This window comes from Terriglobales bacterium (genome assembly GCA_035487355.1).
GTDB lineage: Bacteria > Acidobacteriota > Terriglobia > Terriglobales > Acidobacteriaceae > QIAW01.
Genome location: DATHMF010000073.1, coordinates 1 through 57,671, shown reverse-complemented (window position 1 = coordinate 57,671; position 57,671 = coordinate 1). Strand labels below are relative to the sequence as shown.

The window sequence follows — 57,671 nt, the reverse complement described above, 5'->3', positions numbered from 1 at the left end:
GCCTGCTTGATCTCGGGGCGGTCCATGGCCTGGGTCTGGCTGTGCAGAGACAAGATATCGTTATAACGATCCACGATGATTCCGGGCAGACCATCAGCCTCGCTGAAGATGAGGCGGGCAGCGTTTGTGTCTTTTGCCTGAGGCAGCCATTGGCGGTACGCCAGCGCAGTGCGCACCCGCTGACGCAGCAATTCCAGTAATTGCTGCTGGGTTTGCAAACGCTCCCCCGTCAGTTTGCGTAAAGCGATTTGGGAAGAGCTGCTGTAGAGTGCGGTGCCCAGAAATTTGCCGCGTTCGTCTTCTATATGTACCAGGGCGCCGGGTTGAGTGGCGTCTTCAGAGATGATTTCAGAGCGATAGACCCACACGTGTCCCTCCCGCAGGCGGGACGCGGCTCTGCGCGAAATTATAACTTTGGCGTGGGCGGCGATAGGCTTCAGTGGTTTGCTTGTGGCTCTTGTGGCGTTTTCGGTTCGCTGGGCGCCGCTTGTTGCTCCTGTGACTCTTGAGCTCCCGGTGCTTGCTGCGCTTGTTGCCGATCCTGTGATTTTAGCAGCGCTGTCAATTCATCGCGGACTTTTGACGCTCGCGGGTCCGTCGGGGCTTCATCCAGGAATTGTTTATACTCGGCGGCAGCGGGGCTGGGCATATTTTTAGAGAGGTAAGCATGCGCTGCGATCAGATGGACTATGGCATAGTGTTCATGCGGCATGGCATGCAGCTTTTTGGCGCCTTCGATCGCTCCATCAAAGTTATTGAGCAACAGGTCCACTTGCGCGGTCAGCAGCAGCCCTTCCGGATTCATCGGGTCGGCTGTGCTTGCCTTGCCAAGCAAATCATCGGCATGCTTATAATCGTTATCCATGACCGCCATGCGGGCCAGATTAAAGTAGGCCGGCACAAAGTGGTCATTGAGGGCAAGGGTTTTTTCAAAGTCCTGGCGTGCCTTTTGCTTGTCTCCAGACTTGAACTCCAGCACCCCCTCGCCGAAGAAAGCTCCGGCATACGAAGGATAAATCTTGATTGCCTTATCAAAATGCTTGTGGGCCTCTTCCAAATCATTTTTTTGCAGCGCTTCGTTTCCCTTCTGGAACTCCTTGGCCGCAGCTCCCGGAACATTAAGGTCGGCTACGGAAACCGTACCCCCAGGTCCAGTGGGCGCATTCGAATTCGATGGCAGGCGATGTACGTTGACATATTCCATGTGGGTCATTTCACGGCCATCCACGGAGAAATACGACGACGTGGTTTCAGCAACATTGGCGCCTGTAATCCTCACCCGGTAATTGCCGGAGGTGACCTGGAATGTGGCGTCTCCGCGATCATCGGTGAAGGTCTGTCCTGTGGTCCCACCGTTGTTGTTGAGCAGGTCTACCTGCAGCATTCTTTCCGCAGGATGGTCATCTTCATAAGCGACGTGGATTTGTAGCTCACAAACGCTTGAACGGGCGCTGGGAAAATTGGAGCCACCGCGTTGCGGTAGTGCGCTCAAAGGTATCAGGCAGGCAAGAGAAATAACACTTAAACAACGGAACATATGCACTCCCTTCACCCGTGCAACCGCCGAACAGTTACGGACTGGCAGGGGCCTGGTCGGCTTCGATGGCGGCCTCTTCCCCTGGCTTGTCTGTCGGTTCAGACTTGGCCTTCCGCTTGCGAACTGGCTTGACCGGCGGAGGAGGAGGTTCGTGGGATGGATCGTAGAACAAGAAGCGGCTGCACGAATCACAAGTGATGATTTGGGCGTTGCTGCGGATTTCGTCGTATTTCTGCGGGCGCAGCATGACATTGCAACCCGAACATTTCTGGCCTATTGCTTCTGCCAGGGCCGTCTTGCGTACCGGCAAGATGCGGTCGTAGTGCTCCAGCACCTGCGCTGTAACCCCACTCCGCAGCTCCTGCCGTTTGGTCTGCCACTCCGCCAGTGCCTTTTCGTCCTGTTCGGTGCGGGCACGGGCTTCTATTTTTTCTTTTTCAATGAGGGCGCTTTGGGTCTTGAGCTCGGCTTCAGCCGACTTGAGATTCTTATCGTGAGATTCGGCCTCGACCATCGCAACCAGGATTTTTTCTTCATGGTCACGAATCTGTTTCTCGGCAAACTCGACTTCGTGCAGCAGCGCCTTATATTGCTCGTTGGTTTTTACATCCAGCGACTGCTCACGATACTTGGAGATTTTTTGCTGCAGCGACTGGATTTCTGATTCGAACCCGCGCTTGGCTGCATCGTTCTGCTTGATTTTGTTTTTTTCCTGCTCGATCTGGGCTTTGACGCTGACCAACTTGGTTTCAATTTCAGCCACCCGGCGCGGCAGGGTGGCTATTTCGTCATTGAGGCGCTGGATCTCACGATCAACGTCCTGCAGCGACTTCAGTCTTTCCAGCTCAGGATGCATAGAGTCCACGCATAGGAAGGTCTCTCTTATTCTAGCACCTTAGAGCAGCCGCGCTGCATTATTGCGAGTATCTCAGTTTGAATCGCGGCTATTTGCCCGGCGGCGAAATCTCGATCAGATTTGATCCAAGAGGTGATTCAGCCGTCGCTTCACATCTGGCCACTCCGCCGCCACGATCGAATAACGCACCGAGTCGCGAGCGATGTAGTCAGCAGCCATTCGATGGGCCCGGAGAATCCCTTCGAACTTCCCGCCGATGCGTTCCAGCGCAGCGCGGGAACGCTGGTTACGCGCGTCGGTGTGAAAGCAGACACGCAGCACCTGCCACGTTTCAAAGGCATAGGTCAGCATGAGCAGCTTGGCCTCGGTGTTGACCGCACTCCGGATTGCCGAGCGGGTCAGCCACGTGTAGCCGATCTCACAGGCGTCGGGCGTGCTGCGGCCATGCGACGGGTGGCCCGGCGGCCATGACCATCGCTCCAGGTTCCAGAAGCGTGTAGACCCGATAACGACCCCGTCATCCGCGCGGACAATCGCGAACGGCACCGCGCTGCCGGCGTCCTGCCAGGCCAGGGCGGTGTTGATGTAGCTGGTAGCCTCGACCTTGCCCTGCGGGACGGGACTCCACTGGTAGAGGGAGGGATCATCTGCCGAGGCCGAGGCTAAGCCCGCGACGTGGCGGTGGTCCAGCGGTTCGAGACGAATGTGCCTGCCTGACAGCGCAATACTTTCTGTTCCCACAGCTTTCATCATGCAATGAGTCTAGCCCAGCGTCGCACATTTTGCCGCAGCCCTCTTAGTCTCCTTACTGAACCGGAAATGTCAGTACCGCAAAGAGTCAGCGACAGCACAAAGGGACAGTTTTGCATTTTTGATGCGCGAAGAGCTATCAGGTTTCAGTCCGCCGATCCATTTCAGAAACGGCGTGATCGCAGATGGCAATGAGTGCTGGCCATCGTCAACCAGTGCGAACCGCTGAATCTGGTCTTCACGCTGAACTTCAGCATCTAGACTTTGCCCACCGGTCCTCAGTGCCCAGGCATTGGGCAGGGAATGCAGGTCTTCAAAACTTTTCTCACCAATAATGGAACGCAGCTCGTTCATTTGTGGTTCAGACAACGTACCTTCGTAAACCTCATTTCGTCCGCTCCCGGCGGGGCCATTGATCCTCTCCAGATGAAAGCGTCCGTCTTTGTAAACTTCAATGCATGTGTTTTTCATGTTCTCAGGCGCAAATCGCATCCATCTGGCACGAACCATGTAAGAGGCGTCGCTGTCTTTTTTGTCTTTCGCAGAGGGGCTACCCTGACTTTTCGCTAGACTGCAAGCAGCCATCAGAACAATCAATAAAAGAGCGCGGGGTTGGACAACAGGACGCATGAGTTTGTGCCTCATCTGTGAAGACATCACGTATCGGGCAAGTTTATCGTGGTGCAATCCCAGAAGCTACCCAATCTCGTGACATATTAAAGAGCTACTCAGCCGTGCCGAAAAGCGAGCGCTTGGCGTAAAATGGCCGTCCTATGCTGAAAGCGTTTGGTTTCTACTCTCTTCTTACATTGATGTTGATCTCTTCCGCGGTTGCGCAGAAGCCTTCCACTCAAAAACTGGTGTTGCCCTACTCGCCCAGCCTGGATGTTAAATCCATGGACAAGTCGGCCGACCCTTGCGTGGATTTTTATCAGTACTCCTGCGGTGGGTGGAAAAAGAATAATCCCATTCCGCCTGACCAGGTATCGTGGAGCGTTTACGGCAAGCTCTATCAGGACAACCTGAACTTTCTGCGCGGTATTCTGGAGCAGGCGTCATCGAGTTCAACGACGGGCAAAGCGCCGGCCGGTGCTGCTAACCAGAAGATCGGCAATTTCTATGCCGCCTGCGTGGATGAAGCCGCCGTCGAGAAGCGCGGACTGGCTCCGCTGCAGCCCGACCTCGATGCCATTGCCCGGGTAAAGTCCGCGCACGATCTGGCCCCGCTCGTGGCAAAGCTGCAGATGACCCTCGGCGGAGGCATTCTGTTTAACAGTGGATCACGCCAAGACCCCGACGACTCCGACCAGCAAATCGCCGCTCTCAACCAGGGCGGACTCGGCCTGCCCGACCGTGACTATTACATTAAAGACGACGCCAAGTCGAAAGAGACGCGCGAGCGTTACCTGCAACACGTGCAGAAGATCTTCGAGCTGCTGGGCGATAGCCCCGAGGCGGCCGGCAAGAACGCCCAAACCGTCATGCAGATCGAGACTTCGCTCGCCCGCGCTTCCATGACGCGGGTTGAGCGCCGCGATCCTTATAAGCAGAAGAACAAAATCAAGCTCGCCGATCTCGAGCAGCTCACGCCCAACTTCGACTGGAAGTCTTACATCCGCGAGTTGAAGCTGCCGGCGTTTGAAATTATCAACGTCGTGCCTCCGGCATTCTTCAAAGAGGTCAACGCCCGGCTCGCCGCCGAGCCCCTGGAGAACTGGAAGACCTACCTGCGCTTCCATCTCGCCAACGGATACGCTCCTTATCTCCCCTCGGCCTTCGTGCAAGAGAACTTCGAGTTCTACTCCAAATATCTGCGCGGGGCGAAGGAGCTGCAGCCGCGCTGGCGGCGCTGCGTGCAGTTCACCGACCGCGATCTCGGCGAAGCCCTTGGCCAGGCCTATGTCGCCCAGGTTTTTTCACCGGAGCTGAAGAAAAGCACGCAGGATATGGTGAAGCTCATCGAAGACGCCATGGAGCAGCGCATCCAGTCGCTCGACTGGATGAGCGCCGAAACCAAGCAGCAGGCCCTGGCCAAGCTGCACAGCATCCGCAACAAAGTCGGATATCCCGACAAGTGGCGCGACTACAGCTCGGTCGCGATCACGCGCAATGATTTTCTCGGCGACGTCGAGCGCGCCCTGGCCTTCGAAAACCGGCGCGACTACAACAAGATCGGCCAGCCCGTGGACCGCACCGAGTGGGGTATGACCCCGCCCACCGTCAACGCCTACTACAGCTCGCAAATGAACGATATCAATTTCCCCGCGGGCGTGCTGCAGCCTCCGCTCTACGACGCCAAAATTGACGACGCTCCCAATTACGGAAACACCGGGGGAACGATTGGCCACGAGCTGACCCACGGCTTCGACGACGAAGGAAGCAAGTTCGACGCCAAGGGCAACCTGAAAGACTGGTGGAGCAAAGATGATCGCCAGAAATTCGACGAGCGCACCAAGTGCGTCTCTGACCAGTATGCGCAATACGTGGTGGTTGATGATATCCACATCAACAGCAAGCTGACGCTGGGTGAAGACGTGGCCGACCTAGGCGGGGAAATTTTGGGCTACATCGCCTGGAAGGCCGCCACCAAAGGCAAGGACTTAGCGCCGGTAGAAGACCTCACTCCTGACCAGCGCTTCTTCGTGGGTTTCGCACAGTGGGCGTGTGCCAATGAGCGTCCGGAGAATTTGCGGGTGAACGCTTTGACCGACCCGCACTCGCCGCCCGAGTACCGCATCAACGGCGTGGTAGTCAACATGCCGGAGTTCTCGCAAGCGTTCTCGTGTAAAAAGGATCAGCCCATGGTGAAACCGCCAGATAAAGTTTGTAAGGTCTGGTAGATAAGAAGCTGTAAGGTCTAGTACGGCAAAATCTGATCCGCGAAAATCAGCGAAATCCGCGGTTTGCCTTAGTCCTTCGTGTTTAACCTTAGTGTCCTTTGTGGTTAACCTTTACGCGTCTTCCTCGAACTCTGGCTTGGGACCGAAAATGATACTGCCATCGGGCCGCCTTTGGAAGACTTTCTCTTCCTTGGCCTTGCTGGCGTGGGCCGCATTTCGCTGCTTGAAAACATACAGGCTGTTGGCCAGATAGCAGATCGTAGTGGCCACATACGGATCAATCTCCCCCCGCTGCACCTTGTGGATGGTCTCTTCCATCAGCTCTTCAAGCTGCGCCACCTCCTTCAGGGGCTTCACCGGCCCATCAGCCGGCAACACAATCTCCGCCCGCGCCCGCCGCCCCGCCGCTCCCCCCTGCCGCCGCGCGGCCGAGCGCTTCTGCTGCTGCTCCGGGTCATGAAAAAAACAATAAGCCTTGTCCTTCTGCGGCGTGGCCTTGCACTGGTCGCCGTTCTGAAACACATGCTGGCAGCGGCGCCCGCCGCCGAAAAGCTCCGTAATCTTCATCCTCAAGCACCCTCCTCGGCTGCCTGAGACTATGATGACCCAGATCGCGTGAAATGCACCGTCTTGATACCATAACGATACCGCCATATGATGGCACCATCCTGGCACCAAAAGCTTGACATTGTGAGGCTTCCTCGTTCGTGTGGCACAGCCGTCCCCGGCTGTGTCTTGCCGGTGTAAGGTTTTCGCCTGGTGTCCCTTAGTGTTTACGTTCGTGCCCGTAGCCTGCCCTGAGCGAAGCCGAAGGATGTTATCTCTTGCGAGAACGGCGGTAATACGACACACGAGCCCTGAAAGGGCGGCATTCGGTAGCCCAGAGCCTGTCCTGAGCGGAGTCGATGGAACGTAAGTCCTGGGTTGCCATAAAAATCTTTCCGCGCTGCCCTAGGCCAGCGCGCAGCAAAGCGGCGCTACAAGCTATAGCCAGATTGATTAGACTATCCAGGAGATCTTTAGTGCCAAAGTGGTATCAAAACCTTCCATTCCCCAACCTTGTGGATCATAATGGGGATCGAAAGTGTATCCGGCATTCAAGAATGCGCGGGATACAGCCGGCCCAGCGGCCTTTGTTTTTAGCCGCGGAGCCGCGATTGGTAATGCTCTTTGAAAATCCGTAGCGCCACCGGGCTTTAGCTGAGGGCTGAATGCTGAGCCTGCCCCCGGCTTGCCGTGGGTGCTGACTTCCGAATGCCAAGGCCCACGTTGCCAAAGCTAACAGAAAAGTAACTACCAACCCTAGTACACAAGCCTGAAGTCCCTTTCCACCTCTACTTACGTTTTCCCTAAGAAGCTGATTACGAAGGGCTTAAGGCTTGTACCCCCTACTGTACAAGGGTGGGGGCCCCCAGCCTACTTGACCCCGCACCGGAAATATTACCGTTTGAGTAACGGGCCGGCGTGGTCCTCTACCAAAACCCAGCTTTAAGCTGAATGCCGAATGCTGACTGCTCGCTACTCAATCGGAGTTGCCGGAAATTCCAGATCCATTCCCAACGGATCGGTGAAGCGGTTGGTCAGATTCACCAGGCCCACCAGAAGATCGAGTTCAACAATCTCGCCATCGTTGAAGTTCGGTTTGAGGACGGCGATGTCGCTGTCATTGATATCGTACGGCGTGCGCGTAAGTTTTTCGGCAAAGACCAGTGCGGCTTTTTCTTTTTCGGTAAAAGAAGACGGCGCTGGATTTTTGAGGGCTTTCCAATCGTCGGGTGTAAGGCCGGCTCGCTTCGACGAAGCGAGGTGGTGCTGCAGTCAATAGTGGCACTGGTTGATCATGGAAACGCGGATGTAGACCAGCTCGTACAGCCGGCGCTCCATGTGGCGGCCAACGCTGGAATAGAAGGCGAGAAAGTTCTTAAGTATGTCCGGGCGGTGGGCCAGGGCTTTTTGTATGCTACCCGGCTTGCCTTTCAGAACAGTGTCGTAAATTTCTTTTACTTCAGGTGGTGCCTGGTCGGGTTCGACGTAGCTGATGCGGGCCATGATGTCTCCAGTTCAGAATCAAAGATCAGGTGTCGCTATAATAAAACCTACGGCGCGCTTCACCTTGGTTTTCTCGAGTGTATCAGGAGCTTATTTCCTGACCAGGTTGAAGTGTTAACACAATGGGTGACACAAATGCGTGTTCTACTAACCATTGCCTTGTTGTGCCTGGCACAGCTATCCATCGCAGCGGCAAAGAAGCCGCGGAAAATCACAGAAAATGAATTGTGGAAAGAAATTGTAAAGACGAGCGGCTGCGAGTCGCTGGGAGCCTATATTCAGAATGTAATCTACTACGATTTTACCGGAGATGGCGAGGACGAAGCAGTTGTTGATGCCGGCACTTGCAATACCGGAACTGCCGGTCCTGATGTCCACTCAGTCTTCTCGCGAAACTCGAAGGGGCATCTGATTGAGCTAAAGATTGCTGAGATTGATCCAAAGAACTATGATGCGTTGTTTGGTAACCGAAACTTGAGATTGAGCGTCCAGCAAGGATTGCTGGTGGAAACCTTTTACGACGGGACCAGCCGGAAAAAGCCCCTGGTGGTTAAGTATAAGTGGAACGGCAAGAAGTTCCTTCCGGTATCGATTCAGAAGAGCCCGCGCTACAAAACGAGCTACGATTGCGACAAAGCGCAACAGGAAGTCGAACGGGCCACATGTTACGACCCCGCACTGGCAAAACTGGATGTGGAACTAAACAGGGTTTATCAATCGCTTCTCAAGAAATTATCACCTGCCGAAAAGGAAGACCTGCGAGCCGAGGAGCGAAAGTGGCTGGCGGACCGAGACAAGCGCTGCACGCTTTACAAAGACCCAACCGTGCCACAAGAGTGTTATGAGTCTAGAATCGATGAACTTGAAAAACGATTACCGCTCATGAAATAAAGCAATTTGGGGAAATGAAAAAACGCTCGTCATCTGTGTTGAAGATTCGTCCCGCTACCCGCAAAGATGCCTCTTTGATTGTGGAATTTATCCGCGCTCTGGCGGAATATGAGCGTGCACCAAAATCTGCCGTGGCCACCAGGCGGGATATCCTTCGCGACGGCTTCGGCCGCACTCCGAGGTTCCACGTAGTCATCGCTGAGTGGGAGCGCAAGCCGGTTGGCTTCGCTTTATGGTTTTATAACTACTCGACGTGGCTGGGGCGGCCGGGATTGTATCTGGAAGACCTCTTTGTGTATCCCGAATTTCGCGGCAAAGGAATTGGCAAAGCTTTGCTGGTCCACCTGGCAAAGCTCGCGGTAAAACAAAAATGCGGACGCTACCAGTGGCAAGTGCTCGACTGGAACACGCCTTCTATCAAGTTCTATGAATCGTTGGGGGCCGAGGTTATGAAGGAGTGGCTCGGCATGCGGGTGCAAGGTAAGGCCCTGAAAAAGCTGGCTAGCCTGTCGTGAAACGGTTCGCTCTCTCTGACCACAATCGAGGGTAGAATAGAGGCCGTTTTCGGAGCCCTGTTTTTCGGAGAGAAGACATGCCGAACCTATGCACTAAGTGCGGAGCGCCAGTCGTAGGCACGTTCTGTATGAAATGCGGCCAGCAAGTGCAGGCCCCCAACGCTCCATCTCCAGTTCAAAGTCAACCCGCGCCTGTTCAGAGTCAGCCTGCGCCGCCAGCTCCAGTTCAGAGCCCACCCGCGGCTCAAACCCCACCTGCAAAGCCAAAGGGCTCGGGTTGCGGAAAATTTCTGTTGATTGCTGGTTGCATCCTGCTGCTTTTGGTCGTACTCGCCGTGGCCGGAATTTTTTACGGAGTGCACTGGGCGAAGAATAAGATCACCGCCGTCACCGGTGGCATGACGGGCAACTCGCAATCCCAGGTGAAGGTGGAACAGGGCACTTCCTGCACGCTGCTTTCGCGAGAAGAGTTGCAGCAGGTGTTGGGAGTGACCATCGAAAAGAGCTCGGAAATTATGGAAGGCTCCGACCCCGGTTGCGCCTATTACACCAATCCTGAGGCGTTCGCTCAATTGCAGAAGATGGCGGTGGAGCAGGCGCGCAAACAGTCGGAAGAGGCATCCAAGCACCCGGCGCCGAAGACGGATAATCCGCTGGAGCTACTGAAAGACCCCAACCAAATGGAAGGCATGGTGAAGTCGCTTGGCCTCACGCAGCCCGATAAGGATGGAAAGGTGTTTTCTTTCACCGTGCAACGCAATGCCGGCAGCAGCGACTGGTCGGCAACTCGTGCCGCCACATCAGCCATTCCTGGCTTCGAAGATGTGCCCGACGTTGGCGATCACGCGATGATGGGCTCGTTTGGCCACACCTTCTATGTGCTCAAGGGCGACAGCATGATCCAAATGAATACGACCTACGTACCCGACGCGCGCACCCGCGGAGCGGATATCGGACGCAAGATCGTTTCTCACTTGTAGAGTTTCCTTCGCGTCTCATGCTTACAGAAAAAGCTCGCGCTGGATCTGTAGCCTTCCCGCGGTTACGAGCTCGTCACAGCAATAAGAATAGAATAGAAAAATGCGCATCAAGATCATCGGCGCCGGGCTGGCGGGCTGCGAGGCTGCGCTGCAATGCGCGCGTTTCGGGATCGCAGTAGACCTCTACGAGATGCGCCCGGTGCAAACCACGCCGGCACACCAGACAGCGGACTTTGGCGAGTTGGTTTGCTCCAATTCTCTGAAGTCAGAGAGCGAAAATACCGCCCCCTGGTTGCTCAAGCAGGAGTTGCGCCGCGCCGGCTCGCGTCTGCTGCAATGTGCCGATGCCGCCGCGGTTCCTGCCGGTCACGCGCTGGCGGTTGACCGAATTGCCTTTTCGCATGGCATCGCCGAGGCCGTTGCGCACGAGCCGTTGATCACGGTGCATCGCGAAGAAGTCATAAAGATTGATGAACAAGACGGCCTGACGATCATTGCCACGGGTCCGCTGACCTCGGCTCCTCTTTCGCAAGAGATCGCCCGCCTTACCGGCAGTGACCATCTTTCTTTTTATGATTCCATCAGCCCGATTGTTGAGGCCGAATCAATTGACGATTCACGGGTCTATCGCGCGGCACGCTATGACAAGGGCGATGCCGATTACATCAACTGTCCGTTTACGACGGAAGAGTACGACAGATTCTATGATGCGCTTATGGTAGCGCAGTCGGTTGAAGGCAAGGATTGGGAGAAGCTCAATTACTTCGAAGGCTGCCTGCCTATTGAAGAAACCGCCCGCCGGGGACGCGATACCCTGCGCTTTGGCCCGATGAAGCCGGTGGGACTCAAAGACCCGCGTACGGGAAAAATTCCCTACGCTGTGGTGCAGTTGCGCCAGGAGAACCAGCGCGCCGATTCCTACAACCTCGTCGGTTTTCAAAATCATTTGAAGTACGGTGAGCAAGCGCGCGTGCTTCGGCTGATTCCTGGCCTGGAAAACGCCCGCTTCCTGCGTTACGGGCAAATTCACCGCAATACTTACATCAACGCACCTGCACTGCTCTGCGCCTCGTTGCAGATGAAGGCATATCCGCGCGTGTTTTTTGCAGGACAGATCTGCGGCGTCGAAGGCTACGTGGAATCTATGGCTACAGGGCTGCTGGCGGGAATTTACGCGACCATGATGGCGGACCAACTGGGCGAAGCCTTTCCTCAAACGCCAGGCGCTGACTCTGATGCTTTGCCTCTGATTTCGCGTGCCACTGCGCTTGGATCGCTGACCCACTACATCACGCACGCCGAGGCGAAAAACTTTCAGCCGGCCAATATTACCTTCGATCTTCTGCCTCAGCTCGAAGAAAAGATTCGTGATCGCAAGTTACGCCACCAAAAAATCTGTGCGCACGCCTTGAGCGAATTCGGTACGTGGTGGAAGCGGGTAGTGGACAAATTACAGCCGGTCGCTGTTGCCGGTAAGGGACAATAGGATTTCCTCGTTGCTGCGCTCCCCTGGAATAACAATCTGATGCATTGTTGCGGCGTCTATCCTCATTTAATAAGAGAGAGCGGGAGTCTTTCCTAAATCGGCACTCTCGCCCAGTTGCCGTAACATAAAATCAGCCACATCAGGTCGCGAGATCTTGCGGCGAATGGAGACATCGGGTGCTCCGAGCCAACTGTGATATTTGCCTGTTGGCGGGCCGTTCGTCAGCGCACCCGGGCGAACGATCACCCAATCGAGGGTACTCTTCCTGATGATGGTCTCCTGCACTTCTTTGTCGGCAAACATGCTGCGAATAAATAATGGGATCAGAATGTAGTTGTAGAGAAAACCCAACTGTCCTTTGCTGTCGCCGACCCCGAGCGAGGACTCGCAGATGAACCGCCGGACACCAAGTTTTTCCATGGCGCGCACGATGTTCTTTGTGCCTTCTGACAGAGTGGTAGTCTTCTTCTGGACCAACAAGAGGGCCAACAGCGGGATACCAATTCGAACCAACCACATCAGAGGCCCCGACAAGCCTGCGGTCCGCGCCAAGACCTGGCATGCGATGATCACAAGAACAACTAGACCCACTTTTGGTCTTGTTCCCAGAGCGGAAACCACGGCGTCCTGGTTTTTGACTGCGGCTTCCACCGAGTCGTAGTCGAGGATGTTCCCCCGGGCAATCCGCAGGTTCTCATGTGTAATTTTGACCTTTGCAGGATCGCGAGCGAAAGCGGTAACCAAGTGGCCTTGCGCAAGCGCCTGTCGAACCAGCGCACGGCCGGTCCCGCCGGTAGCTCCAAAAACAAGCAGGTTCATAATTGTGTCATCCTTCCTGTTTTGTCGATTGTTGCTGGTTTGAATTTTTGGTGGCGTTCTCAAGTTTCGAGTCTTTGGGATTGTTTTTGCTAAGCAGATCCAGGCTTACGTCGCACCATTGCAGATAGGCCAGGGCGCGGTACTTTCCGAATTGTAGGGTCATTATCCAATACGGGAATCCGGGATGATGGCTAAGGTTTTTTTCGAGCTGCTTTTCAATTTGTTGATATTCCTGGAGTTGTGCTTGCATGGTCTGGCGAAAAGCTTCGATGTGACGGACGGACTCCTGGGGTGAAACCTGGTAGCCGAAGAATAGTTTGAGGAGCAATTCGCTGCGAGCGGGCTCGGGGCGCGGCTGATCCTTAAGCCAGTTTTCGACTTCAGTCTTGCCCTTAGTTGTAATGCGAAAGACGCGGCGTAGGCGCTCACCGTTGTTCTTTTCTTCTTCAGGAATGGCCAAACCTTCTTTCTGCAGAAGGCGGAGCGTGGGATAGATTTGTCCGTAACTTTCTTTCCAGAAATGACCAATGCTGCCGGCGGCAAACTGCTTGATGTCATAGCCGGACATGGGCTTTAGGCTCAACATGCTGAGGACTGCGTACTTGGTGGAGTTCGCGGTCTTCGCTTTCATATTACTAGAAGATACGTATCTAATAGATATATGTCAAGAGGCAATGACCGGCTAACTACTCTCCAATTAGTTTTAGTAGGGTTCTTTACTTCAGCGTGCAACAGGCGATGGGAAGCGAGGATGAGCAGGTTGCCATGCTCGGGGCGCCCGTAACCCAGGTTGGCCCGTCATAGGGAGTGCCCGGGGGGCCCTCGGTCCAGCCATTGCAATCAGTGACGAAGGTTGAGTTGGTGGTCACAGGAACGAAGGTGCCGCTGGAGTACCAGACATTTGAAGGCAGACTAATACCAAGCTGAGCAGAGTGGACCATGTCCGTTGCTGTACACATGGTGGCTGCGGAAGAGTTGCATGCGGTCTGGCACAACAGGGCGGCGGCGCGGTAGCCACCCGAAAGAGATGTCACCTGTCCCGTCGTGGCAGCCGTAGAACCGCAGTATTGATTGGTAAGTGTGGGTGTAGCCTGTGCCGGAGGAGGAGCGACGGTCCGGATGCGTACTTCATCGATGCTGCCTTGAAAGGGATTTGTGCCACTGCCGTCGGCAGCACCTATAAAGAGAGCGTTGCTTGCAAACAGAGGACCCATGGTGCAAGGGGCTTCGGTTGTTATCCCATTGGCTTCGATCACAACTGTAAGACCGTTGTACCAGCCGCCCACGTGAGAATACGTACCGATAGGTAATACCGCAGGCGATTGCACACTGCAGCTTGCCGACGAAGTCACGGTGAAAACAGGGCTCCCGAACTGCAGTTTGAGCGCATAAACCCCAAATTTAGTGAGGATAGTCCTGGACGTATTTTGAGGGGCCTGAGGATTGATCCAGGCTTCCACCCAGACCTGAGGACTATCGGGTGTTCCGGTTGCCGTCACCACTCCACCGGAAAAGTTTATGGCTTTCCCGGTATGCCCGGCGGAGCCAACGGCGATGCCGGCAATAGGTGCATTGGCAGTGTTGTTGAATCCGGAGCTGTCGGCAAATGCGCTGCCGGAGGTTTCGTCAAATTCATAGTCGGCGGCCAAGACTCCCAGACTGTTTTTGGAAGCCGCATCCACGTAGGCTTTGGTCGCGGCTTGTAACGCTGTGCTGGGAGGCCCGCTCAGTTGCAGAGCGCCAATCAGCGTGCCTCCACTCAGAAGCAGATACGAGGCCAGCGAAGATGATGTTGCATAGCGTGCGTCGGTGTAGTTGGTATCGAGGGCAAGGGTGCCGCTGGTGGTAATTGGGTTGTTAACGGTGGCAGTCAATCCCGTGCCCGCAGTGATGCTTGTAACGCCGCTGCCGGGGAAAGTTTGATTATTGGCAAAGTTGATGAAGCCAGTGGAATCCACCGACAGAGTGCCGATATGAATGCCGTTCACGTCCTCGGAGATCAAGGAGTTCGTCAGCGTGAAGTTATTGGAAATTTTGGGGATGTGTCCTTGAGTGGCGCTGCTGCGAATGATGATCTGATAGAGCACCGGGCCATCGAGCACTTTGGAGCTTGGCGGGGTGCGCTGCCAGACCACTTGCGGGCGCAGCCGCGCCATTTCGGTCTGGGCTTCGCTCTGGGCCAGCGATTCAAGCGTGGAGCACAAACAGACAGTCAAAATCGCGACGGTGCGAGCAAGCAGCATAGGCCTGACTCCGGCAAGTTTTTATCGGGGGATAGTTGGATTCTATCGTAAAGCAGCGAATTGCATTGGCTTATTTTCGCCGCAGAACAGGCATGAATCACCCCAAACACAGAAGAGATCCCACGCCCGCACGTCCGCATGACAACCGACGAGGACATCAACGCTACTTCACAGCCAATTGTGCGCGACTTGACAAAAGAAATTCCTTTCTGGTAGAAACACCTCATGACATAGATTTACACTCCTTACGTTTACGTTTTCGTTCGGCAAGACCTTCCACTCGCTCAGCAAATAGTCCAGACTAATCACGCCGTGTTCCACATGGCGTCGTTGTATTTCCCTGAGCCAGGCACACCCAACATCATTGTGATCGGCGTTCCGAACCAGGAAGCACTGCGCCAGGCGCTTACTCGGCTGGAGCGTCACCAGATTCCGCACTACGCGTGGAGCGAGCCCGATTACGACTATGGGTTCACGGCGATTGCGACAGTTCCCCTGGACCAGAAACAGCGGGCGGTCTTATCAAACTATCGCTTATGGCGTTTTGCGGGAGGAGATGGGCAACCATCTTGCGGGGTAACACCTGACTCCCGCACCAGTTCTGTTGAAGCGGAATATCCTGAGAAAAGCAGCGCCTGAGACTGCCGATCTCGTGGTATTTCTGTGAAGCCGGGCCGTGGTAGCTCAGAGAAAGAGCATCAGGCTTTTCGTCTGAAGGTCGCAGGTTCAATTCCTGCCCACGGCACCAAATTTTAGAGGGCGCGTGTAGCTCAATCGTCAGAGCACTCAGTTCTAGCCTGAGGGGTTGCGAGTTCAAGTCTCGCCACGCGCTCCAATGCATATGAAGAAGCAACGGCTCACCGCGGATTTCACGGATCACGAGGATTTTAAGGAGAATCACTACCACAGAGACACAGCGAAAAACGATGACCCATTTTTTTCATCGAACTGTCGAAATTCGGCCCCTCATCCGTCGTACCTTGTTAATGGGGTAAAGGAGGCCCTGACTATGAAATATCTGCTGCTTATATACGGTGAAGAAGCCCAATGGGCAAATGTGAGTGACAAGGACAGATATGAAACGCATCCTGATTACCATTACCGCTATCTTGTGTCTTGCGTCAACTTGCCCAATGCCGAATCCATCGGGCAAATCGCCCTGGAGACGATTCACTGATCAACACATGCCATAATAAGCTGCCATGATAAAAGCGGGAAGCGGCCGGGTATTGATCATCGCTTTGCTTTTCTTGGTTGCATGCGTGACTGGGATTGCCTTACTTCTCACGCAGCCGGTGTGGGCGGTGCATCATGCATCGGCGGCACCGGCGGTTGATCCGGAGCGGCTGCGCAAGCATGTGACTGAACTTTCTGAAACTCTTGCGCCGCGCGATTACACGCACGTCGAGAACCTGGACCGGGCGGCGGCTTATATTCACGAACAATTTCGGCTGGCGGGAGGCGCGGTCAGCGAACAAGCCTTCGTGGTAGACAGCCAGCACTACCGCAACGTGATTGCCCGTTTTGGAAAGAACTCCGGTTCCAAGGACGCCGAGCGCATTGTGGTAGGCGCGCATTACGATGTGTGCGGACCGTTCCGGGGGCGGATGATAATGCCAGCGGCATTGCCGGACTGATTGAGCTGGCGTATCTGCTGGGCAAAGAGGAGTTGCAGACCCCGGTGGAGCTGGTGGCCTACACGCTGGAAGAGCCTCCTTTTTTCCGCACGGAGCAGATGGGCAGCGCGGTGCATGCCGAGTCGCTGGTGGAGGAGCACGCCAAGCTGCGTGCCATGCTGTGCCTGGAGATGATTGGCTACTTTAGCGATCAGCCTGATAGTCAGGATTATCCGCTGCCGGAGTTGAAGGCGCTCTATCCCAATAAGGGCAATTTCATAGCATTGGTTGGGACAATGCAGGAGATAGAATTACTGCGCCGGGTGAAGCGAGCCATGATGGCCACCAATGATCTGCCGTTGCGCTCCATCAATGCGCCCCGGAACCTGGTGGGCGTGGATTTCTCCGACCACCTGAATTACTGGAACCGCAGTTTCCCGGCGCTCATGATTACCGATACCGCGTTTTACCGCAACAAGAGATACCACCACCCCGAAGACGTGCTCAACACGCTCGATTTCAACCGCATGGCCAAAGTGGTGCAGCAGGTTTATACAGCCGTGATTGAGCTGGAGAAATAGTCAGTTAATAGACAGCTACGCAAGCTCCGCCTCTGCTGCTTCGACGCGAGGTCGAACTTCGCGGGTGCCGAGCACCGGATGCGTGGCCCGAAGCAGCACGGTACCAAGCTCTTGTTTCGCGCGAATCCAGATGGCGCCCGCGCTTCCCCAAACTCTATTACTTTACAATATAAAGTATTTTATATTGTGAGGTTGGAGGTTCCGAGCCAGCCTATTTCCTGGAGAGGGCTTCGACGATGCGGTCGAAGTCTTCGAGCGTGGCGTATTCGATGATGATTCTGCCCTTTCCTTTTCTGTCTTTGATGAATACGCGGACACCCAAGGCCTGCTCGAGTTCGCGTTCGGCGGCGCGGACGTTGGGATCCGCAGGACGAATTGTCTGGCCGTGTCCATTTTCGCTCGAGGGATTCTTGAGATTGAAGATCAGAGCTTCGGTTTGAATGGTCGAAAGATGCTTGCTGACAATCTCTTTGGCGATGCGCCTGATTTCTTCCTCTGAGTTCAACGTCAGCAGAAGTTTGGCGTGACTGAAAGTGAGCTCCTGGTTGTGCTTCAACTCCTCCTGCACTTCATGCGGCAGCTTGAGCAGGCGTATATAGTTGGCAATCGAGGTGCGATCTTTGCCGGTGCGCTGCGCCATCTGCTCCTGGGTGACATTGAACTCACGCGAGAGCCGGTCGAAAGCCTGGGCCTGCTCCATGGGACCCAGATCTTCGCGCTGCAAATTTTCAATGATAGTCAGCTCCAGCGCCTGCTGGTCACTGACTTGGCGGACTATGGCTGGAACGGTTTGCTTGCCGGCGCGCTGAGAAGCCAGCCAGCGGCGCTCGCCGGCGATGAGTTCGAAGCGTCCGTCACGAAGAGGACGCACGACGATCGGCTGCATCACACCATTCGCTTTGATGGAAGCGGCCAGCTCGTTGAGGGCGGCTTCATCCATACGTGCGCGGGTCTGGTAGCGGTTGCGGTCAATGTGCTCGATGCGGAGATCGCGAACGGCGTCGGCGGGGGCTTGGGCGGTCGCAGTGGCTCCCCGTGCGGCGGGCAGAAGGGTTTCGAGGCCGCGTCCTAGTGCTTTTCTTTTCTGTAAATTCATCTTCTTCATTCGGCTCCCAAACCGCCAAAATGTTCCTCGCGGAACATTTTTCATTAAAACAGACTTTGACGCCATTTCAAACAAAATGATACCAGTTCAAGAAACTCCAAGTTCCAAGGTGCTAGTTGCGAGTTTTTCGTACCTGCTTAAGGGGGCATTGTGACTGAAAAGTGTTCCGCGCGAAACACTTTTGGCGGTTCCCCCAGACCTGCCTAGACAGTTTTCGCTTTACGGAATATGAATTCTTTAAGACTTGTAACGTTTACTCGGAAACTGCCATTAGTTACTAGAGGGGGGATCTTGGTTGTTTCCCGGCCTGTTCAAAAGGGTCGCAGGGCGGGCCAGGATTCTCCCCTTTCTCCACCGGATATTCACAATCTAATCCCTCTCAGGCAAGCCGAATTTCAGGAAAAAAGTGTTCCGCGCGGAACACTTTTGCAGAGTTTGTCTTTGTAATCTTGTGCTGGCTGGCAAGCTACTTGTGGGCCGCCCGCAATTCTTCGACGAGCTGCTGAAACGCGAGGTCTGAATGCAGGCTTTCCAAGTTCGTGTCTTTCTCGATGGCGTCGGGGTTTTTCAGGCCGCGCTTGACGGCCTCGCGCAGGTCTTTGATGGCATGCTTTTTGTCACCTCTGGCGGCGTCGGTCTCCGCCAACAAAAGGGCCGGCCATGGCTCCCCCGGGCTGATATCGCCCATCAGCTCAAAGTAATATTCGGCCTGGGCGAAGCGTTTCTTTTCCAGTTGGGCCTGCCCCGCCTCAACTCCCTGCGCCCAAAGTTGATTGAAAGCCCGCAGCGCAACGAGACGTTTTTCTTCACTCTTTCCTTCAGTCTTTTTTTCACTTTGTGCATGGGCCGCTTGAGTTTTTAGTGCGGCCATTCCGTCAAGGATGACGCTGCGAAGGGACGGCTGCTGATCAAACTCGGCATCAGCCACACTGACAATTTTTTGGGAAATATCCTCAGTGATGGACTGCTGCTCGGCAATTTCTTCCTGCTCCTTCTTGAGCGCTTGCTTCAACTCCGGCGACTTCTTCAGTGATGCCAGCTTCTCCGCGTATTGACTTACATCTTTCAGTTCATTGAAATCGGAAGCCAAAGAGCGATAGGCAGCAAGCTCGGCGATGGCGTCGTGCCGTTGCTCTGCTTGTTCTGCTTCCTGCCGGGTCTGTGCAAACAAGCGGTCAATGAAAGCCGCGTCCCGAGGCTGCGTACCTGCTTGCATCGCCTTGAGCTGGATCCACTCGGTGGCTTCTTCAATCATCGCAGCCGGCGCCCACTGGTGTTCCCCAGGGAACACTTTTACCCTGTAGCCAGCACCGGCTTCTTCCTTCTTGCGTCTTAGTTCCATGATTTCGGGCCAATTAAAATCCTGGTCTCCAACCGCAACGAAGTAAACAAACGATCCCTTTTGTGAGGCGTCCACAGAAGCGGGATAACCAGCGCCGTGCGAGATGACCCCAGCGATCTCGCACTGGCTACAGCGCAGAGCCATGGAAGTTGCAACGCGCGCCCCACCAGAAAAGCCGGTTACATAGATCCGGTGTGGGTCGAGAGATAACCGTTCGTGCGTGTCTTGCCACATGCTGGAGATGGCTTTTGTCGTCTCTCCCGATGAGAAGTTTCGGGAGTTGTTGGAGCCAGCCACAATGAAGCCGTACTTTTCGGCGGCGTCCTTGTAAAGCTTGACCGGAGTCTTACCGTAAGCCAGCGGATCGAATGCATAGATAATCGGCCAGGTCTTGGCCGGGGTGTAGTTTGAAGGAAGATACAGGGCATAGCTCTGCGCCGGATCACTGGCACAGGCCACGCTGTCTATGGTCTCGCCGGCAGGAAGTGGTTTCGGTGATGCGTTGCTGGGCGTTTGTGAAGCCGCTGATAAAGCTAAAAGCCACGAGCCTAGAAGGACGGAAAGCTCAATACGGCCGCGGCGAAACAACCTCATCTCGTCTTCCCCTAACAACTCATGAAATTGTAACGGATGTCCTGAGAACCTTTTGTGGCAATAAAGTGTTCCGCGCGGAACACTTTTCAGTCAGTCCGCAGTCCTCAGGCTGGCGCACCGAACTCTCTAAATGTTCCTCGAGGAACACTCAAAAGCGAGCTCCCAAAGTCCAGCTTCCGAGTCAAAAAGTGTTCTCAAGGAACACTTTGCCGGTTCGGAAGAAGGGGGTAAAAGGCGCCAAAAATGTTCCTCAAAGAACATTATGGAGGGGTGAAGGGGGCCGGGGGTAACCCTAGTCCTTGTTAAAAAAGTGTTCCGCGCGGAACACTTTTTGGCCCTCAGACTCTGGGATTTCTTGGGAGGTTAGTCTACAGTCCCAGTTTCCAGGGGTTCGGGGGCTTCGGCCATGACCTGCTCCGCACGGCTGGGAGTCCGGTGGTGCTTGGGCATCCGGGACATGATCTCTTTGGCAAGCTTGATGTAGCATTCCGCTCCGCGGGAATGAACGTCATAGATGAGCACGGGTTTGCCGTGGCTGGGAGCTTCGGCCAGGCGCACGTTGCGGGGAATGGAGGTCCGCAAGAGCCGGTCTCCGAAAAACTTCTTCAACTCGCCCGCCACCTGTTGCGCCAGGTTGGTGCGCTCGTCATACATGGTCAGGACTACACCCTCAACCATAAGCTCGGGATTAAAATTCTGGCGGACTCGCTCCATAGTGTCTAAAAGTTCGCTGACACCTTCCAAAGCAAAGTACTCGGGCTGCATGGGAATCAAAACGGAATCCGCTGCGACCAGAGCGTTAAGCGTCAGCAGATCGAGGGCGGGAGGACAATCGAGGATGATGAACTCGAAATCCTGACGTATGCCTTCGAGCGCTTTGCGCAGGCGGAATTCACGTTGCTCTTGTGGAACCAACTCGATATTGGCGCCGATAAGATTCTTATGCGCGGGAATTACGCAGAGGCCCTCGGGATCAACTTTCTGCAAGGCCTCGCGGGCATCGGCCAATCCCATCAGCACATGGTAGGTGCTTACGCGATCGGGATCTTTGGCAAAGCCCAGCCCACTGCTGGAGTTGGATTGCGGGTCACAATCTACCAGCAACACCGGCACTTCGGCGGCAGCAAAGGAAGCGGCCAGATTGATGGCGGTGGTGGTCTTGCCGACTCCACCTTTCTGATTGGCTACTGCAATGATCCTACCCATGAATAGACCGCTGGAATTGCAGGGTATTGAAAAATTTGTAATCGCGCAAGTGGAACAGTAAAGCAGTTGCCAGTTCCCGGTCCACGGCACGCTGGGACAGGTTGCCAGTTTTCCCCACGAACGATTTGAGATGAATGAACCGCGGAGACGTAGAGGCGCGGAGAAACCAGAATCTTTAACGCGAGAGAAAACGCAGAGGCTAATGCGGTTTTCTTTTGTCCACCGAGAAAAAGGGAAAAGTGTTCCGCGCGGAACACTTTCAAGGCGTGAGCTTATATGTTTACTAGTAAGGTACTAGTAGCGTCGAATCTCCACCAGCAATGTTCATTTCAGGTAGATTCGTGGCCTTGAACAAGAATCCAGAAGAAAAACTGTGGGTGTATTCCACTATTACTATTTTGATTCTCTTTATCAAAGTTCCAAGCTTTTAGTCACACGCTACAAATTGCAGTGCAATTAGAGGCCAGACAGCATAATTTGAGGTTTGGCTCCACTGACGACTTCAAATACACGACCATGCCTGGACTTTCTTTCTTTCATAAATCTGCAGAATGGTTTCTCTCCCACCTGTTTACGATTTAGCTACACGGACCTACGGGTATGCATTTCGGCAGTAACTGATCTAGCTCCAAGTTCCAAACTCTCAGTTGTAGGCAGTTTTCGTTCCCTTGGTTGTAAATCCGAACTTTTCAGGTCGGGAATTGCGGATAATTCGTCATCGAAACTCCACCTGTTAATCAACGTGATTCTTATCCGGTTGGGAACTACTTGGCGCAATCTTCAGTTGTCAATCCTCAACTTTCCTATGAGGAGGACGCGGGAGTGGGAGAGTGGAAGCGGACGGGGCGTATCCCAAGCAAAAGCCGGCAGGAGCTCGTGAGCGGCTTCAATCTGGGCTGAGCCGATGAGCAAGGCTAAAAGTCCGCTTTGCGCGACCAGCTTGGCGGCGACTGGCAGGACAGATTCAAAGCGTTCGACGGCCCGCAAGGTCACCAGGCTGGTCTGGCCTGTCGCGGACTGGGCCAACTCTTCAGCGCGGCCGCTGAAGACAGCGATGTTTGTCAATTTGAGAATGCGGATTACTTCTTTCAGGAAAGTCGCTTTTTTGTTGTGGGATTCGATCAGCGTACCCTGCAGGTGTGGAGAATAAATTTTCAGGGGGATGCCGGGGAATCCGGCGCCTGAGCCCACGTCAATGAATTGATTTTCGGTCGAGGCTGCCGCCGCTGTGCGGACTTGTGCAAGGGATGATGCAAGAAAAAACGATTCACCGAAGTGGCGGCTGACGATCTCTTCCGGCTTACGCACTGAGGTGAGATTAGTTTTTTCATTCCACTTCAATAAGAGATCGAGATAGGCGCGGACCTGCTCGCTCTGGAGCGGGGTGAGCCCGGCAGGGGGGAGAAAGGGCGTCAGGTGAGAAGTGATGTCCATTGAGCAGCAGAAAGGCACTACTTACCGCGGATTCCACGGATCACGCGGATTCTAACAGCAGTTGTTTGGTTCTCAGTTTATTGCAGAACCGAAATTCTCGCGGCCAATGCTATCTGGGCTTAGGCCGGGGGGAACGGTTAGCGGTCACAACCGACGACACACTACCTGATGCGGTCAGGTTGCCAATATAGACAGCCTGGATATTGTGTTGTCCAACGGGGAGCTGGGCCGTGTAACTGGCCTGCCCGGAAGTCAGCGAGAGTGTAGGGCCAATTTGACGGGTCCCCTCCAAAAGCACAACCGAATCGGTATCAGTTCCGCCAGTCACATTGACAACGAAGTTTGCCTGTGAGGGTGCTCCGGCCACAAATCCAAAATAGATCGTGGCCGCACCTACACCATTCACCGTCAGTGCGGTGGTGCTGGCGCCTCCGGCATTGGACTCCACGACTTGGCTAAAGACGGACGAGGTGCTGGAAGCAAAGGTACTATCCCCTCCGTAGACCGCAGTGATCGCGTGGGGACCCGCGGTGAGAGCTGTGGTCGTGAAGGTCCAGATCCCGGGACCAGCCGGCGTCCCTGAGCCGAGGATGGCGTTTCCGTCCTTGAATGTCAGCGTGCCGGTTGGGGTGCCAGCAAAGAACGAGCTGACAGTGGCCGTAAAGGTCAGCGACTGACTGAAGCTGGAAGGATCTGTGCCCGCTGTCAAGGCCACGGTAGTGTTGCTTGTAGCCATGACTACCTGCGCGAGGGCCGGCGAAGCATTCTGAATAAAGTTAGGGTCGCCGGCATAGACGGCGGTAACGCTGTGCGTGCCTACGGCCAGAGAGGCAGTCGTGAAGCTGGCTTGAGCAGAGCCATCCAGTGCGATGGGTGGGCTCAAGATGAACGTCTGGTTCTGGAAATTGTCCTGGAAGCTCACTGTGCCGGTCGGAATGCCGGTGTATTGCGGATTAACAACGGCAGTGAAGGTCAACGACTGAGGATAGGTAGAAGGATTAGGGCCACTCGTAAGAGTCACGACGGGGCTGGTCGTAGCCCGATTCACAGTCTGGCTGAGTGCAGCAAAGCTACCCGTAAAACTGGCATTGCCGCCATAAGTGGCCCGAATCGCGTGCGAGCCCAGAGTCAGCGTAGAAGTGGAAAAGGTGGCTTGGCCGAAGTTGTCGAGCATGGCCGTGCCCAGGGTAGTTACATCGTCCGTGAATGTTACTACGCCACTGGGGATGCCAAAACCTGAGGTCACTGTAGCCGTAAAAATTAAAGGCTGGCCAAATACAGAAGGATTGGTGCTGGAAGAAAGATTGGTTATGGATGGCTCGGGCACGACCACGAATAGATATGCCGCGATGGCACCCGGGATGGGGCTGCTTTGGCCAAATCCGCTGCCGCCGGGTTGCGTGGAGTCCGCAAACTGCCCGTCAGTGGCGTAAGCATAGACGATGTGGATACCAGGCAGAAGTGGCACGGGAGCTGCACCGGTAAAATTGGGCGCTGAGCCAGAGGCCTTAAGCCAGGGCCCCTGCCACGTATCAAACTGGAAATATACGTTCTGCACCGCCGGCGCTGTTGGGTTGTAGGAGCTGCTGGTTGTGAAATTCAATTGGTTTCCCGCCGACGGAGTGATGGAGGTGGTCAGCGGAATGGGCAGGACTTGTTGCTCGGTCAGCACAGTCACGTTGGCGCTGCCGTTATTGGCAACATAAGTCTTGTTGCTCACCGGGTTCACGGCTACGGCATTGGGATTGGTTCCTGCATTGACCGTGCTGGCGGTGTTTGTGGCCCCGTCAATCACGGTCATAGTGTTATCGCCGTTGTTGGTTACGTAGATCTTGTTGCTCACCGGATCCACGGCTACAGCATCAGGATTAGTTCCTACATTAACAGTCACGGTGCCGTTCGTAACTCCATCAATTACATTCACGCCATTGCTGTTCTGATTGACCACATAAATTTTGTTGGCGACGGGATTGACCACCACAGCCACGGGCGCAGCCCCGACGTTGACTGACGCGGTCGCGTTGCTGTTGACTGCATCTATTAACGTCACGGTGTTGTCGCTGTTATTGGCCACATAAATCTTGTTGGTCACGGAATTGACGGCCAGGGCAGTAGGAGCCATTCCTACGCTGACTGTCGTGGTGGCATTGCTGTTGGCCGCGTCTATTACCGTCACAGTGTTGTCGCCGTTGTTGGTCACGTAGATCTTGTTACTGACAGGATTCACGGCCACTGCCGTGGGCAAGTTGCCCACGTTAACTGTCGTGGGCGTGTTCGCCGCCCCGTCAATTACGGTCACAGTGTTGTCCCCCTTGTTGGCCGTGTAGATCGTGTTGGTCACAGGATTCACAGCCACGGCAACAGGACCGACACCCGTGGCGACCGTCGTGGTGGCATTGCTGTTGGCCGCGTCTATTACCGTCACAGTGTTGTCGCCGTTGTTGGTCACGTAGATTTTGTTGCTTATCGCATTCACCGCTACGGCATTGGGATTGGTTCCCACACTGACGGTCGCGGGGCTGTTCGTGGCCCCGTCTATGACAGTAACATTATTGCTGTTCTGATTGACCACGTAGATCTTGTTGCTCCCCGCATTCACAGCTACGGCATTGGGATTGGTTCCCGCATTGACAGTCGCCGCGCCGTTCGTCGCCCCATCTACGACAGTCACGGTGTTGCCGCCGTTGTTGGCTGCATAGATCTTGTTGGTTACAGCATTGACGGCCACAGCCAGCGGCGTAGCTCCTACGTTAACCGTCGTGATGGCGTTGCTGTTGGCCGCGTCTATTATGCTGAGGGTGTAGATGCTGCTCAGGGTGCTTTTGTTAACGACGTAGATCCTGTTGGTCACCGGGTTCACGGCAAGGGCCACCGGTTGGAGTCCGACCGTTAACGGTGTTGTGGCATTGTTCACCCCGTTGATGATCGTGACGTGGTTGCTGGTGGGATTAGCGACATAAATCTGGTTGGTGACGGGGTTAATGGCCAGCGCGCTGGGGTTGAAGCCTGCGTTGACCGGGGTTGTAGCATTGCTGTTGTTCGCATCAATCACGGTCACGCTGTTGCTGCCGACGCTACCGAAGTTGGCTACATAAATCTGGTTGGTCACAGGGTTGACAGCCACGGCGCTAGGATTGGTTCCTACACTCACGGGCGTGGTGGTATTGCTGTTGCCTGCGTCTATTACAGTGACGGTATTGCTGCTGTTGTTGGTTACATAGATTTTGTTGGTGACCGGGTTGACGGCCACGGCATTAGGCGCGGTCCCTACGCTGACGGTAGCAGCGACCGTATTACTGCCCCCATCAATCACGCTCACGTTATTGCTACCGGAGTTGACCACGTAGATCTGGTTGCTCACCGGATTGACGGCGATGGCCGAGGGATTGGTTCCCACGTCCACCGTGACGGTGCTGTTGTCCGCGCCGTTAATTACAGTTACCTTGTTGTTGCCGCTGTCGGCCACATAGATTTTGTTGGTGACCGGGTTCAGGGCGATGGCCTTCGGAGTAGTCCCGGTGCCGACCGTCGTGATTGTGTTGGTGGCGCCGTCTATCACGGTCACGTTGTTGCTGCTGGCGTTAGCTATGTAGATCTTGTTGGTCACCGGGTTCAAGGCCACCGCGTCAGGCGCCGTCCCGACGTTGACTGTGGCGGTCACGGTTTCTCCACAAACGGGGATAGCCGCCAGGCACAGCAATACGACTGTAGTGGAGAGAAGAGACGGAAATCGCCGTCTGGGCGAATCTCGCCGCCAGAAGTTGGGGCTCCAAAGTTCACGCATGCACACAGGGCTCCTCAAATTAGCGCCGGGAGAGTTACCCGAATCTGGGCGGGCGCTCAAGATACACGGCCAACGGCTCGCTGCCAAAAACACAGCGACTCAATCCCTCGCTTCAAGCGATGGGATTTGGCCACAGAATCTCGGGGGGAAACTGTAAGAATATCAACAAAGCAGGGATACGTCGAGAAAAGAGTGATAAATAGTTTATAAAATTTCGGCCGTCCTAAATACCTAGGATAAACCTCTTAATTTCGCGTCGTGAAACTTCCACGGCTACTTTAATAAAAACTGTCTCAGTGGATGTGCAGCAAAGCACCCAGGGCTTCGTTGGCGAGATCCTCGGGCAAAAAACTGTGTCCAGACTTGTTCGATAAAGAAACTTGAGTGCTGTTCCAATTCAATTTCATATTGATATCCTGCTGATAAGCCAATCCATTTTCACCGCTTAACTTGATGGTATGAAGCGAGGAATCAAATTCTACAATCAAAGTTTCGGTGTTATCTTTGCGGCTGATTCTCAGCGTATTCCCAAGGGTCTTGTCGAACACAAGAACAGTATTGTTTCCTTGCTCGGTGTTAAATTCAGCACATTTCGACAACAAAGTAGCTGTGAGAAGGTCCCACGTATAAACCGACAAGTCATCCAGGCTTTGTTTATCCTGCACTATTTTGGCGGCGTTGTGCCGCTTAATTTCCTGCTGCTCGTTGAACTTTCGTGCTGCGTCTTTGGACCACTCCGACATGGCAATCTTTCCTTTCTTTCCTTACCCTCTCCCAACTGACTCCAAACTGAAGCGATAATCATGCGCCAGTTCGTGCTCTTGGGCAAGTGTTCGCATGCTTACAGTTCCATAGAAATTCCCGGTCAATTTCATTAATATAGAGTTTGCTCTCGCTCAGGGGCTTTATTTTAAGGATAGACAGCAATGGATCCAGGACAGGAAACACAAAGATGGCTTGCCTTTAAGCTGGACGTGAAGGTTGTAGGCCTGGCCATCAATAATAAAGAGTTCCTCGGCGATTCGCGGGTGGGTACGGTCAGTCCGAACGGTATTGGATTATTTCTCCCGGCGAATCTAAAGCTGAAAGACATGGCACAAATCAGGTTCACGCTTCCCAACAGCAGCGACATCATCAAGGCCAAGGCTTTGGTGCGCAGCCGCACCGGTTTCCGCTATGTGTTTGAGTTTTCAGAGCTTGGCGACGCCGACCGGGAGAAGATCCGCGTTGCCTGCATGGCGGAAGGGTCTAAGCCGTAACCGCAGTTGCCCAGTTCCCGGTTCCGAGTCTCTCCAGCTTTAACCCCCTACCTCAGGTTTAACAGAAATTTAATCTCCTAAGAACATTCCGGAAACACAAGAACCGTAGCATCTTGCCGTACTCGGATTTCGAATACGCGCAAATCGGAACCTTGCGCTTCACCAAAACTTGTTCCAACCAAAATTCTTGTGGAGGAAAAGTATGTTGTCCCAGAGGCCTGTCTCTTCTGTTCTAAAAAACGTGACTTGTAGCAGAGTGCTTCTTCTTCTCCTGGCCACGGCCATCCTGTGGAGCTTGCCCCAGTTTGCCCAAGCCCAGGGTACTTTGACCCCGATCCGGCACGTAGTCGTGATCTTCCAGGAAAACGTCTCGTTTGATCATTATTTTGCGACCTATCCGCATGCGTTGAACCCTGCCGGTGAGCCAAACTTCACAGCTTGGGCCAAGAATCCGCCGCCAGCGGTCAATGGGCTGTTGAGTGGCGGGCTGCTCATGCACAATCCCAATTCAGCACAACCCTTCCGCCTGGATCGCAGCCAGGCAGCAACCTGCGACATGGACCACAACTACACCGATGAACAGAAGGCCTTCGACGCCGGACTGATGGATAAATTTCCCGAGCATACCGGCGCGGGCACGAGCTGCTCTCCATCGCAGGTCATGGGCTACTTTGACGGAAACACGGTCACAGCGCTGTGGAATTATGCGGAACACTTCGCCATGAGCGACAACAGCTACAACACCACGTTTGGACCTTCCACTCCCGGTGCATTGAACCTGGTTTCCGGACAAACGCACGGTGTTGTTGTGGAAACCCTCCCTGGAATTGACACCATCGGTGGAAGCGTTATCGGTGATCCTCAACCGTTCTATGACGACTGCACCACCCGCGACTCAGTGGCCATGTTGAATACCAACAAGAACGTTGGCGATCTGCTCAACGCAAAGGGAATCACCTGGGGATGGTTCCAGGGCGGCTTCCGTCCCAGCAGCGTGGTCGCGGGTAAAGCGCACTGCGACACACTCCACATTGGAAGCGATGGCAACCCCAAGAAAGACTATATCCCGCACCACGAGCCCTTCCAGTACTACCTCTCTACTTCCAATCCTCACCACCTGCCGCCGAGTTCGGTAGAAGAAATCGGCGAGACCGATCAGGCCAATCATCAATACGACTTGGTTGACTTCTGGGCAGCGGCCGACTCTGGACATCTGCCCGCCGTCAGCTTCCTGAAGGCACGTGGATTCCAGGATGGACACGCCGGCTACTCCGATCCACTGGCAGAGCAAACCTTCATCGTTGAGACCATCAACCATCTGCAGAGCCTGGAGGCGTGGGAGCATACGGCAGTCATTATCGCGTATGACGACTCCGACGGCTGGTATGACCACGTGATGTCGCCTATCGTGAGCCAGTCCAGTACCAGTGCAGATGCACTCACGGGGCCCGGAACCTGCGGTTTCGCCGATGGATCCGTGTTCCAAGGCCGTTGCGGATACGGTCCGCGGCTGCCCTTGCTGGTCATTTCACCCTTCGCCAAGGTCAATTATGTTGACCACTCCATCAGCGACCAGAGCTCCATCCTGCGCCTGATCGAAGACAACTGGAAGCTGGGACGTATTGGCGATCAGTCGTTCGATGCGCGTGCGGGCTCATTGTTCAACATGTTTGATTTTCGCCATCACGATGATGATCACGCAAGAAAGCTGGGGCTTGATCCAGCGACCGGCGAAGTCGTGAGACACGACAGAGACGATGAGTAGCGATAGCTCCAAGTTGCAAGCTGCAAGAACGCGCCTCAGAACCTGTTGCCAGAGGAACCAGCTTGCTACGCGGACATGCTAAAGATGTTACGTTAGGTCTTCCCTTCGCCTAACGTGCGCAGGCCCGCCCTTCCTGACGGGGCGGGCTTTTTCCTTTAGTCAGCAGGTGTCAGTCCTCAGCCGTTAGGAATTCTCGATTCCCAGTTCTTAAAGCAATCAGCCCTTAAGGCAGCGATCACAAATCAATCGGTCGTAAGATTTTCCTTGCACCTTGCAGCTTGCACCTGTTCCTGTAAGATGATGTTCAAAATGAGCCCGAAGAACAGTGCAATCCTGTTAACGCAATGCCCAGAGCAAAAAGGGGTAGTGGCTGCGGTTGCCAACTTCATTTACAAGCATAACGGCAATATCCTGCACGCCGACGATCATCAGGACCCCGAACTCAGGATGTTCATGATGCGTGTGGAGTGGGAGCTGGAGGGCTTCGATTTCGAGCTGGATGAATTCGCCGCCCGTTTTGCACCAGTAGTCCAAAAATTCAAGATGCACTGGCAGGTGGCGCGTTCTGGCCACCGTCCGCGGGTTGCGATTTTGGTTTCCAAATCGGGACACTGCCTGGCAGACCTGCTGTACAGCCACCACATGGGCGAGCTGGCGTGTGAGATCCCGCTGATCATCAGCAACCATCCTAATACCCGGCGGCTGGCGGAGTTTTACCACATTCCCTTCCATGAGATACCGCACGCAAACGACCACCGCGAGAAGGCGGAAAGCACAGCGCTGAAGTTATTGCGGAAAGAGAAGATCGAACTGATTGTGCTGGCGCGTTACATGCAGATTCTCTCCAAAGATTTCATCGGCCACTACCCCAACCGGATCATCAATATCCATCATTCCTTCTTGCCGGCGTTTACCGGTGCCAAACCCTACCACCGCTCCTACGAGCGCGGCGTGAAGCTACTGGGCGCAACCAGCCATTACGTTACTGAGGCGCTGGACGAAGGCCCCATCATCGAACAGGATTTTATACGTGTTTCGCACCGCGACCAGCTTGAAGACCTCATCCGCAAAGGCGGTGATGTGGAACGCATTGTGCTCTCGCGCGCGGTGCGCTGGCACCTGGAAAACCGTGTGCTGGTCTACGGGAACAAGACGGTGGTCTTCGACTAGGAATGGTTCTCCATCTATAGAACCCTGGCGCAAAGAAAAGTTTCGCTGTCGAGAAACTTTTTTCTTCCGAATCAAACTATCAGCTTTTTTCTTTTCTGGGTCCTTTTCCTGCCGCAGAATCTACGCTCATCCTGAGCTATCCAATTCCAAAAACGGAAAGGTACTTTAGTAACTACGAGACTGCTGGCTGCTCCCATTTTGGGTCGCAACTTTTCAAATGCTGTGGGTTCATACCAAGTGAACGGTGACACAACCGTAAACGGAGGAAAAGAGAATATGCGACGCATCAACAAGCTGGCCCTGCTCACATTGGCCGGTGCATTAACGTTAGGAATCAACGCCTGGGGGCAAGCTGCCACAGGCACTACCGATACCCAAAACGATCGTAAGGACGCTCGTAAAGATACGAAAGACATCCACAACGACAGGAAAGACATCCGCAAGGACCAGCGCGATTTGAATAAGGACCGTCGCGATGTTCGCAAAGATCAAGAGGCCTGCAAGGACGGAAACAAGGCAGCTTGCAAAGATGCTTCCGGCGACCGCAAAGACATCCGCGGCGACAAGAAAGATATCCACAATGACAGAAAAGACGTTCACGCTGATCGGCGCGACCGGCGTCAGGATTGGCACGATGTACATCGTGATCGTCACGGCAAATAAGTTTGGTTCGTTGAGGTAGGGGGAGAAGAGGGACGAAAATTTCGTCCCTCTTTGCTTTTTTAATGGCGGAAGTGGCGCACGCCGGTGAAGACCATGGCGAGGCCCAGCCGATCAGCGGCTTCGATGACCTCGTGGTCGCGCACGGACCCTCCAGGCTGGACGATTGCGGTCGCGCCTGCCCTGGCAATTTCTTCTACGCCATCGGGGAAAGGGAAAAAAGCATCGGAGGCGGCAACTGTTCCCGCCAGGGGAAGCACTGCTTTCATCGCGCCAATCTTGCAAGAATCTATTCGACTCATCTGGCCGGCACCTACACCCACAGTCTGGCCTTCAAGTGCATACACGATTGCGTTGGACTTCACGTGCTTGCAAACTTTCCAGGCGAACAACATGGCGCGCACTTCTTTTTCGGTGGGATGACGTTTGGTCACTATTTTCAAATCCGACGCTGTGATGGGATGATGGTCCACATCCTGCAATAAGACCCCGCCCGAGATGTGTTTCAGAACGCACCTCATCTCCTTGGGGGTAATTTCTACAAGACGAAGGTTCTTTTTAGCGGCAAAGCATTGGCGCGCACCTTCATCAAAAGAAGGAGCGGCGATGACTTCTACAAAGAGCTTGCAGATTTCTTCCGCAGCTTCTTTATCCACCGGGCGATTCAGACCAATCACGCCGCCAAAAGCTGAAACGGGATCGGCTTCCAAAGCTTTCTTGTACGCGGTCACCAGATCGGTTCCGGTGGCGGTGCCGCAGGGATTGGTGTGCTTGATGATGGCGCACGCGGGTGCGCTGAACTCGTGGGCCAAATCCCAGGCGGCCTGCATATCCACGATGTTGTTGTAGGAAAGCTCCTTGCCCTGCAGTTGGCGTCCGCCGGCTACGCCCTTGCCGGTGCCGTCGGAATACAAGGCGGCATGCTGGTGAGGGTTTTCGCCGTAGCGCAAATCAAAAACTTTTTGCAGGATAACCCGCAGCGTTTGTGGAAAGTCTTCGCTGGGATGCATGGACTCCGGCGAGATGCGCTCCAGCGTGGAAGCAATTGCGGAGTCGTACGCGGCGGTGGTGGCGAAGGCCTTTTGTGCCAGACGCCAACGGGTAGCAGTGGAGAGCTGGCCACTCGACTTCTTCATTTCTTCAGCTATACCGGCGTAATCGGTCGCCGAGGTCACCACTGCGACATGCTCAAAGTTCTTGGCGGCCGAGCGGATCATCGAAGGCCCACCGATATCAATGTTTTCGATCAGCTCTTCAAAGTTCACACCCGTCCTAGCGGCAGTCTGCTCAAAGGCGTAAAGGTTGACCACAACCATATCAATGCAAGGGATTCCGTGCTCAGTCACAGTGGCGCAATGATCAGGATTATCGCGGCGGTGCAGAATGCCACCGTGCACCTTGGGATGCAGGGTCTTTACCCGGCCGCCGAGAATTTCAGGAAAGCCGGTGAGCTCAGAGATGTCCTTAACGGGAATACCGGAGTCGCGCAGCAACTTGGAGGTGCCGCCGGTGGAAACCAATTCGATATGCAGGGCGGCCAGCTCGCGGGCAAACTCCACCAGGCCGATTTTATCAGTGACACTTAGAATGGCGCGTTGAATTTTCAATGTGCTCCCCAGGGGAAGGTGTCCGTTGGGACACCGAACTAGAAATTATATAAGACAACTAACCAGCTCCAAGCTCTCAGCTCCAAGCTCCAAAGGTAAGTCCGAAGCTTGGGCCCGGAGAATGATTAGTTTATGGGATCAGCGGTTTTGCGCAGGCTGGAAATCAGACCGTTGAGAATCTTGCCGAGTTCCTTCGATTGCGACAGAAGTTGATCAGTCTGCTTGTCTGGTAAGTAACCGAGATCTTGGGCAAGCAAGAACTGGGTCTCAACCTCATTGACGGAGCCTCGGGCTTGCATCAGAAAATGTAGAAAATCACGCTGAGAATAGCGCCCTTTGCCTTCGGCAATATTAGAAGGAATTGAGACCGAGGCTCGGCGTATTTGAGAAGTCAACCCAAACATTTCTTCTCTTGGAAAAGTTGCTGTGAGCCGATAAATTTCGCGTACAAAAGCCATCCTTTTTTCCAGGCAATCAGGTCTCTATAAGAGTCCGCCATAAAGCCTTTTCATTTCCTTTAGCGCACTAAGATTATCAGTTTCCTCGGATAAGGATAGAGGCGAGTTTTGCTCTCTATCCCCCGGGTCACAGATTGGCTTAACTGCTGAAAAGAGTGAGGGGGTGAAACCCTTGGAGCTGAGAGCTTGGAGCTGCCTTCAGACTTTGGCTTTGGCCTTGAGCCGGACCTGTCCGTTTTCCAGTTCGACGGAGTATTCCACGGAATGGCAGCCGTATTCTTTGCGGATTTGTTCCGTCTTCTTCTGCAGGAAGGACTTGAAGGAATCAAAACCTGCGGAGCTTTGCTCGCCAGCTCTTTTCTTGGCTTCCATCATGGCCTGGAAGAGGGCCTGAACATTTTCGTGATCGGCCTCGACGTTGGAACAGCTCGTGATAAAAGCTTTGTTGGCGGCAATTTGCAGCGCAGCCGCAGCCGCATGCTCTTCCGCCGTGCGCACGCCTTGAACGCCCAGAACGGCGTCCTGAGGACGGCTGTAGCCCTCTTCCTTGATCTTCAGCTTCTTGCGCCAAAGATCGCTGAATACGGCATATTTTTGAGCAATGCTGTTATAACGGAAGCGCTGGGAAAAGTTCATCTTGCCGCTGTCGGAGTACTTCTTGATAAGCGTCTGAACCCGCCATTCGGTATCGGTTGGAGGTTTCTTGGAGCCGCCGCCGAAAAAAACGTCATATTCGACTTTGAGCCGGCGCATGTTATCTTCCAGCAAATTCAGCTCTTCGTCTACGGTCACAACTCAACTCCCTGGCCGAGGGTACACCCAAACACACACTTTTCCTACGAGCGCGAGATATATATACCACAAAATACAGGTGCAAGTTGCAAGCGGACCTGTTACTTACCTGCGGAGGCGGCAAGCTTTTTCACCATGGTGAGGACGATCTTGCGGTCGCTTTCATTCAGGTTGGGCGAATAACGACGGATCTGGGTCAGGAAGCGGACTTCTTCTTCCCCCAGTTGGGGAACTGTTTTTGGAGCACCGTTTTCGGCGACGGGCTCCACGAAAAATTGGGCCAGGGGAACATCCATAGCACCGGCAATCTTGGCCAGGGTATCGAGCGAGGGGATGGTATGGCCGTTTTCCACCCGGGAGAGATAGCAGCGCAAAAGACCTGTGCGCTTCTCTATGTCCCCCTGGGACATACCCTTTTCAAGCCGGAAGTTTCGGATGGTCTCGCCGATATTCATAAACAGTTCATAACGATACTAGAGCGTCACCAGGGGAGTGCGTGAATAGTAACCATAAGTAGGCTTTCTGGCAAGAACAAAAATTTTATAGGTAGCCTTGCAGCAAGGCGGTTACAGGCCGCAGACGACCATGCCATCACACCCAAATGTGACGTGTGCGGCCGTGTTTTACAACTGCAGCTCCAGAAAGATCGCGCCGGGCACCGGATTGGGGCGGTAGGAAGCGATCTCGCGAAATCCCAGGGCGCGATACATTTTAACGGCGGCGGCCATGGATTGGGGAATCGTGTCGAGGAGCATGCGGCGGTATCCGATCTCCCGCGCCTCGCGGATCAGGCGATCAGCTAACGCCATCCCAATGCCGTACCCACGATTCTCGGGCTTGACGTACAGACGCTTCATCTCGCAGACGGCATCGTCACCTTTAGCGTATTTATGCAGAGCGCCGCAGCCGATAGGCTCTCCCTCCCAGAAGGCCAAAAGCAACCGGCCTTCCGGCGGAGCGTAGTCGCCGGGCAGCGAAGCCAGCTCCTGTTCAAAGTTCTGGAAGCACAGGTCGAAATCCAGCGAGGTAGCGTACTGGTTGAACAGCTCGCGGGCCGTCTGGATATGCGCTGGCGACGACGCTTGCAGGATTTCCAAGGACATGAATAAGTTTAAACACAAAGGACGCGAAGGAAAAATCTTTTCGTCGCAGACCTGTCCCGCCTGCCCCGGCGTGCCGTGGGGCTTGCCGCGGATGAACGCAGATTAAAAATGGACCGCGGAGGCCTAAATTCACCCCATCAGCATGCCACCGTTGACGTTCAAGACGTGGCCGGTGATGTAGCTGGCAGCATCAGAGGCAAGGAAGCGGACGGCATTGGCGACGTCCTGGTCGCTCCCAACCCGGCCCAACGGAATCACCTTTAGGGCGCTTTCTTTCAGCTCGGGAGAGAGAGACTCGGTCATAGCCGTCTCAATAAAGCCGGGAGCAACGGCGTTGACCGTAATGTTGCGCGAGGCGACCTCGCGGGCGACGGCCATGGTGAGCCCGATAAGGCCAGCTTTGGAGGCGGCGTAGTTGGCCTGGCCGGCCTGGCCCATTTGTCCGAAGACACTGGTGATGTTAATAATGCGTCCCCAGCGCTGCTTGAGCATGGAACCAATGACCGCCTGAATGCAGAGATGAGCCCCGGTAAGATTGGTGGCGATGACCGAATCCCAGTCGGCACGCTTCATGCGCATAAGCAGAGTATCGCGGGTGACGCCAGCGTTGTTAACGAGAATATCAATTTTCCCAAATTGGTCTATCGCGGTTTTGGCAGCGGCCTTGATTTCATCTTCGTTGGCGACATCCATTTTGAAGGCGGCAGCTTCGCCGCCAGCGGCTTTGATCTCGCTTACAACCTGAGCGAGTTTCTCTTCATTACGCGCGGCCAGCGCAACTTTGGCCCCTGCCCGGGCCAACGCGATTGCGCAAGCACGGCCGATGCCCTGCGAAGCGCCGGTGACGAGGGCAACGTGGTCTTTGAGGTCTGACATCAAATTCCTTTCTTTGAAGGAAGCATTATAAAGAATTTGACCACAGAGGACGCAGAGATACGCGGAGTAATTTATTCAACACAGGCGTGGCAAAGATGCCCACGCAACAGCCAGCGCGACGTCAGGGGCACCACAGCTAGTCTTCGGGTAACTCTGCTACGGCAGCAGCGCTGCGATAAGGTGGCCTGGGTTTCTTAGGTGCGGTTACGTAGGCATACGGATCATCCTCGGGCACGTCTGGTTTTTTTGAACAGGCGTTTGATCCGTTCGATTGCTGCGCGAATTAAATCGGTTTTGTGGCTGTTCATGATCGTTCCTTATTCCGTAAATCGTACCATCATTTCATGGTCGTTCGGGTTATGCCGCACAGCGAATTACTCCAGTGTGAACGAGGCGGTTTCGTCCTCTCCTTCGATCGGGAGCTGTTGGGTGGCTTTGCGTTCCTTGTGAAACACGATGCGCAGCAGGGGCGGCGCGATCAGGATGGTCGCGGCGGTCATGAAGACGACGACGGCATAGGTAGAATCGGAGATCACTTTCATCTGCAGGCCAATCAGCGAAACGATGAGTCCAATCTCGCCGCGGGGGGTCATCCCTACACCGACCTGCAGGGCGGTGTGACGGCCTTGCTTGAGTACAGGCAGTCCGCATCCTATAACTTTGGAGAGGATGGCCAGAACAGAGATGATCAGCGCGGCGACTAGCACCGATCCGGTAAATAGATGAATGTTGAGCTGGGCTCCCAAAGTAAAAAAGAAATACGGCGTCAGAAATTCGCTGATGGCACCTACCCCAGGACGCAGGTTCCACTCCTGCGCATACTCCGCGAAGATCAGGCCGGCAAAGAAGGCCCCGATGATAGCGGCCAAACCAATCTTTTCAGCAGCAACACTCAAACCTAAACAGATGCCCAAGGCTATTATCAGTTGAGGATGGCGGGTGGACATGCGCCGCAAACCATGAGACACATGGCGGATGAGCCGCGGCGCAACAAAGATCATGAAAAGGGCAAAGCCGATGGCTTCAACCGCCAGGATCGAGATGGAAAGCCAGTTCACTCCCTGCGGGGAGGCAACTCCGATCACCAACGCAAGCAGGACCATTCCCAGGACATCGTCAAAGACCGCCGCGCTCAGAATGATTTTTGCCGAGGGAGTTTGCAGCAAGCCCATATCAGCTAGCACGCGCGCCGTAATGCCTACGCTGGTGGCAACCATGGCAGTGGCCAAAAACATGGCTTCGTGGGCGGGCTGGTGGCGCAAGAGCAGATATCCGAAGCCCAGCACGAAGGTAACAAACATACCCGATATCGCCACCTGAAGAGCTTTGCCGCCTACCTTGATAATTTCCTTCGGCGACGTTTCCAGACCCACCATGAATAAAAGAAAAATCGCGCTGACCTGGGCGAGTGAGTACACGGTGGCGCTGGGGCGGATGACACCTAACGCGTAGGGGCCAAAGACAATCCCGGCAAGAATTTCTCCTAGAACAGCCGGCAAAGAAAGACGCTCGAAGATTTCACCAAAACACTTCGTAACGGCGAAGATGACAAAGAGGTCGAAAAGCAGTGGGGTGGGCGCGGGCATTCTTTCAGTTCTCGGTTCTCAGTTCTCGGTTCTCAGTCATCTGGGTCATTTCGACTTGTAAGGATTTTGCCGTGAATTCAGCGCCCCGGCTACAAAAATCGGAAGTGGGTGTTGAAAAAAAGCGGGAGATTACAACGGGAAGGAGGGCAGACAGCATCTTAAGAATGTAGTCCTTCGTCGGCCACTTCAGCCCCTGAGGCAATAGAGCAGGGGCTCCACTAAAGATTCAAAGATATTGATGAAACCAGCTCTAGCTCTTACGAAGTGCTTTCGGTACCATTTTGCGAGGAGGATTCGGCTTCCGTGGTCACAACTCAGAACCTGACGCAATCGCCTTCTGCGCTGCGGGAGGCGCGCTCACCCTTCTTTTTCAATTCGTCGGCGCACCTGATGCGCATTGGCCGGCAGAAGGCCACCACGCTGGGCGAACTGGCGGAATGTTTGCCATCTTGCCCCGATGATTCCATCTTCCAGCACATGTTCCAGACCTTGCAAGAGCACCATTACATCAGCGAAGGGTTTTCCAACGATTTTGCCCACTGGGCGTTCGCCGCCTGTAATGAGATCGGACTGGCGGAGCGGCTGGCCGGAATTGACGTGCGCGAATATACCTCGATCAAATCGCTGCGCGAAACCTTGCTCGAGATCATGGAAGATTACCTGAAGAAGAACCCGGGCGCCCGCGACCGCACGGCATTTGAACCGTTTTATTTCTGCGCCAGTGATACGGTGGTTGTGCCCACTCCGCTGGTAGCCCGCAATCTGGCCGAGTTCGCCGATGGGTTGAAGCAGGTCAGCATCAACAGCATTCATTACCACTTTATCCAGGCGCGGCTGCGGATCAAGTTAAACTCCAATGATTTTTCCGTCTGGTTGGGAGAAGAGTTGGGACTAAAACCGCTCGCCGACCGTGTCAACCGAATTGATATTTACACGGCCACCTTGCAGGATGTGCGGCGGCAAATTCTTAAAATCATTGAGCAGGCGTTGTAAGTGCGATTGACGATTGCAGAAGCACGATTTTGTCAGAGGCGACGGCTATGAAAGAAAAGGTTGTCAAACAAATTCCGCAAACTCCGGAAGTTGTGCCACAGGATGGAGGCGTTGGAACCGGGACGCTCGAGCAGCAGACGTCCTCGGAAGCGCCCTCTGCGCAAGCCGCAGGTTTTGTAGAGCGGCGCGATCCCAATCGAATCGCCATTCCCCCGGGGCCGGAGCGCCGCAAGAAATACAAGGTGAGCGAGACGCCTCCGCCGCCTCCGCCGCCACCTGAACTCAATGATTACGAGCCCATCATTGGCAAGGCGGCCATTGATGAGCTGCATTTTTTGGCGCAACCCTTGCTCGGCAAAACCGTAAAGATGGTCAACTCGACGGCGGTGGGCGGAGGCGTGGCAGAAATTTTGAACCGCCTTATCCCTCTGATGAACGAACTCGAGGTCCACACCAAGTGGGAGGTCATCACCGGGGGCAACGACTTCTTTGAAATCACCAAAGGATTTCACAACGCGCTGCACGGCGGAGAGTTCAACGTCACCAAAGAAATCCTCGATCTTTTTCTGATGTATAACGAACAGAACCGGCAGCGCATGCAGTTTAACGAAGATCTGTTCGTGATTCACGATCCGCAGCCGGTGGGGCTGATTCGCTCGCGGGGAGAGCGTGGGCGCTGGATTTGGCGGTGCCACATTGATCTTTCCAATCCGCACCCGCAGGTGTGGAATTTTTTGCAGCCCTTCGTGGAGCAGTACGATGCCGCCATCTTTTCTTCTCCGGCGTTTACCCGGCAGCTCGCGATTCCGCAGTATTTGTTTTATCCCTGCATTGACCCGCTTTCGGAAAAAAATAAACCCGTGGAGGAGGCGTTTGTACAAAAGGTCTGCGAGGATTTCGGCATTGACCGCTCGCGGCCGGTGCTTACACAGATTTCCCGTTTTGATCGCCTGAAAGATCCTGTGGGAGTGGTGCAGGCCTACAAGCTGGCGAAGAAGTATGTGGATTGCCAGCTCGTCCTGGCCGGCGGCGGCGCCAGCGACGACCCGGAAGGCGCGGCTGTGCTGGCGGAAGTGACGGAAGCGGCCGGGGACGATCCGGATATTATCATCCTGAATCTGCCGCCCTGGTCGGCGCTGGAGATCAATGCTTTGCAGCAGGCCTCGACCATCATTATCCAGAAGTCACTCAAAGAAGGCTTTGGCCTCACCGTGACCGAAGCCCTGTGGAAGGGCAAGCCGACCATTGCCGGGGCCGTTGGCGGAATTCCTACGCAGGTGATTCACAAACTCACCGGCATGCTGGTGCATTCGGTCGAGGGCTGCGCCTACCAGATTCGTTATCTGCTGACGCATCCTGATTTCGCCCAGCAGCTCGGCAAAAACGGCCGCGAACATGTGAAAGAAAATTTCCTGATGACCACCAACGTCAGACGCTGGCTGGTTTTGTTTCAGATACTGCTGGGTGTAGTGAGACCGGTGTAAAAACAACTCCAACTGCTTATCGCGGATTTCACGGATCACGCGGATTTTAGTATTCACCGCAGAGGGCGCTGAGGCACGCAGAGGATTTTCTTTGGAACTGCATTTATTAAAATCCGCGGTGAGCAAACAAAAGCCCGGCTCGCAGCCGGGCTTTGATTTATTTTCAGGAGACGCTCTGCTGGCATCTCTCTTAATGCTTACGAGGCGTGCTTTTTGAGGACTTCCACTGCGCGTTTCAGTTGGTCATCCTCTTTCTTCTGCTCGGGTTTATTCGCTTGTTCGCCCTCAGGTGCTTCTTCTTCTTCGGGGACAAGCGCATCCTGTTCTGAAGCCACCAGAATATTCGGGGTCACGGCATTGTCTTCAATCGCCTTGCCTGAAGGCGTGTAGTACTTGGCGATAGAAAGAATCAGCGCGGAGCCATCAGGAATCTCGATGACTTTCTGCACCGAGCCGTTACCAAAAGTCTTGTCGCCCAGCACGTCGCCGCGGGCGTTATCGAGAACGGCGGCAGCTACGATTTCGGCTGCGCCAAATGTGCTGCGGTTGACCAGCACCACCACGGGCAAAGTTGTAATTGCCTTCTGCGGATCTGCGTTGTAGCTTTCACGCGCATATTTCTGGCCAGAGAGATAGGTAATCAGGCCGTGATTCAGGAATAAATTGGCGACGGCGATCCCTTCCGAGGGCTCTCCTTCGGCAACATTGCGCAGATCGAGAATCAACTTTTTCGCGCCGTTGTGCTGCAGCTCTTTGACCTTGGCGGCAACTTCCTGCGCTTTGCCCTTGTTGAGGGCATCTACCTTAACATAACCCACACCCGCTTCGAGCATCTTGTCTTCTGTGGCGGGAATGCTGACCACGTCGCGAACTACAGTGATCTTTTGCGGCTCGGCGCGGCGGGCGCGAACCACTGAAAAATTGATATTGGAGCCGGGCGTGCCGGAAAGCATGTCATGAATCTCGGCCAGGGAGAGCTCGCGTGTACTCTTACCCTCGATGGCTTCCAGAATGTCTCCGTTCTCAATGCCGGCTTTGTCGCAGGGGCCGCCGGGAATGATGGCAACGATGGCAGCATAACCAAAGCGCTTGGAAACGATGGCGCCAATATCGGCTTTGCCATCTGATTTGTGCACCTTGTACTTCTTATATTCTTCGGGCGAGAGATAGCTGGAGTTGGGATCGAGCGATTCCAGCAGCCCATGCAGCGCGCCATCGGTCACGGCCGGCATGTTGGGCTCTTCCACATACTCGCTGCGGATGCGCGAGAGCACCTCGCTGTAAACGCCCAGTTCTCGGTAAGCTCCCTCGCTCTTTCCGGCAGAGGCGTAGACACCGAGGCCGCCGGCAATCATGAACAGGACGAGAGTAATTGATATTGCGATAACAACCGCTTTAACTCGGGTGGACATCATGTAGATATTTCCTGATTAGATATAGTTAGACGCTCGATCCGTGCTTTCGCTGTTAGTGTTTGGGGGCAGGATTTGGCGTAAACCTAATGTTTCTCATTATACGATGGATTTAGATGGGGGCTGGGATGAAAAATGTCCCAGAAAAACATAAAAGATTAACCACAAAGGGCAACGAAACGGCTGTTTCATAATCGGGTTTGGATGGCAGATTGAAGACAAAACTCGCAATCCCCTGGCCATGGCCACTTAGTCATCGTCCTAATTCACAACAGAATGAAACCAACGTAATGTTTGCCGCTGAGATGGCTCCATTTAGTATGTGTGCCTCTTAGCATCTTTAACTTTGCCTCAAATACTACCTGTCTGTATTCAGCTAAGGTGTGGTTGGCTGTAATCGCTGGCTCCCCCCGCGGTTCCACATCACAGAATTGGAGCATACCCGTGGGAAGATGGATTCGGGCGGTACTCACCGCACTAGTAATTGCAGCACTGCCTTCTGCCTTGGCGCAGGTTGGGCCTCAGCGGCCCACCGTCTCGACGGGACAAACCCAGCCAGTGCAGTCGTCCTCGCCGTCGGCATGTTCATTCCTTAGCGCTCCGGGCGCGGTCCCGGCATTCTGCGACACCTTCGACCAGCCGGCCGGAACCGGGAATCGCTCCGGAGACCTGAACGGCACCGTATGGGGTGTTTCCCGGCTGCTCGGAGGAGTCAACTCGGGGCAGGGCCAATACTACGATGCGTCGCCGACCATCATGCAGAAGTGCGGGGTGAGTGTTTCGGTTCAACCTCCCAACGATGTCGCCATCTGCAACGGCCAGGTCGTCGAGGCGCAGACCGATCAGCACGGCGTGACCTCGCTGGCCATGTATCCCAAGCAGCCCTTCGACATCGCCGGGCGCACCGGCACCGTCGCCTTTGACGTGAGCGACGACAGCCACGGCGCCCATCGCGCCTGGCCGGAGTTCTGGTACACCGATAAGCCTATGCCGGCGCCCTTCACTCACTTCAGCTCGTTGCAAGAGGTCCCTAAGGATGGTTTTGGCGTTCGCTTTGACGCCTTCTGTCCAGCGTTCGGGGATCCCGGCTGTGGCATCCGGCCTGCCTGTCCGGAGTATCCGATCAGCGTCTCGGTCATCTCGGTCGGTTCAGCAGATGTCATCAACAACTATGCCACGAACGATTCTTTCACAGATGTCACCCCGGGCCCGATCTCGGTACAGGTCGTCGGTTGTGTGAAGGCGTCATCCGGACCGGGAGACATGAATCACTTCGAGCTGCGTGTCTCGCAGAATGAAATTGATGTCTACGGCGTTGATGCCGGCGCGGCCGGTCCTCTGAAGAAGATTGCGGTCATTACAAATATGAGCCTTACGCTCACCCGTGGCTTGGTTTGGCTGGAAGATGTCCACTACAACGGCGACAAAGACGGCCCCGACCAGGGCACCCACACCTTCACCTGGGACAATCTCGCCTTTGATGGCCCGATACTGCCTCGCGATCTCGCCTTTGATGTTCTGGACCGGCTCTCGCTCGTTGGTCCTGGATATCCTGGGTTGCTCAACCTGGGTTGGCCGCTTTCGCCTGGCGGTCCGCCGCTCACCCTCATGGTGTCGGGCGTTTACAACATCGATAAAGCAGCCGCCGCCATTCTGACCTTCAATTATTCCACCGATAACCCCATCACCTTGAGTTATCGCGTGAACACTGGCGTCTGGCATGATCAGCCCTGGCCCTTCGGCGCCTGTTTCTCACAGGGTGGCTTCGTATCCTGTGGTTCCAAGACGATCTCAGTGCCGGTGCCGCTGTCTGAGGTGCAACCAGGCACGAACACAATTCAGTTCAAGACCGCCGATACCACCAATAATCTGGGCATTTCCAACGTTGACTTGATATTAGTCGGCGCCGGCGGAATCGTATGCACACTAAACTGTCCTACAACAACCACCCTAACGTCATCGAACAATCCCTCCAACTTCGGTGAACCTGTCACATTTACTGCGACGGTGACCAGCAGTGGCATCCCATCGGGGAGCGTCACCTTCAACGATTCCACCACAGCTCTGGGCACAGTCGCGCTCAACAGTAACGGAGTCTCAACCTTCACCACCTCTGCCCTGGCGATCGGCAATCATATGATCAATGCGGTGTACGGCGGCAATGCGAATTTTACCGGCAGCACCGGATCGCTGAATACGAATCCACAGGTGGTGAACCGGGCCCGCAGCACGACGGCGCTGACTTCTTCAGCGAATCCTTTGGTGTTCGGACAGTCAACCACGTTCACAGCAACGGTAGCGGCAGTCGCCCTCGGTGTAGGCACGCCAACCGGCACAGTGCAGTTCAAGGATGGGGTGGCCAACCTGGGTTCTCCAGTAACGTTGAGCAGTGGCACAGCGGCGTCACCCCCGATTACATCGTTATCGCCGGGGACACACAGCATCACAGCCGTCTATAGTGGGGATACAAACTTCAGCCCGAGCACTTCGCCCGTATTGAATCAATTCATATACGGCAGCGGCTCAACGGCTACCACGACGACCATCTCGAACGTTGCCGTAGCCAACCGGACTCCGGGGCAGGAGCTCGGCAAAGTGCACCTGAAACAGACCATCACCATGACCGTAACGGTTTCAACCGCCTCCGGAATACCGAGCGGAAACGTGGCGCTCGTAGATAATGGCGTGCCGCTTGGTCCTAACGTCAGCCTTCCCCAAACCGGCAGTACACAGGTCGTCATGTTTGAACCCTTACAGGTTGGCCTCGGTAAGCACAATATTGTTGCGACTTACTTTGGCGATGCCACGTTCCAACAAAGCTCATCCGCGCCCAGCGTGATGAATCACACCCCCAGACCACGCTAGGCTCTGCAAAAAGCCTCTGCGTTCCTCCGCGCCCTCTGCGGTTTAATTTTAGAAAGTGGGAGCGCAGGAAGCCGAATGGTAAAATAAATAAATTCCCGCACTAAGCGGGCGAAGCCCGTAACCCTTCTTAAGCAGTTTGCCGTGGCGGTGTAGCTCAGGTGGTTAGAGCGACGGTCTCATAATCCGTAGGTCGTAGGTTCGAGTCCTACCGCCGCCACCAGAATTTCTCCAATAACTTTCAAGCCTCTAGTCTGCCTGAAACTGCGAACTTAACTGGAGCGTGGCGCAGGTCTTGCGGCCAGCTTTTCTATTTCCGGGTAAGACGCTGGAGAAAGCACCGTACGCTCCGGCGGCTGGGTATGGGTTTGAATTGCCCGCACCATCATCTCAAGGGCAACATCGGCGGTTGATGGATTAATAATGGAAGCAGTCAGCAAACCTTGGCGAATCCACTCCGGGCCAGTATCAGGACAACACAGGGAGCCGAGATAAGGCAGATTCATCCACGACTCCAGTTCACGCTTAGGCACGTCCTGTCGAAGGGCCTGCCGCGCACCGATTGCCATTTCGTCATTTTGTGCAGCCACCAGATTTACCGGTGCGTCGTGCCGGGTCCCCAGCCGCAACCAGCGTGTCACGGCCTTGGATGCGCCCTCCTGGGTCCAATCCGTCGTCAAGGTTTTCACCTGAATATTGGCGGGTTTAACGCTCAGCATGGAACTCAAGCGCTCTTCCGTATTGGGATGACCGCTAGGACCAAGCAGACACAGAGCCAAGCCACCCTGTGGAAGGAAAGCTCCCATTTGCCTTGCTTGGATTCGCCCAACCTCCTTGTGGTCAATGCGAACGGAAAACATCGGGGTCTTATAGCTGCGACGAAAGTCTTCAATATAGGCGGCTTCACGGCTCAGGATCGCCCAACCCATACCGGCTGCCGCGGCAGAGCGTGCCACTTGCAGCATGGTGGTCCCGACGGGAGCGCACAGTATTCCGTCAGGCCTTAAATCGTGCGAAGAATGGATGACTTTCAGCAACTTGTCGCCCTGGTCGATTGCGTCGTTTACGGCAAAAACGACTTCGACTTCCACCCCAAGGCGATTGGCTGCCTCCTGTACGGCGGCAGCATTCTGCCTCTGATAGCTGCTTTCTCGCTTTCGCAACGAAACCAGGAACTTAAGTTTCTTCACATCACTCCCCTCGCATTACACCACCAGCGCGAGGATAAGAATAGCCAGCTTTTGGAAGAAACTCCAACTCTGTTTTTGCAGACTCTCTGAGGATAAAAAACAAAGCCCTGCGCTCCGATGGTAGCGCAGGGCTCTTTGTTTTGGCGCGGTTCAGCGATGTTTGATGAAGCCGCCGGTGTGCAATTCACCGATTGCCTGACGCAATTCTTCCTGCGTGTTCATCACAATCGGGCCGTACCAGGCAACCGGCTCCTCGATCGGCTTGCCTGACACCAGCAGGAAGCGGATACCCTCGTCGCCGGCCTGAACCGTGATCTCGTCGCCGCGGCCAAACAGCACCAGCGAGTGATTGCTGACGTCGTACTTGGCCGGGGCGTTGGGGTCGGTGGCCGGCTCCGTTAAAACCGCACGCGGAGCTGAGGCCTCGCGGAACGTGCCCGATCCGGCGAAAACATACGCGAAAGCATTCCGCGTGGTTTCCACCTTGAGCCGCTTCCTCTGGCCGGGCGGGACCGACACATCCAGGTAGTTCGGATCGGCGGCCACGCCCTCGACCGGTCCCTTCTTGCCCCAGAACTCGCCGCAGATGACGCGCACGCTGGTGCCATCATCGTCAGTGATCTCGGGAATCGCACTCGACGGGATGTCCTGATACCGCGGATCGGTCATCTTCAGCGATGCTGGCAGGTTGGCCCACAGTTGGAAGCCGTGCATACGGCCCTGCGTGTCACCCCTTGGCATCTCCTGGTGCAGAATACCGCTGCCTGCGGTCATCCACTGCACGTCGCCGGCAGTCATTTTGCCTCTGTTGCCCAGGCTGTCGCCGTGCTCCACCGAGCCTGCCAGGACGTAGGTGATGGTCTCGATCCCCCGGTGCGGATGCCAGGGAAATCCCGCCTGGTAATCTTCCGGCTTGTCGTTGCGGAAATCGTCGAGCAGCAGGAAGGGATCGAAATCCTTGGTTTTGCCGAAGCCGAAGGCGCGCTGTAGTTTCACACCCGCGCCCTCGATGGTCTGCTTGGTTTGAATAATTTCTTTAACTGGACGGAGCGACATAATTTTTCCCCTTTCTGCGCCGCCGGGCCGCGTTGTTTTGATGCGTATCAGCGGCGGATGATTCACGCCTTCACGAACTGGACCTCCAGCGTGATGGTCACGTCGTCGCCGACGAGAATCCCACCGGTCTCAAGCGCGGCGTTCCAGGTCAGGCCGAAGTCCTTGCGATTAATCTTCGTGGTCGCCGTTAACCCCACACGCGTATTGCCCCACGGATCTTTGCCCGGAGCCGTCGGTCCTTCCACGGTGAACACCACACTGCGTGTGACGCCGTGGATCGTCAGATCTCCCGCCACTGCCAGGTCGCCATCGCTGGCGCGGGTGATGCGGGTGGACTTGAAAGAAAGCGTGGGGAACTTCTCCACGTCGAAAAAGTCGGCGCTCTTAAGATGCGCATCGCGCTGGGCTTCATGCGTGTTGATGGAGGCAGCGTCGATCGAGGCCTCGACACGCGAGTTGATGACCTTGCTTTCGTCCAGGGTGAGTGTGCCCTTGACGCCGGTGAACTGCCCCTTCACGTTCGAGATCATCATGTGCTTGACCTTGAACTCAGCAGTCGAGTGCACGGGGTCAATGTTCCAGGTTGTGGTTGTGGTAGCGATTTGTGGTGTAGCCAGTGTGCTCATAGTGTTTGTCCTTTCCTTTCTTCTCCTATTTGATTCGTTAACACGATATTCGTTGCAACAAATAATTTGCCCAAAAAAATCAGGCTGCCTCGAGCTGGCGGCGCGCCTCCTGCAGCAGCTCCATGAGCTGCCGCAGGCGCTGCCGGCCCAGGTGCCCTAATTGCTTGCGGTGCGCTTCCTGCACCGGTTCATCGAGCCGGGCCAGGAGCTTGAGTCCGTCGGGCGAGATCCGGGTCAGCACCATGCGCCGGTCCTTTGTTTCCCGGCAGCGTGCAACCAGGCCGCGCTTCTCCAGGCGGTCGAGCAGGCGGGTGATGTCCGGGTCCCGCGTAATCATGCGGCTGCCGATTTCGCCGCAGGTCAGTCCTTCTGGTGCACCGCGCAGGATTCGCAGCACGTTATACTGCGTCGCAGAAAGATCTTCCGCCTTGAGCACATGGATCACGCCGCGTGACAACATGTCTGTGGTGCGGAACAGCTCGAGAAATACCGCCTCCTCAACCGAACCGGTGCGCCGCCGTTTGCTCTCGGTCTGGGCTGCTCCCTTCATACAATCAAATATTAGTCGTTATAACAACTATTGTCAAGACGACATTTTTATTAATGTCTCCCAGTATCGTCCCAGTTCGTCAAAGCTCAAGTGCTACCCAGCCTCTGCGTTCCTCCGCGTCCTCTGCGGTTTCATTTTTCTCACGTACCCGACTCTGCATGCTGGCGCCAATCACAACCGTTAATAAATACCTGCAACGATTGGCGCAATAGATTCACAATGTGTTAAGTTTGCTTCCCAAAGCAACAGATTGCGAGCCCACCCACCATGTTTAACTTCGATATTGACGGTATCGTCCAGGATTGCACCCCTCAGTTCAGCCTGGCTGCGCCGGCCGCAGCCGGACTCAATGCCCTTCTCGGATTTCTAGCAGAAGATCCTGACGTTGCCGACGTCCGCTGGGCGGCTTATATGTTGGCCACGGTCCGACGCGAATGCGCGAATAAGTGGGTCCCTCTGGAGGAGTTTGGGAAAGGAAAAGGGCATGCCTACGGCGTACCCGTCACCGTCACCGCTCCTGACGGCACTACCTTTACCAATACCCACTATGGCAGAGGCTACGTGCAGTTAACCTGGAAGCTGAACTATACCAAGATGAGCAATGCCTTGGGCATGAACAATGACTTGCTGTTTCACCCGGAACACGCGCTGGAACCGCAGACCTCGTACAAGATCATGTCCTTTGGCATGCGCAACGGAAGCTTCACCGGCAAGAGCCTGCACACCTATATCCACGACAGTAACTGCGATTACCTGAATGCGCGCCGCATCATCAATGGTCTTGACCAGGCCCCACTGATCGCAGGCTATGCCAACACGATCGAAGGCATTCTGCGCAGCCATCAGCAGCCGGTGCCGGCACAACCGGCAGCGGCACAACCGGTCGCCGCAGCAGCAACAGGTAACTCTTCAACTCCCTAAAAGCCGCTCTAACAGGCTGCGGAAAAACCCTCTCGGCGCGCATCGGGGTGAGCGCGAAGCGAGCGCCGCATTGCGCGAGCGTAGCGCGAGGGTGTAGCAGCCCGGGTTTGGCTGCGGAACCCTTAGATAAAAGCGGACTGCCGACTGAGGACTGCTCCCAAAATCCTTTATACTTCTAACTTCTAAATTGAAAACCATTGCCATCATTCCCGCGCGCCTTGCCTCCACACGTTTGCCAAGAAAAGTCCTGCGCGAAATTGCCGGACGCCCCATGCTGGCCCACGTTTATGAAGCCGCGCGCAGGTCTCCGCAACTGGCGGATGTGATCGTCGCCACCGATTCCAATGAGATCGTAGAGTTATGCAAAAAAAATAGCTGGAGTGTGCGCCTGACCTCAGCCGAGCACCGCAGCGGCACCGACCGCGTGCATGAAGTCGCGCAGAGCGTTGACGCCGACGTCTACATTAATGTACAAGGCGATGAACCCCTCGCACGGATTGAGCACATTTTTGCCCTCATCGAACTGATGCACGACCCCGCGGTTGAAGTCGGGACTATCAAGACGCCCTGCTCACCCGAAGACATCAACAATCCCAGCGCGGTGAAGGTGGTTACCGATCTCAAGGGCCGCGCCCTGTATTTTTCCCGCGCCACCATTCCCTGCGACCGTGACCAGGCCGGCCAAGTCCGATACTTCAAACATCTTGGCTTCTACGCCTATCGCAAAGCGGCGCTCGACCGCTTCTGCAAATTGCCGGAATCCGAGCTGGAACGCAACGAACGCCTGGAGCAGTTGCGCTTTCTGGATAACGGCATCGAGATCCACGTCGCCGAAACGCCGTATGACACGATTGGGGTAGATACGGAAGAGGACCTGCACCGCGCCGAGAGGTTCCTGAAAACGGTATCATCCTGATATCAAATCCTTGATCTCTTAGGAAATATCTTTCATCATTGTCCTTGAGGTGTGCCCAGAGCACGCCGGGCTGGCGCCTTTTTAGGTCTTTGAAAATTCATTTGTCTGGCGGGATTACACAACCATGACGGGTGCGCTGCGCATTGCCTCTTCTGGCAAAATCGTCTATTGAGCACTACACTTGCTCAGCTAGTGGTGGAAATATCTCTTATTTGTCTTTTATTTTCAGTAACTTAACGCTGACATAGACTACCTAGCAAGTACCCCTCTCACCGCTACTTGACACCGGATTTCTGCGCGAACTGTTCGGCCGCAGCGATTCTTCTCGCGACTGCCGGATGCGAGTGAAACAGCCACTCCACAAAGCGCGAGGGCTGGCGCTCGCCGAGGTTTTGCTCGCAAAGCTTGTTCATCGAGGAAACAAAGGGCGCGATGGAAGGAATTGATTTCCAGCAGTACAGGTCGGCTTCGCGCTCGTTGTGGCGGGAGTAGGCATTCAACAGCGGCATGAGCAGCAGAGAAAGCAGCGCGAAGACCAGGGCGAGAAGCGGCAGGCTGGCGAAGTCGGACATCTGCTCGAACATGTGCCTCCGCTCGATGGCGTAGCGCATGACGGTATCCACGGCATAAAACCCAAGGAAGGTCACGGCCACCTGCACAATGATCGATTTGAAAATATGCTTGTGCACGTGATGCCCTAATTCGTGGGCCAGCACGGCTTCAATTTCATCAGGTGTGTAATTTTCCAGCAGCGTATCGGCCAGGATGATGCGCCGGGTTGCACCCAGGCCGGTGAGCGCGGCGTTGGCCTTTTTGCTTTTTTCGGAAAGCTTCCATTCGTAAACCCCGCGCACCCGCGTGCCGGCGCGCTCACTCAAGCGCACCAGACGGTCGCGCAACTCATCGTTTTCCAGCGGATTAAATTTATAGAAAAGCGGAAACAGGACCACGGGCGCAATCTGGGCAAAAAATACGGAGAGCACAATAAAGATAATCCAGGCCACCAGCCACCAAATCTCAGGCGCAAAGCGGATGGTTAGATAAAGCAGTTCAATCAAGATGGAAAATAGAACCAGGCTCACAAAAAACGCTTTGACTTCATCGGCGATCCAGCCACGCAGCTTTTGATTGGAGAGATTAAAGCGGTGCTCGAGGCGAAAGCCGTAGTAATCGAGCGGCAAGCTCAGCAATTTTGCCAACAGGGCCAGCTCGAAGACGTAAAAGAATACGGCGAGCGGATAACTATTATGGTACGAAGCCTTTAATGCGATGTCGCGCAGCTCGCCGGTCCATCCTGTAGCCAGCAAAACTACCAGGAGAGCAATGCCCAGGACACTGTCACCTATGCCCAGCCAGCGGCGGATGCGGTTATAACGCTTCGCTTCAGGCGAGTCGTGAGGAAGAATACCGGATTGGAGAGCGTCGGGCATTAGAAACCTCGCTGGCGCTCAACCGATTTTAATGCGACTCTAATTGCGGACAAAGTTTTCTGCGTCGTGGAGAATCTGCTTTACCAACTCCGGCGCGGCCGCCTCGGAGTAAATGCGCAGCAGAGGCTCGGTACCGGAGGCGCGTAATAATACCCAGGCCTCAGCGCCGTTGCCGTTGGTGGGAGCGTCAAGGTAAAACTTCACACCATCTATTGTATCCTTGCGCAAAATCTTAAAGTGGCCTAACTGCTGCGGGCCGTTCGAAGCACGGCCGATCGCCCGGGTCTTCATGTCATCGGGGATGTGCAGGTCGAGACGCCCGTAATAGTGAGGACCGTATTCGCGCTGCAAATCTGCCACCAGTTGCGCGAGAGTTTTGTTTTCCTCGGCCATCACCGCCGCCAGCAAAAGCGAGTTTAGGATACCATCGCGCTCGGGAAGATGGCGGGGGATGCCGATGCCTCCGGATTCTTCTCCGCCGATGAGGATCTCGCGCTCCAGCATGAGATCGCAGATGTACTTGAAGCCGATGCCGCACTCGTGCAGCCTGCGTCCGTAACGGGCGGCGATGCGGTCGAGCATACGCGTGGTGTTAAAGGCGCGCACGACTTCTCCCGGCCACTTCTTGCGCTCCAGCAACCAACGCAACAGCACGGAATAGACCTTGTGCGAATCCACGAAGCTGCCATCTTCGGCGACGGCGCCGATGCGGTCGGCGTCGCCATCGGTAACAAAACCGGCGTGACACTTTTCGCGGACCACGGTCTCCTGCAACATCTTCACATGCGGCTCGATCGGCTCAGGATTGATTCCAGGAAACAGGGGATTGATCTCGCCGCGAATTTCCACAAATTCGATGCCGCGCTCGCGGAATATGCCAGCCAACATGCCACGCCCGGCGCCATACATGGCGTCAATAGCGAATTTGAAGCGGGCTTTGGCGATGAGGTCGAGATCGGCAAATTTCGTGATGGCCTCGATGTAGGGTTGCTTGAAATCGGTCTCGGTGATTTTGGCCGCGCTGGCAGCCTTGGGCGCAGCGCCGGCGCGAAATTCGCCTTCGATCTTGGCGATAATCGCGGGCGTGGCGGAGCCTCCGTACTTGGCTTTGAATTTAATGCCGTTCCAATTCCAGGGATTGTGGCTCGAGGTCACCACGACTCCGCCTGCGGCGCCCAGGTTTTTGACAGCATAAGAGAGTGCAGGCGTGGGGGTGGACTCATGCGCCAGGCGCACGGGAATTCCCGCCGCAGCGACCGTTTCGGCAACGAGCTGGGCAAAACGTCCGGACTGGAAGCGGGTATCATAGGCGACGACGAGGCCCTTGGCCGGATCCTCGTTCTTGAGGATGTATGAGGCAATGGCGGCAGAGGCCAAGCGCACATTTTCAAAGGTAAAATCGTCGGCAATGACGGCGCGCCAGCCATCGGTGCCGAATTTAATTTGTTCTTGGGGCATGTTATTTGTTCGCAGAACGGCAGCTCGCTCGCGTCGAGACCTAGCATGCCACGTCTCTACAATAGTTTCTCCAGCTTCTTTTCGTCCAGGTGCTTCACAATCTTACCCACGTCCTGGCAGTTTTCGCGCGTGGTGATGAGCAGGGCGTCATCGGTTTCAACCACCACCAGATTTCTTACTCCAACCACCGCAACAAATTTTTTGGGAGCGTGAACGAAGTTGCCTTCCGCATCCAGGGCAAAGCTGGCGGCGCCGTTGATGACGTTACCGCCAGCATGATCTTTTGCAGCGTGGTAATCGTACAGGGCGGCCCATGACCCCAGATCATTCCATCCAAAGGCAGAGGGAATGCAATATAAGTTCGATGCGTGCTCACCCTTGGCCGAGCGGGGTTCGAGCAGGGCGTAATCCACGCTGATGTTCTCGCACTTGGGATACAGCCGGGTAAACGTCCTGGCAAAGCCGGGAGTGCCGAAGGCAGCGGCGATCTCCTCCAGATAAGGAGTGGTCTCAGAAAGGTGCTCGCGCAACGCCCGCGTCAATGTTTGGGCGCTCCACACGAACATGCCGCTGTTCCAGAAATAATTGCCCGCGTCGAGGAACTCCTGGGCGCGCTCAGCGTTGGGCTTTTCCGTAAAACGCTTCACGCGAAGCAAGCCTTTGGGCGCCTTTTCGCCGGCCTCGATGTATCCGTAACCGGTTTCGGCATGGGTGGGACGGATTCCGAGCACCACCATGTTCTCGCCCTGCGCAGCGACCTGGATTGCCTGGCTGATAATTTTTACAAACTTATTTTCATCGGCGATGACATGGTCGGAAGGAAACATGCCGATGACAGCCGCGGGGTTGAGACGCGCAAGGATGAAAGCTGCCAGCCCGATCGCGGGAGCAGTGTTGCGCCCGATGGGCTCGGCAATAATTTGTTGCGGCCTGACGCGTGGCAGCTGAGCGGCAATCACTTCGCGCAGATCGCCATTGGTAATGACCCAAAGAGATTTTTCTCCCGCCAGCAGCTTTAAGCGTGAAACCGTATGCTGCACCATGGTGCGCTTGCCATCGAGTGCAAGCACCTGCTTGGCACGGCGCTTGCGGCTCAAAGGCCAGAAGCGGGTACCACGGCCTCCGGCCAGGATGACGGGATAAAAGTTTTCCATTGTTTCCAGTTCGAGCAAGTAGCCTGGTGTTCGCCACCTGCCACTATAACGCAAGCATTCTCGCCAGATTCTTCGCTGCGCTCAGAATGACAATCTAAAGTTCATTACTTCTGGTCGCTGGGCACAGATTGCGGCACCTTGACCTCTTCCTGCGGCAAACAGATATGCAAGTATTCCAGGTTCTGCTGCGGACGAACTCTGAAATTGTTAATGCTTGCCGGAACCACGACAACCTCACCGCGCGAAAATGGGACTGGATCTTTGTCTTTCGCCAAAACCAAACCGCTGCCCTCCAGCGCCACTACGATCTGTACAGAGTAAGGCGGCATGTGCCGGGTGATCAGGTGTTCTTTGGTTTCCGGCAAAGTGCGTTTGTTTACAACAAAGCAGGAGGAGGTAATCAGATTCAGATTCCCATTGCTTCCGCTGGGCGGTATTTTGCCGGCAAAAGTCTTCTCTTTAATCACATCAAAAGCTTCGCTCAGGTGCAACTTGCGCGGCCGTCCGTAGTCGTAAAGACGATAGGTCAGATCGGAATTCTGCTGGACTTCCACCAGCACCGATCCTGGACCGATGGTGTGCACGGTGCCGGCGTCCACGTAGATCAGGTCGCCGGCAGCGAGATCAATCCAGTTGAGCAGCTCCTCGGCGCGAGTTTCGGCGATGGCGCGCTCCAGTTGTGCCAGTGTGGCTCCCTCTTTGAGTCCCAGAGCAATCTGCGCGCCGGGCTGGGCAGAGTACACGTACCAGCACTCGGTCTTACCGTTGGGCTCGCCGTGGCGGCGGGCGCCCTCATCATCGGGATGCACCTGGACCGAAAGTTTTTCGCAAGGGAAAAGAAATTTTACAAGCAGCGGAAAACGGCTGCTGCGAGGAGCTGCCTCGCCAACGAAATCACATCCGAACCTGCCAGCCAGCGTGGCCAGACTTTCCCCAGCAAACGGGCCGTTGGTGACACGGCACTCGTCGCCGGTAAGCCAAACCTCGCCGATGGGTGTTTGCTCGGGGGTACGCCGATACTGGTAGAGAGGCGCCAGATCGCGCTTTCCCCAGATGCGCTCGACAAATTGTGGAGCCATTAATAATGGATACCAATGAGACATGACGATAGAAGAATATTGTATTTCAAAGTACTCAGAGGACGGGTCCGCAGTAGATCAGGTTAGAGACGTAGCAAGCTACGTCTCTACGATCCCGGATACGAAGACACCCAGCGCTCCTCTTACAGCGCAGCGAAGAACTTCTTCATCCGCTCCAGGCCTTTATCCAGCTCTTGGCGCGAGGTCGCATACGAGATGCGAATGTGCTCCTGGGTCCCGAAGGCTTCGCTGGGTACGGTAACTACATGCGCTTCGTGCAGCAATTTTTGAGCAACATCGGCCGGAGAGTTGACGCCCTTGCGTCCGAAGAAGGTAGATATATTCGGGTACACGTAAAAAGCGCCACCGGGCTTAACACAACGAATGCCGGGAATTTCAGCCAGTCCTTCCAGAACGCGGTCGCGCAGACAGATGTAGTCGGCACGCATCTCGGCGACGCACTCCTGCGGTCCGTTCAACGCAGCTACGCCGGCTTTTTGCACCACTGAGGTGCTGTTAGAAGTGGATTGTGATTGCAGCTTTTGCATGGCTTTGGTAATCGGCGCCGGCGCGAGGGCATAGCCGAGGCGCCATCCAGTCATGGCATAGGTCTTGGAGAGCGAACCGATAATGACGGCATGTTCCTTGGTCTCGTGATACGCGCCCACGGAGATGTACGCTCCGGAGAAATCCAGGTAGGAATAACACTCATCGGCGATAACGTAGATGCCACGCTCGTGGCACAACCGCATGATGGCGCGCATGTCCTCGGGCTTGACCACAGCACCCGAGGGGTTCGACGGCGAGTTCAGGATCATCGCCTTGGTGTGTGGCGTGATGGCCTGCTCGATCATCTTAGGCGTGAGCTTGAATCCGTTGCTCTCTTCGGTTTCGACGTAGACCGGAACGCCGCCGGCGTATTGGATGATGTCTTTAAACGAGACCCAATATGGGATGGGCAGAATCACCTCATCGCCGTGGTCCACCAACACCTGGATGGCGTTGAAGAGCGCCAGCTTGCCTCCGGTAGAGGCGATGCACTCGTCGCGATTGTAATTCGATCCGAAGTCGGCGCCGTGGCGCTTGACGATGGCCTCGCGCAGCTCGGTAATGCCCCCCACCGCGGTGTAACGCGTAAAGTTGGTGTTAATAGCGGCGATGGCGGCGTCTTTTATATGCTGGGGCGTCGAGAAATGCGGCTCACCGGCGCCGTAATCCACCAGGTCGGCGCCCTGCTCGCGCAGTTTGGCGGCCTCGGCGACCACCGCCATGGTGGCCGAGACCTCAATGCGGTTGATTCTGTCGGAGAGAAGTTTGGTCTTCAGTGCTGGGGTCGTGGTCATAAGATGTTTGTCTTCTTTTACTTTTTTGTTATTTAAGTTCTGCCGTTCAATTTTTCCTGAAGCTGCTTTTCTACCTGTTCGGGAACAAGCCCGGTTACCGAGCCTCCCAGTTGCGCGATCTCGCGTACCAGCCGTGAACTGAGATATGAATACGAAAGCGCCGGCATCATGAAAACCGTTTCAAGCCTGGGCTGCAGCTTGCGGTTCATCAACGCCATCTGCAGCTCAAATTCGTAGTCGCTGATGGCGCGAATGCCGCGCAACACGGCTTGCGCTTTTTTCTTCGTGGCGTAATCCACCAGCAGACCGTCGAAGGTATCAACCTCGACGTTCTTCCAGCGCTTGCTGCGAACCATGGCCTGCAGCATCTCGCGGCGCTCGGTGATGCTGAACAGCGGTTGCTTTTCTGAATTACGCAGAATGGCAACGATCAGACGGTCAAAAATTTTGCTGCCGCGTTCGATTAAGTCAATGTGTCCGTTGGTCAGCGGATCAAACGAGCCGGGATAAATGGCGATGACTTTGCTCAAAACTCGGCCTCAGGCACGCACAGAACCAGATAGATTTTAATTCCCACCTGTCAGTTGAGTCCAACGAATTAAGGTAATTTCAAGATACAGCCGGGGACGGCCCACGGCTCACCGGGGCAGGCTGTGCCACACAAGCTATGCGCCGGCGGCACAGAGAAGGCAACGGGGCTCGCTAGCGATCGAGCCCCAAAGCCCAGGAGGAGCCAGCTTTTCGTGGAAGAAATCTGCAAATATCCGCCTGCTCCGCGGTAAAAGTCACTTTCTTGCCGCCATCTTTATCGGCGGCTCGGATTTCGAGTGGGCAGCAGCGTCCTTTCCGTGAGCAGGAGCCTGGGCGGCAGCCTCGGAACCGTTGGTGCGCGTGCCTGAATGATCTTTCAGACCCACAGCTTTGCGCACTTCGACTTCGAGCTTGGCGGCAGCATCCTTATTTTCCTTGAGGTAAACCTTGGAATTTTCGCGGCCTTGGCCGATGCGTTCACCGTTGTAGCTGTACCAAGCGCCGGATTTTTCCACGATGTTGTGGAGGACGCCCAGGTCGAGCATATCGCCCAGCTTGGAGATGCCCTCACCGTACATAATGTCGAACTCGGCCTCGCGGAAGGGGGCAGCGGTCTTGTTCTTCACAACTTTAATCCTGGTGCGAGAGCCGACCACGACATCGCCTTCTTTCAGGGCCTGGATGCGGCGGATATCCACGCGCACCGAAGAATAGAATTTGAGGGCCCGGCCGCCGGTGGTGGTCTCGGGATTGCCGAACATC

At 55.1% G+C, this 57,671-nt stretch carries 52 protein-coding genes and 2 tRNA genes (1 of these 54 running past the window's edge); 20 read left to right on the top strand and 34 right to left on the bottom strand.

The genetic code is table 11. The features are described from left to right. The 5 genes from VK738_13335 to VK738_13315 form a co-directional block, all read right to left on the bottom strand. Positions 1-407 carry the beginning of a class I SAM-dependent rRNA methyltransferase gene (locus VK738_13335; protein ID HTD23634.1) on the bottom strand. The gene continues 778 nt to the left of window position 1, outside the view, so 407 of the gene's 1,185 nt are visible here — the first part of the coding sequence; it begins with the start codon at positions 405-407; the stop codon falls past the left edge of the window. Positions 408-436: 29 nt separating this feature from the next. Continuing rightward, positions 437-1,537: a tetratricopeptide repeat protein gene (locus tag VK738_13330; GenBank protein HTD23633.1), complete on the bottom strand. Its 1,101-nt coding sequence runs from the start codon at positions 1,535-1,537 to the stop codon at positions 437-439. Positions 1,538-1,571: 34 nt separating this feature from the next. After that, the gene (locus VK738_13325) at positions 1,572-2,393 is read right to left on the bottom strand and encodes a C4-type zinc ribbon domain-containing protein (GenBank protein HTD23632.1); all 822 of its coding nucleotides are present in this window, start codon (positions 2,391-2,393) and stop codon (positions 1,572-1,574) included. A gap of 114 nt (positions 2,394-2,507) precedes the next feature. Further along, on the bottom strand, positions 2,508-3,146 hold the full coding sequence (locus VK738_13320; GenBank protein ID HTD23631.1) for a GNAT family protein: 639 nt from the start codon (positions 3,144-3,146) through the stop codon (positions 2,508-2,510). A gap of 69 nt (positions 3,147-3,215) precedes the next feature. Next, the gene (locus VK738_13315; GenBank protein ID HTD23630.1) at positions 3,216-3,773 is read right to left on the bottom strand and encodes a hypothetical protein; all 558 of its coding nucleotides are present in this window, start codon (positions 3,771-3,773) and stop codon (positions 3,216-3,218) included. A gap of 143 nt (positions 3,774-3,916) precedes the next feature. Between VK738_13315 and VK738_13310 the strand changes: the two genes are divergently transcribed. Continuing rightward, positions 3,917-5,983, top strand: coding sequence for a M13 family metallopeptidase (locus VK738_13310; GenBank protein ID HTD23629.1), 2,067 nt, complete (start codon positions 3,917-3,919; stop codon positions 5,981-5,983). Between the two features lie 111 nt (positions 5,984-6,094). Here VK738_13310 and VK738_13305 read toward each other — a convergent pair whose 3' ends face one another. Further along, on the bottom strand, positions 6,095-6,550 hold the full coding sequence (locus VK738_13305) for a hypothetical protein (protein HTD23628.1): 456 nt from the start codon (positions 6,548-6,550) through the stop codon (positions 6,095-6,097). Positions 6,551-7,480: 930 nt separating this feature from the next. On the opposite strand from VK738_13305, the gene VK738_13300 reads away from it, so the two are divergent. The 4 genes from VK738_13300 (at position 7,481) to trmFO (ending at position 11,904) form a co-directional block, all read left to right on the top strand. Then, positions 7,481-8,923, top strand: a complete 1,443-nt coding sequence (locus VK738_13300) for a lysozyme inhibitor LprI family protein (protein ID HTD23627.1) — start codon at positions 7,481-7,483, stop codon at positions 8,921-8,923. A gap of 14 nt (positions 8,924-8,937) precedes the next feature. Continuing rightward, complete coding sequence (locus VK738_13295) at positions 8,938-9,438, top strand: GNAT family N-acetyltransferase (protein HTD23626.1); 501 nt, start codon at positions 8,938-8,940, stop codon at positions 9,436-9,438. Positions 9,439-9,731: 293 nt separating this feature from the next. Continuing rightward, positions 9,732-10,418, top strand: a complete 687-nt coding sequence (locus VK738_13290; protein HTD23625.1) for a hypothetical protein — start codon at positions 9,732-9,734, stop codon at positions 10,416-10,418. A 100-nt stretch (positions 10,419-10,518) separates the two neighbouring features. Beyond that, the gene (gene trmFO / locus VK738_13285) at positions 10,519-11,904 is read left to right on the top strand and encodes a methylenetetrahydrofolate--tRNA-(uracil(54)-C(5))-methyltransferase (FADH(2)-oxidizing) TrmFO (protein ID HTD23624.1); all 1,386 of its coding nucleotides are present in this window, start codon (positions 10,519-10,521) and stop codon (positions 11,902-11,904) included. Between the two features lie 66 nt (positions 11,905-11,970). On the opposite strand, the gene VK738_13280 is transcribed toward trmFO, so the two are convergent. From VK738_13280 to VK738_13270, 3 genes are all read right to left on the bottom strand, one after another. Beyond that, positions 11,971-12,723: an SDR family oxidoreductase gene (locus VK738_13280; protein ID HTD23623.1), complete on the bottom strand. Its 753-nt coding sequence runs from the start codon at positions 12,721-12,723 to the stop codon at positions 11,971-11,973. Between the two features lie 7 nt (positions 12,724-12,730). Next, positions 12,731-13,354, bottom strand: coding sequence for a PadR family transcriptional regulator (locus VK738_13275; protein HTD23622.1), 624 nt, complete (start codon positions 13,352-13,354; stop codon positions 12,731-12,733). A gap of 85 nt (positions 13,355-13,439) precedes the next feature. Next, positions 13,440-14,966: a LamG-like jellyroll fold domain-containing protein gene (locus tag VK738_13270; GenBank protein HTD23621.1), complete on the bottom strand. Its 1,527-nt coding sequence runs from the start codon at positions 14,964-14,966 to the stop codon at positions 13,440-13,442. A gap of 321 nt (positions 14,967-15,287) precedes the next feature. Between VK738_13270 and VK738_13265 the strand changes: the two genes are divergently transcribed. From VK738_13265 to VK738_13245, 5 genes are all read left to right on the top strand, one after another. Next, entirely contained in the window at positions 15,288-15,605 is a 318-nt protein-coding gene (locus VK738_13265; GenBank protein HTD23620.1) for a hypothetical protein, read from the top strand. Positions 15,606-15,639: 34 nt separating this feature from the next. Beyond that, a tRNA-Lys gene (locus VK738_13260) sits at positions 15,640-15,714 on the top strand. 261 nt (positions 15,715-15,975) lie between these two features. Continuing rightward, entirely contained in the window at positions 15,976-16,143 is a 168-nt protein-coding gene (locus tag VK738_13255) for a hypothetical protein (protein HTD23619.1), read from the top strand. Between the two features lie 25 nt (positions 16,144-16,168). Next, a complete protein-coding gene (locus VK738_13250; GenBank protein HTD23618.1) occupies positions 16,169-16,603 on the top strand; it encodes a hypothetical protein in 435 nt (144 codons plus the stop codon). After that, complete coding sequence (locus tag VK738_13245; GenBank protein HTD23617.1) at positions 16,552-17,163, top strand: M28 family peptidase; 612 nt, start codon at positions 16,552-16,554, stop codon at positions 17,161-17,163. Before VK738_13250 ends, VK738_13245 begins: the two co-directional genes overlap by 52 nt. Positions 17,164-17,374: 211 nt before the next feature. Here VK738_13245 and VK738_13240 read toward each other — a convergent pair whose 3' ends face one another. The 6 genes from VK738_13240 to VK738_13215 form a co-directional block, all read right to left on the bottom strand. Then, positions 17,375-18,268 (bottom strand): ParB/RepB/Spo0J family partition protein, encoded by an 894-nt coding sequence (locus VK738_13240; GenBank protein ID HTD23616.1) that lies wholly within the window; start codon positions 18,266-18,268, stop codon positions 17,375-17,377. Positions 18,269-18,734: 466 nt separating this feature from the next. Further along, on the bottom strand, positions 18,735-20,204 hold the full coding sequence (locus VK738_13235) for a hypothetical protein (protein HTD23615.1): 1,470 nt from the start codon (positions 20,202-20,204) through the stop codon (positions 18,735-18,737). A gap of 363 nt (positions 20,205-20,567) precedes the next feature. Further along, a complete protein-coding gene (locus VK738_13230; GenBank protein ID HTD23614.1) occupies positions 20,568-21,410 on the bottom strand; it encodes a ParA family protein in 843 nt (280 codons plus the stop codon). 780 nt (positions 21,411-22,190) lie between these two features. Continuing rightward, a complete protein-coding gene (gene rsmG, locus VK738_13225; protein ID HTD23613.1) occupies positions 22,191-22,844 on the bottom strand; it encodes a 16S rRNA (guanine(527)-N(7))-methyltransferase RsmG in 654 nt (217 codons plus the stop codon). A gap of 109 nt (positions 22,845-22,953) precedes the next feature. Beyond that, positions 22,954-26,628, bottom strand: a complete 3,675-nt coding sequence (locus tag VK738_13220; protein ID HTD23612.1) for an Ig-like domain repeat protein — start codon at positions 26,626-26,628, stop codon at positions 22,954-22,956. Positions 26,629-26,921: 293 nt separating this feature from the next. Further along, positions 26,922-27,371 carry a hypothetical protein gene (locus VK738_13215; protein ID HTD23611.1) on the bottom strand — a complete coding sequence of 150 codons (450 nt, stop codon included), beginning with the start codon at positions 27,369-27,371 and terminating at the stop codon, positions 26,922-26,924. A gap of 183 nt (positions 27,372-27,554) precedes the next feature. On the opposite strand from VK738_13215, the gene VK738_13210 reads away from it, so the two are divergent. The 4 genes from VK738_13210 to VK738_13195 all read left to right on the top strand — a co-directional run bounded on the left by VK738_13210 (position 27,555) and on the right by VK738_13195 (position 31,485). Further along, positions 27,555-27,887: a PilZ domain-containing protein gene (locus VK738_13210; protein HTD23610.1), complete on the top strand. Its 333-nt coding sequence runs from the start codon at positions 27,555-27,557 to the stop codon at positions 27,885-27,887. A 256-nt stretch (positions 27,888-28,143) separates the two neighbouring features. Beyond that, positions 28,144-29,652 carry an alkaline phosphatase family protein gene (locus VK738_13205; GenBank protein ID HTD23609.1) on the top strand — a complete coding sequence of 503 codons (1,509 nt, stop codon included), beginning with the start codon at positions 28,144-28,146 and terminating at the stop codon, positions 29,650-29,652. A gap of 309 nt (positions 29,653-29,961) precedes the next feature. After that, complete coding sequence (gene purU, locus VK738_13200) at positions 29,962-30,822, top strand: formyltetrahydrofolate deformylase (protein ID HTD23608.1); 861 nt, start codon at positions 29,962-29,964, stop codon at positions 30,820-30,822. A gap of 276 nt (positions 30,823-31,098) precedes the next feature. After that, complete coding sequence (locus tag VK738_13195) at positions 31,099-31,485, top strand: hypothetical protein (protein HTD23607.1); 387 nt, start codon at positions 31,099-31,101, stop codon at positions 31,483-31,485. Positions 31,486-31,544: 59 nt separating this feature from the next. Here VK738_13195 and purH read toward each other — a convergent pair whose 3' ends face one another. The 7 genes from purH to VK738_13160 all read right to left on the bottom strand — a co-directional run bounded on the left by purH (position 31,545) and on the right by VK738_13160 (position 37,904). Further along, positions 31,545-33,089: a bifunctional phosphoribosylaminoimidazolecarboxamide formyltransferase/IMP cyclohydrolase gene (purH, locus tag VK738_13190; GenBank protein HTD23606.1), complete on the bottom strand. Its 1,545-nt coding sequence runs from the start codon at positions 33,087-33,089 to the stop codon at positions 31,545-31,547. 125 nt (positions 33,090-33,214) lie between these two features. Further along, a complete protein-coding gene (locus tag VK738_13185) occupies positions 33,215-33,559 on the bottom strand; it encodes a four helix bundle protein (protein HTD23605.1) in 345 nt (114 codons plus the stop codon). A 186-nt stretch (positions 33,560-33,745) separates the two neighbouring features. After that, entirely contained in the window at positions 33,746-34,339 is a 594-nt protein-coding gene (locus VK738_13180) for an MXAN_5187 C-terminal domain-containing protein (GenBank protein HTD23604.1), read from the bottom strand. 101 nt (positions 34,340-34,440) lie between these two features. Then, positions 34,441-34,794: a helix-turn-helix transcriptional regulator gene (locus tag VK738_13175; protein ID HTD23603.1), complete on the bottom strand. Its 354-nt coding sequence runs from the start codon at positions 34,792-34,794 to the stop codon at positions 34,441-34,443. 168 nt (positions 34,795-34,962) lie between these two features. Then, a complete protein-coding gene (locus VK738_13170; protein ID HTD23602.1) occupies positions 34,963-35,442 on the bottom strand; it encodes a GNAT family N-acetyltransferase in 480 nt (159 codons plus the stop codon). A 129-nt stretch (positions 35,443-35,571) separates the two neighbouring features. Then, complete coding sequence (gene fabG / locus VK738_13165; GenBank protein HTD23601.1) at positions 35,572-36,318, bottom strand: 3-oxoacyl-[acyl-carrier-protein] reductase; 747 nt, start codon at positions 36,316-36,318, stop codon at positions 35,572-35,574. A 374-nt stretch (positions 36,319-36,692) separates the two neighbouring features. After that, entirely contained in the window at positions 36,693-37,904 is a 1,212-nt protein-coding gene (locus VK738_13160; protein HTD23600.1) for a cation:proton antiporter, read from the bottom strand. A 303-nt stretch (positions 37,905-38,207) separates the two neighbouring features. Between VK738_13160 and VK738_13155 the strand changes: the two genes are divergently transcribed. Both VK738_13155 and VK738_13150 read left to right on the top strand, forming a co-directional pair. Beyond that, complete coding sequence (locus tag VK738_13155; protein ID HTD23599.1) at positions 38,208-38,897, top strand: DUF5752 family protein; 690 nt, start codon at positions 38,208-38,210, stop codon at positions 38,895-38,897. A 47-nt stretch (positions 38,898-38,944) separates the two neighbouring features. Next, on the top strand, positions 38,945-40,381 hold the full coding sequence (locus tag VK738_13150; protein HTD23598.1) for a glycosyltransferase: 1,437 nt from the start codon (positions 38,945-38,947) through the stop codon (positions 40,379-40,381). A 197-nt stretch (positions 40,382-40,578) separates the two neighbouring features. Here the strand turns inward: VK738_13150 and VK738_13145 are convergent, their stop codons facing one another. Then, on the bottom strand, positions 40,579-41,796 hold the full coding sequence (locus tag VK738_13145) for a S41 family peptidase (GenBank protein ID HTD23597.1): 1,218 nt from the start codon (positions 41,794-41,796) through the stop codon (positions 40,579-40,581). A gap of 441 nt (positions 41,797-42,237) precedes the next feature. On the opposite strand from VK738_13145, the gene VK738_13140 reads away from it, so the two are divergent. Together VK738_13140 and VK738_13135 are read left to right on the top strand one after the other, a co-directional pair. Further along, positions 42,238-44,658 (top strand): Ig-like domain-containing protein, encoded by a 2,421-nt coding sequence (locus VK738_13140; protein ID HTD23596.1) that lies wholly within the window; start codon positions 42,238-42,240, stop codon positions 44,656-44,658. 143 nt (positions 44,659-44,801) lie between these two features. Then, positions 44,802-44,878 (top strand) — tRNA-Met (locus tag VK738_13135). 49 nt (positions 44,879-44,927) lie between these two features. Here the strand turns inward: VK738_13135 and VK738_13130 are convergent. From VK738_13130 to VK738_13115, 4 genes are all read right to left on the bottom strand, one after another. Next, positions 44,928-45,845, bottom strand: a complete 918-nt coding sequence (locus tag VK738_13130; protein HTD23595.1) for a substrate-binding domain-containing protein — start codon at positions 45,843-45,845, stop codon at positions 44,928-44,930. A gap of 150 nt (positions 45,846-45,995) precedes the next feature. After that, entirely contained in the window at positions 45,996-46,901 is a 906-nt protein-coding gene (locus VK738_13125) for a pirin family protein (GenBank protein HTD23594.1), read from the bottom strand. A 62-nt stretch (positions 46,902-46,963) separates the two neighbouring features. Then, complete coding sequence (locus VK738_13120) at positions 46,964-47,527, bottom strand: YceI family protein (protein HTD23593.1); 564 nt, start codon at positions 47,525-47,527, stop codon at positions 46,964-46,966. 79 nt (positions 47,528-47,606) lie between these two features. Further along, positions 47,607-48,077 carry a MarR family transcriptional regulator gene (locus tag VK738_13115; GenBank protein HTD23592.1) on the bottom strand — a complete coding sequence of 157 codons (471 nt, stop codon included), beginning with the start codon at positions 48,075-48,077 and terminating at the stop codon, positions 47,607-47,609. Between the two features lie 267 nt (positions 48,078-48,344). Between VK738_13115 and VK738_13110 the strand changes: the two genes are divergently transcribed. Both VK738_13110 and kdsB read left to right on the top strand, forming a co-directional pair. Beyond that, positions 48,345-48,998, top strand: coding sequence for a hypothetical protein (locus VK738_13110; protein HTD23591.1), 654 nt, complete (start codon positions 48,345-48,347; stop codon positions 48,996-48,998). Positions 48,999-49,185: 187 nt separating this feature from the next. After that, complete coding sequence (gene kdsB, locus VK738_13105) at positions 49,186-49,914, top strand: 3-deoxy-manno-octulosonate cytidylyltransferase (GenBank protein ID HTD23590.1); 729 nt, start codon at positions 49,186-49,188, stop codon at positions 49,912-49,914. A 275-nt stretch (positions 49,915-50,189) separates the two neighbouring features. On the opposite strand, the gene VK738_13100 is transcribed toward kdsB, so the two are convergent. The 7 genes from VK738_13100 to VK738_13070 all read right to left on the bottom strand — a co-directional run. Further along, positions 50,190-51,344 (bottom strand): M48 family metallopeptidase, encoded by a 1,155-nt coding sequence (locus VK738_13100; GenBank protein ID HTD23589.1) that lies wholly within the window; start codon positions 51,342-51,344, stop codon positions 50,190-50,192. Between the two features lie 39 nt (positions 51,345-51,383). Further along, positions 51,384-52,802, bottom strand: coding sequence for a phosphoglucomutase/phosphomannomutase family protein (locus VK738_13095; protein HTD23588.1), 1,419 nt, complete (start codon positions 52,800-52,802; stop codon positions 51,384-51,386). Positions 52,803-52,858: 56 nt separating this feature from the next. After that, positions 52,859-53,956 (bottom strand): mannose-1-phosphate guanylyltransferase, encoded by a 1,098-nt coding sequence (locus VK738_13090; protein HTD23587.1) that lies wholly within the window; start codon positions 53,954-53,956, stop codon positions 52,859-52,861. Between the two features lie 104 nt (positions 53,957-54,060). Further along, complete coding sequence (locus VK738_13085) at positions 54,061-55,035, bottom strand: type I phosphomannose isomerase catalytic subunit (protein ID HTD23586.1); 975 nt, start codon at positions 55,033-55,035, stop codon at positions 54,061-54,063. A 143-nt stretch (positions 55,036-55,178) separates the two neighbouring features. Continuing rightward, complete coding sequence (locus VK738_13080; GenBank protein HTD23585.1) at positions 55,179-56,378, bottom strand: pyridoxal phosphate-dependent aminotransferase; 1,200 nt, start codon at positions 56,376-56,378, stop codon at positions 55,179-55,181. A gap of 32 nt (positions 56,379-56,410) precedes the next feature. Further along, entirely contained in the window at positions 56,411-56,908 is a 498-nt protein-coding gene (coaD, locus tag VK738_13075; GenBank protein HTD23584.1) for a pantetheine-phosphate adenylyltransferase, read from the bottom strand. Positions 56,909-57,163: 255 nt separating this feature from the next. Next, positions 57,164-57,671 (bottom strand): intein-containing recombinase RecA (locus VK738_13070; protein ID HTD23583.1); only part of this gene is annotated, 508 nt, incomplete at its 5' end.

Bases quoted from the DNA above. Each gene is read 5' to 3' on its own strand.
- VK738_13330 (HTD23633.1), bottom strand. From the start codon at position 1,537: ATGTTCCGTTGTTTAAGTGTTATTTCTCTTGCCTGCCTGATACCTTTG.
- VK738_13325 (HTD23632.1), bottom strand. From the start codon at position 2,393: ATGCATCCTGAGCTGGAAAGACTGAAGTCGCTGCAGGACGTTGATCGT.
- VK738_13320 (HTD23631.1), bottom strand. From the start codon at position 3,146: ATGATGAAAGCTGTGGGAACAGAAAGTATTGCGCTGTCAGGCAGGCAC.
- VK738_13315 (HTD23630.1), bottom strand. From the start codon at position 3,773: ATGCGTCCTGTTGTCCAACCCCGCGCTCTTTTATTGATTGTTCTGATG.
- VK738_13310 (HTD23629.1), top strand. From the start codon at position 3,917: ATGCTGAAAGCGTTTGGTTTCTACTCTCTTCTTACATTGATGTTGATC.
- VK738_13305 (HTD23628.1), bottom strand. From the start codon at position 6,550: ATGAAGATTACGGAGCTTTTCGGCGGCGGGCGCCGCTGCCAGCATGTG.
- VK738_13300 (HTD23627.1), top strand. From the start codon at position 7,481: ATGCCGAATGCTGACTGCTCGCTACTCAATCGGAGTTGCCGGAAATTC.
- VK738_13295 (HTD23626.1), top strand. From the start codon at position 8,938: ATGAAAAAACGCTCGTCATCTGTGTTGAAGATTCGTCCCGCTACCCGC.
- trmFO (HTD23624.1), top strand. From the start codon at position 10,519: ATGCGCATCAAGATCATCGGCGCCGGGCTGGCGGGCTGCGAGGCTGCG.
- VK738_13280 (HTD23623.1), bottom strand. From the start codon at position 12,723: ATGAACCTGCTTGTTTTTGGAGCTACCGGCGGGACCGGCCGTGCGCTG.
- VK738_13275 (HTD23622.1), bottom strand. From the start codon at position 13,354: ATGAAAGCGAAGACCGCGAACTCCACCAAGTACGCAGTCCTCAGCATG.
- VK738_13270 (HTD23621.1), bottom strand. From the start codon at position 14,966: ATGCTGCTTGCTCGCACCGTCGCGATTTTGACTGTCTGTTTGTGCTCC.
- VK738_13265 (HTD23620.1), top strand. From the start codon at position 15,288: ATGGCGTCGTTGTATTTCCCTGAGCCAGGCACACCCAACATCATTGTG.
- VK738_13255 (HTD23619.1), top strand. From the start codon at position 15,976: ATGAAATATCTGCTGCTTATATACGGTGAAGAAGCCCAATGGGCAAAT.
- VK738_13250 (HTD23618.1), top strand. From the start codon at position 16,169: ATGATAAAAGCGGGAAGCGGCCGGGTATTGATCATCGCTTTGCTTTTC.
- VK738_13240 (HTD23616.1), bottom strand. From the start codon at position 18,268: ATGAAGAAGATGAATTTACAGAAAAGAAAAGCACTAGGACGCGGCCTC.
- VK738_13235 (HTD23615.1), bottom strand. From the start codon at position 20,204: ATGAGGTTGTTTCGCCGCGGCCGTATTGAGCTTTCCGTCCTTCTAGGC.
- VK738_13230 (HTD23614.1), bottom strand. From the start codon at position 21,410: ATGGGTAGGATCATTGCAGTAGCCAATCAGAAAGGTGGAGTCGGCAAG.
- rsmG (HTD23613.1), bottom strand. From the start codon at position 22,844: ATGGACATCACTTCTCACCTGACGCCCTTTCTCCCCCCTGCCGGGCTC.
- VK738_13220 (HTD23612.1), bottom strand. From the start codon at position 26,628: ATGCGTGAACTTTGGAGCCCCAACTTCTGGCGGCGAGATTCGCCCAGA.
- VK738_13215 (HTD23611.1), bottom strand. From the start codon at position 27,371: ATGTCGGAGTGGTCCAAAGACGCAGCACGAAAGTTCAACGAGCAGCAG.
- VK738_13210 (HTD23610.1), top strand. From the start codon at position 27,555: ATGGATCCAGGACAGGAAACACAAAGATGGCTTGCCTTTAAGCTGGAC.
- purU (HTD23608.1), top strand. From the start codon at position 29,962: ATGAGCCCGAAGAACAGTGCAATCCTGTTAACGCAATGCCCAGAGCAA.
- VK738_13195 (HTD23607.1), top strand. From the start codon at position 31,099: ATGCGACGCATCAACAAGCTGGCCCTGCTCACATTGGCCGGTGCATTA.
- VK738_13175 (HTD23603.1), bottom strand. From the start codon at position 34,794: ATGAATATCGGCGAGACCATCCGAAACTTCCGGCTTGAAAAGGGTATG.
- VK738_13170 (HTD23602.1), bottom strand. From the start codon at position 35,442: ATGTCCTTGGAAATCCTGCAAGCGTCGTCGCCAGCGCATATCCAGACG.
- fabG (HTD23601.1), bottom strand. From the start codon at position 36,318: ATGTCAGACCTCAAAGACCACGTTGCCCTCGTCACCGGCGCTTCGCAG.
- VK738_13160 (HTD23600.1), bottom strand. From the start codon at position 37,904: ATGCCCGCGCCCACCCCACTGCTTTTCGACCTCTTTGTCATCTTCGCC.
- VK738_13150 (HTD23598.1), top strand. From the start codon at position 38,945: ATGAAAGAAAAGGTTGTCAAACAAATTCCGCAAACTCCGGAAGTTGTG.
- VK738_13145 (HTD23597.1), bottom strand. From the start codon at position 41,796: ATGATGTCCACCCGAGTTAAAGCGGTTGTTATCGCAATATCAATTACT.
- VK738_13125 (HTD23594.1), bottom strand. From the start codon at position 46,901: ATGTCGCTCCGTCCAGTTAAAGAAATTATTCAAACCAAGCAGACCATC.
- VK738_13120 (HTD23593.1), bottom strand. From the start codon at position 47,527: ATGAGCACACTGGCTACACCACAAATCGCTACCACAACCACAACCTGG.
- VK738_13115 (HTD23592.1), bottom strand. From the start codon at position 48,077: ATGAAGGGAGCAGCCCAGACCGAGAGCAAACGGCGGCGCACCGGTTCG.
- VK738_13110 (HTD23591.1), top strand. From the start codon at position 48,345: ATGTTTAACTTCGATATTGACGGTATCGTCCAGGATTGCACCCCTCAG.
- VK738_13100 (HTD23589.1), bottom strand. From the start codon at position 51,344: ATGCCCGACGCTCTCCAATCCGGTATTCTTCCTCACGACTCGCCTGAA.
- VK738_13095 (HTD23588.1), bottom strand. From the start codon at position 52,802: ATGCCCCAAGAACAAATTAAATTCGGCACCGATGGCTGGCGCGCCGTC.
- VK738_13090 (HTD23587.1), bottom strand. From the start codon at position 53,956: ATGGAAAACTTTTATCCCGTCATCCTGGCCGGAGGCCGTGGTACCCGC.
- VK738_13085 (HTD23586.1), bottom strand. From the start codon at position 55,035: ATGGCTCCACAATTTGTCGAGCGCATCTGGGGAAAGCGCGATCTGGCG.
- VK738_13080 (HTD23585.1), bottom strand. From the start codon at position 56,378: ATGACCACGACCCCAGCACTGAAGACCAAACTTCTCTCCGACAGAATC.